At 64.2% G+C, this 57,124-nt stretch carries 51 protein-coding genes (2 of these 51 running past the window's edge); 21 read left to right on the plus strand and 30 right to left on the minus strand.

Annotated features, from left to right (window positions below; translation table 11 throughout):
• The 5 genes from ABIB06_RS11405 to ABIB06_RS11425 all read right to left on the minus strand — a co-directional run.
• On the minus strand, positions 1-121 hold the 5' portion of the coding sequence (locus ABIB06_RS11405; RefSeq protein WP_354048213.1) for a DsrE family protein. It extends 494 nt beyond the left edge of the window; 121 of the gene's 615 nt are visible here — the first part of the coding sequence; the start codon lies at positions 119-121; the stop codon falls past the left edge of the window.
• A 25-nt stretch (positions 122-146) separates the two neighbouring features.
• Positions 147-776: a hypothetical protein gene (locus tag ABIB06_RS11410; RefSeq protein WP_354048215.1), complete on the minus strand. Its 630-nt coding sequence runs from the start codon at positions 774-776 to the stop codon at positions 147-149.
• On the minus strand, positions 773-1,816 hold the full coding sequence (locus ABIB06_RS11415; protein WP_354048217.1) for a TAXI family TRAP transporter solute-binding subunit: 1,044 nt from the start codon (positions 1,814-1,816) through the stop codon (positions 773-775). The genes ABIB06_RS11410 and ABIB06_RS11415 overlap by 4 nt, the downstream gene beginning before the upstream one ends.
• A gap of 49 nt (positions 1,817-1,865) precedes the next feature.
• Positions 1,866-3,494 (minus strand): hypothetical protein, encoded by a 1,629-nt coding sequence (locus ABIB06_RS11420; protein WP_354048219.1) that lies wholly within the window; start codon positions 3,492-3,494, stop codon positions 1,866-1,868.
• 463 nt (positions 3,495-3,957) lie between these two features.
• The gene (locus tag ABIB06_RS11425) at positions 3,958-6,027 is read right to left on the minus strand and encodes a prolyl oligopeptidase family serine peptidase (protein WP_354048221.1); all 2,070 of its coding nucleotides are present in this window, start codon (positions 6,025-6,027) and stop codon (positions 3,958-3,960) included.
• A 208-nt stretch (positions 6,028-6,235) separates the two neighbouring features.
• Between ABIB06_RS11425 and ABIB06_RS11430 the strand changes: the two genes are divergently transcribed.
• Positions 6,236-7,483 carry an MFS transporter gene (locus tag ABIB06_RS11430; RefSeq protein ID WP_354048223.1) on the plus strand — a complete coding sequence of 416 codons (1,248 nt, stop codon included), beginning with the start codon at positions 6,236-6,238 and terminating at the stop codon, positions 7,481-7,483.
• Between the two features lie 142 nt (positions 7,484-7,625).
• A complete protein-coding gene (locus ABIB06_RS11435) occupies positions 7,626-8,873 on the plus strand; it encodes an MFS transporter (RefSeq protein ID WP_354048225.1) in 1,248 nt (415 codons plus the stop codon).
• A gap of 89 nt (positions 8,874-8,962) precedes the next feature.
• Here the strand turns inward: ABIB06_RS11435 and ABIB06_RS11440 are convergent, their stop codons facing one another.
• Together ABIB06_RS11440 and ABIB06_RS11445 are read right to left on the minus strand one after the other, a co-directional pair.
• Complete coding sequence (locus ABIB06_RS11440; protein WP_354048227.1) at positions 8,963-9,457, minus strand: VOC family protein; 495 nt, start codon at positions 9,455-9,457, stop codon at positions 8,963-8,965.
• A gap of 90 nt (positions 9,458-9,547) precedes the next feature.
• Entirely contained in the window at positions 9,548-10,093 is a 546-nt protein-coding gene (locus ABIB06_RS11445) for a carboxymuconolactone decarboxylase family protein (RefSeq protein ID WP_247351840.1), read from the minus strand.
• A gap of 136 nt (positions 10,094-10,229) precedes the next feature.
• On the opposite strand from ABIB06_RS11445, the gene ABIB06_RS11450 reads away from it, so the two are divergent.
• From ABIB06_RS11450 to ABIB06_RS11460, 3 genes are all read left to right on the plus strand, one after another.
• Positions 10,230-11,429, plus strand: a complete 1,200-nt coding sequence (locus ABIB06_RS11450) for an acyl-CoA dehydrogenase family protein (RefSeq protein ID WP_354048230.1) — start codon at positions 10,230-10,232, stop codon at positions 11,427-11,429.
• 140 nt (positions 11,430-11,569) lie between these two features.
• Entirely contained in the window at positions 11,570-12,709 is a 1,140-nt protein-coding gene (locus ABIB06_RS11455; protein WP_354048232.1) for an acyl-CoA dehydrogenase family protein, read from the plus strand.
• 368 nt (positions 12,710-13,077) lie between these two features.
• Entirely contained in the window at positions 13,078-14,421 is a 1,344-nt protein-coding gene (locus tag ABIB06_RS11460) for an IS5 family transposase (RefSeq protein ID WP_354048234.1), read from the plus strand.
• A gap of 94 nt (positions 14,422-14,515) precedes the next feature.
• Here ABIB06_RS11460 and ABIB06_RS11465 read toward each other — a convergent pair whose 3' ends face one another.
• From ABIB06_RS11465 to ABIB06_RS11510, 10 genes are all read right to left on the minus strand, one after another.
• A complete protein-coding gene (locus ABIB06_RS11465) occupies positions 14,516-15,553 on the minus strand; it encodes an amino acid ABC transporter substrate-binding protein (RefSeq protein WP_247351867.1) in 1,038 nt (345 codons plus the stop codon).
• A gap of 53 nt (positions 15,554-15,606) precedes the next feature.
• Positions 15,607-16,200, minus strand: coding sequence for a L,D-transpeptidase (locus ABIB06_RS11470; protein WP_354048235.1), 594 nt, complete (start codon positions 16,198-16,200; stop codon positions 15,607-15,609).
• A gap of 348 nt (positions 16,201-16,548) precedes the next feature.
• A complete protein-coding gene (locus tag ABIB06_RS11475) occupies positions 16,549-17,526 on the minus strand; it encodes a hypothetical protein (protein ID WP_354068719.1) in 978 nt (325 codons plus the stop codon).
• Between the two features lie 87 nt (positions 17,527-17,613).
• Positions 17,614-18,177, minus strand: coding sequence for a thioredoxin family protein (locus ABIB06_RS11480; RefSeq protein WP_354048237.1), 564 nt, complete (start codon positions 18,175-18,177; stop codon positions 17,614-17,616).
• 31 nt (positions 18,178-18,208) lie between these two features.
• Positions 18,209-18,907: a cytochrome c biogenesis CcdA family protein gene (locus ABIB06_RS11485; protein ID WP_354048238.1), complete on the minus strand. Its 699-nt coding sequence runs from the start codon at positions 18,905-18,907 to the stop codon at positions 18,209-18,211.
• A 368-nt stretch (positions 18,908-19,275) separates the two neighbouring features.
• On the minus strand, positions 19,276-19,887 hold the full coding sequence (locus ABIB06_RS11490) for a sigma-70 family RNA polymerase sigma factor (RefSeq protein WP_247351852.1): 612 nt from the start codon (positions 19,885-19,887) through the stop codon (positions 19,276-19,278).
• Between the two features lie 286 nt (positions 19,888-20,173).
• Positions 20,174-20,911: a response regulator gene (locus ABIB06_RS11495; RefSeq protein WP_354048240.1), complete on the minus strand. Its 738-nt coding sequence runs from the start codon at positions 20,909-20,911 to the stop codon at positions 20,174-20,176.
• Positions 20,912-20,921: 10 nt separating this feature from the next.
• Entirely contained in the window at positions 20,922-22,667 is a 1,746-nt protein-coding gene (locus ABIB06_RS11500) for an ATP-binding response regulator (protein WP_354048242.1), read from the minus strand.
• On the minus strand, positions 22,637-24,667 hold the full coding sequence (locus ABIB06_RS11505; RefSeq protein WP_354048360.1) for a sensor histidine kinase: 2,031 nt from the start codon (positions 24,665-24,667) through the stop codon (positions 22,637-22,639). The genes ABIB06_RS11500 and ABIB06_RS11505 overlap by 31 nt, the downstream gene beginning before the upstream one ends.
• Positions 24,668-24,721: 54 nt before the next feature.
• Complete coding sequence (locus ABIB06_RS11510) at positions 24,722-25,042, minus strand: hypothetical protein (protein WP_502916527.1); 321 nt, start codon at positions 25,040-25,042, stop codon at positions 24,722-24,724.
• Positions 25,043-25,306: 264 nt separating this feature from the next.
• Here ABIB06_RS11510 and ugpB point away from each other — a divergent pair, with 264 nt between their 5' ends.
• The 10 genes from ugpB to ABIB06_RS11560 all read left to right on the plus strand — a co-directional run bounded on the left by ugpB (position 25,307) and on the right by ABIB06_RS11560 (position 36,222).
• Positions 25,307-26,653 carry a sn-glycerol-3-phosphate ABC transporter substrate-binding protein UgpB gene (gene ugpB, locus ABIB06_RS11515; protein WP_354048362.1) on the plus strand — a complete coding sequence of 449 codons (1,347 nt, stop codon included), beginning with the start codon at positions 25,307-25,309 and terminating at the stop codon, positions 26,651-26,653.
• A gap of 222 nt (positions 26,654-26,875) precedes the next feature.
• Entirely contained in the window at positions 26,876-27,835 is a 960-nt protein-coding gene (locus tag ABIB06_RS11520) for an aminoglycoside phosphotransferase family protein (protein ID WP_354048244.1), read from the plus strand.
• Between the two features lie 221 nt (positions 27,836-28,056).
• Entirely contained in the window at positions 28,057-29,679 is a 1,623-nt protein-coding gene (locus ABIB06_RS11525; RefSeq protein ID WP_354048246.1) for an ABC transporter substrate-binding protein, read from the plus strand.
• 6 nt (positions 29,680-29,685) lie between these two features.
• A complete protein-coding gene (locus ABIB06_RS11530) occupies positions 29,686-30,699 on the plus strand; it encodes an ABC transporter permease (RefSeq protein WP_354048247.1) in 1,014 nt (337 codons plus the stop codon).
• A 65-nt stretch (positions 30,700-30,764) separates the two neighbouring features.
• Positions 30,765-31,664: an ABC transporter permease gene (locus tag ABIB06_RS11535; protein WP_354048249.1), complete on the plus strand. Its 900-nt coding sequence runs from the start codon at positions 30,765-30,767 to the stop codon at positions 31,662-31,664.
• Positions 31,665-31,767: 103 nt separating this feature from the next.
• Positions 31,768-33,504, plus strand: coding sequence for a dipeptide ABC transporter ATP-binding protein (locus ABIB06_RS11540; RefSeq protein WP_354048251.1), 1,737 nt, complete (start codon positions 31,768-31,770; stop codon positions 33,502-33,504).
• Between the two features lie 15 nt (positions 33,505-33,519).
• Positions 33,520-33,699 carry a DUF4089 domain-containing protein gene (locus ABIB06_RS11545; protein WP_247339199.1) on the plus strand — a complete coding sequence of 60 codons (180 nt, stop codon included), beginning with the start codon at positions 33,520-33,522 and terminating at the stop codon, positions 33,697-33,699.
• A 7-nt stretch (positions 33,700-33,706) separates the two neighbouring features.
• Positions 33,707-35,101: an AtzE family amidohydrolase gene (locus ABIB06_RS11550; protein WP_354048252.1), complete on the plus strand. Its 1,395-nt coding sequence runs from the start codon at positions 33,707-33,709 to the stop codon at positions 35,099-35,101.
• A 1-nt stretch (position 35,102) separates the two neighbouring features.
• A complete protein-coding gene (hpxZ, locus tag ABIB06_RS11555) occupies positions 35,103-35,495 on the plus strand; it encodes an oxalurate catabolism protein HpxZ (RefSeq protein ID WP_247443596.1) in 393 nt (130 codons plus the stop codon).
• A 4-nt stretch (positions 35,496-35,499) separates the two neighbouring features.
• Positions 35,500-36,222 (plus strand): GntR family transcriptional regulator, encoded by a 723-nt coding sequence (locus ABIB06_RS11560; protein ID WP_354048254.1) that lies wholly within the window; start codon positions 35,500-35,502, stop codon positions 36,220-36,222.
• Positions 36,223-36,344: 122 nt separating this feature from the next.
• Here ABIB06_RS11560 and atzF read toward each other — a convergent pair whose 3' ends face one another.
• Together atzF and ABIB06_RS11570 are read right to left on the minus strand one after the other, a co-directional pair.
• A complete protein-coding gene (gene atzF / locus ABIB06_RS11565) occupies positions 36,345-38,150 on the minus strand; it encodes an allophanate hydrolase (RefSeq protein ID WP_502916528.1) in 1,806 nt (601 codons plus the stop codon).
• Between the two features lie 205 nt (positions 38,151-38,355).
• A complete protein-coding gene (locus ABIB06_RS11570) occupies positions 38,356-38,850 on the minus strand; it encodes a MarR family winged helix-turn-helix transcriptional regulator (RefSeq protein ID WP_354048258.1) in 495 nt (164 codons plus the stop codon).
• Between the two features lie 152 nt (positions 38,851-39,002).
• Between ABIB06_RS11570 and ABIB06_RS11575 the strand changes: the two genes are divergently transcribed.
• On the plus strand, positions 39,003-40,853 hold the full coding sequence (locus tag ABIB06_RS11575; protein WP_354048260.1) for a feruloyl-CoA synthase: 1,851 nt from the start codon (positions 39,003-39,005) through the stop codon (positions 40,851-40,853).
• A gap of 370 nt (positions 40,854-41,223) precedes the next feature.
• Here the strand turns inward: ABIB06_RS11575 and ABIB06_RS11580 are convergent, their stop codons facing one another.
• The gene (locus ABIB06_RS11580; protein WP_354048262.1) at positions 41,224-41,730 is read right to left on the minus strand and encodes a MarR family winged helix-turn-helix transcriptional regulator; all 507 of its coding nucleotides are present in this window, start codon (positions 41,728-41,730) and stop codon (positions 41,224-41,226) included.
• Between the two features lie 83 nt (positions 41,731-41,813).
• On the opposite strand from ABIB06_RS11580, the gene ABIB06_RS11585 reads away from it, so the two are divergent.
• Together ABIB06_RS11585 and ABIB06_RS11590 are read left to right on the plus strand one after the other, a co-directional pair.
• A complete protein-coding gene (locus tag ABIB06_RS11585) occupies positions 41,814-43,022 on the plus strand; it encodes a cytochrome P450 (protein WP_354048264.1) in 1,209 nt (402 codons plus the stop codon).
• A gap of 44 nt (positions 43,023-43,066) precedes the next feature.
• Positions 43,067-44,278, plus strand: coding sequence for an ABC transporter substrate-binding protein (locus ABIB06_RS11590; RefSeq protein ID WP_354048265.1), 1,212 nt, complete (start codon positions 43,067-43,069; stop codon positions 44,276-44,278).
• 129 nt (positions 44,279-44,407) lie between these two features.
• Here the strand turns inward: ABIB06_RS11590 and ABIB06_RS11595 are convergent, their stop codons facing one another.
• The gene (locus ABIB06_RS11595) at positions 44,408-45,670 is read right to left on the minus strand and encodes an NAD(P)/FAD-dependent oxidoreductase (protein ID WP_354048267.1); all 1,263 of its coding nucleotides are present in this window, start codon (positions 45,668-45,670) and stop codon (positions 44,408-44,410) included.
• Between the two features lie 307 nt (positions 45,671-45,977).
• On the opposite strand from ABIB06_RS11595, the gene ABIB06_RS11600 reads away from it, so the two are divergent.
• A complete protein-coding gene (locus tag ABIB06_RS11600) occupies positions 45,978-47,150 on the plus strand; it encodes an ABC transporter substrate-binding protein (protein WP_354048269.1) in 1,173 nt (390 codons plus the stop codon).
• Between the two features lie 151 nt (positions 47,151-47,301).
• On the opposite strand, the gene ABIB06_RS11605 is transcribed toward ABIB06_RS11600, so the two are convergent.
• The 9 genes from ABIB06_RS11605 to ABIB06_RS11645 form a co-directional block, all read right to left on the minus strand.
• Positions 47,302-49,173, minus strand: a complete 1,872-nt coding sequence (locus tag ABIB06_RS11605; RefSeq protein ID WP_354048270.1) for a bifunctional sugar phosphate isomerase/epimerase/4-hydroxyphenylpyruvate dioxygenase family protein — start codon at positions 49,171-49,173, stop codon at positions 47,302-47,304.
• The gene (locus ABIB06_RS11610; RefSeq protein WP_354048272.1) at positions 49,170-49,910 is read right to left on the minus strand and encodes an ABC transporter ATP-binding protein; all 741 of its coding nucleotides are present in this window, start codon (positions 49,908-49,910) and stop codon (positions 49,170-49,172) included. The genes ABIB06_RS11605 and ABIB06_RS11610 overlap by 4 nt, the downstream gene beginning before the upstream one ends.
• Positions 49,911-49,921: 11 nt before the next feature.
• Complete coding sequence (locus ABIB06_RS11615; protein ID WP_247338759.1) at positions 49,922-50,665, minus strand: ABC transporter ATP-binding protein; 744 nt, start codon at positions 50,663-50,665, stop codon at positions 49,922-49,924.
• A complete protein-coding gene (locus ABIB06_RS11620) occupies positions 50,662-51,660 on the minus strand; it encodes a branched-chain amino acid ABC transporter permease (protein ID WP_354048274.1) in 999 nt (332 codons plus the stop codon). The genes ABIB06_RS11615 and ABIB06_RS11620 overlap by 4 nt, the downstream gene beginning before the upstream one ends.
• Positions 51,657-52,532, minus strand: a complete 876-nt coding sequence (locus tag ABIB06_RS11625; RefSeq protein ID WP_354048276.1) for a branched-chain amino acid ABC transporter permease — start codon at positions 52,530-52,532, stop codon at positions 51,657-51,659. Before ABIB06_RS11625 ends, ABIB06_RS11620 begins: the two co-directional genes overlap by 4 nt.
• Positions 52,533-52,628: 96 nt before the next feature.
• A complete protein-coding gene (locus ABIB06_RS11630) occupies positions 52,629-53,759 on the minus strand; it encodes an ABC transporter substrate-binding protein (RefSeq protein WP_354048278.1) in 1,131 nt (376 codons plus the stop codon).
• Positions 53,760-53,817: 58 nt separating this feature from the next.
• Complete coding sequence (locus ABIB06_RS11635; protein WP_354048280.1) at positions 53,818-54,696, minus strand: shikimate dehydrogenase; 879 nt, start codon at positions 54,694-54,696, stop codon at positions 53,818-53,820.
• Between the two features lie 144 nt (positions 54,697-54,840).
• Positions 54,841-55,779, minus strand: a complete 939-nt coding sequence (locus ABIB06_RS11640; protein ID WP_354048282.1) for a LysR family transcriptional regulator — start codon at positions 55,777-55,779, stop codon at positions 54,841-54,843.
• 121 nt (positions 55,780-55,900) lie between these two features.
• Entirely contained in the window at positions 55,901-56,077 is a 177-nt protein-coding gene (locus tag ABIB06_RS11645; protein ID WP_247338748.1) for a hypothetical protein, read from the minus strand.
• Between the two features lie 167 nt (positions 56,078-56,244).
• On the opposite strand from ABIB06_RS11645, the gene ABIB06_RS11650 reads away from it, so the two are divergent.
• Both ABIB06_RS11650 and ABIB06_RS11655 read left to right on the plus strand, forming a co-directional pair.
• Positions 56,245-56,973, plus strand: a complete 729-nt coding sequence (locus ABIB06_RS11650; protein WP_247338746.1) for a helix-turn-helix transcriptional regulator — start codon at positions 56,245-56,247, stop codon at positions 56,971-56,973.
• Between the two features lie 83 nt (positions 56,974-57,056).
• Positions 57,057-57,124, plus strand: the 5' end (the start) of a protein-coding gene (locus ABIB06_RS11655; RefSeq protein WP_354048284.1) for an acyl-homoserine-lactone synthase. Its footprint extends 589 nt past the window's final position; the window shows 68 of its 657 coding nt (coding positions 1-68); it begins with the start codon at positions 57,057-57,059; its stop codon lies off the right edge, out of view.

The following is a 57,124-nucleotide window of genomic DNA, read 5'->3' on the forward strand; positions in this document are numbered from 1 at the left end:
CTACGCTCTCACTCGCCTGCGGGATCATATGGTTGTCCGACTCGGCCTGGACGTTTGGCCCGACCAGGAACATCATCGCCAAGCCGCTGATGACTGCGATTGCCGACTTCAGACTGATCATCTTGTTTCTCCCCGCTCCATGACCATCACCCTCCTGGTCTGGCGACGCTATGTGGCCATTTGCACGCAGCCGCCATTTTTTCACGCACGTTCTTGAATCCGCCGAGCCGGAACTGTCCCTCTTGCACCGCGCCGGTGCGGCTGGAAAGACGCACAATGATGCTACCGTCATCGGGTAATGACTTCAGCAATTGCACGACATCGCCTCCCAAAGCGATTCCAGACCCGAACGACGGCGAGGCGGCCGCAAGTTGAATTGGCGGATCCGCATTGAGTCGATAAGAGACAGCATATTCGTTGGCGCCGCGTGAGAGCGCCGGTCCCGCGATCATGACTTCCGTGCGACCTTTGCGGCAGTGGATAGCGAGTTGCATCGCGGCGCCGTTCGGGCCGCTGACAGAAGAGATGGTGGCGGTGACGACCGGTGAATAGTCGACCGGCGATGTGGTCTCGCTGACCAGCCAGCTATCATCCGTCCCGCGCCGTCCAGGCGGTGGACTCTTAGGTGACAAATCTTGCATACACTCCAGCTGTGCTGATCCCTTCATCGCCGAACATGCCCCGCGTGTTTCCATGGAATCGCTCGTGCTTTGCGCGTACGCGATTCCGCAGGCAATGTTGAAGGCGACGGCGAGTGGAGGAGCAGCAGTCTTCATGGCGGCGCCTGTGCGCTGCGCGCTTTGCGGTCTAGCCATTCCTGCGCGGCTTGGAAGCGGGTGAGACCGGGGACGGTTGCCGCGAGATTGATCGACCGCCATTTCGGGTCAAAGCCGGGCGCCTGCAGGCGATCGACGCGCGAGAACAGGTACTCGACAAGGCGCGCCACGCGTTGATAGCGGTTCGAGCGCGGCGGCCAGTTGAATGCAACAAGTGCTGTCGGCACCGCGATGGTCGAGACCCGCTCACCCTGCTTGATTAGATTGGGGTACTCATTTGCGTCCAAGGTCGCGGGCAGATAATAGTCCTCGAACTTCCTGTCGTAATGGACTGGGAGAAACTTGAAGCCCGCCTCCCAGCGGCCGCGCACGAAGGCGTCGACGGGTTTCGATGTGATGAACACGACGGCCGACATCTCTCCTTTGCGCATCTGCTCCAGGGCAACTTGATGCGGAATGAACGCCTTGTCGATCTCGATGCCGAGACGGCTAAAGATCAGCGGTCCTGAATAGGCGGCTGCAGTGCCCTGGGTATTGAAGTTCACTTTCTTTCCGGCAAGATCCTGCAGGCTTGTGATCTCCGGTCGCACGAAGATGTGCAGCTCAGACGGGAAAAGATTAAGCAGATAAGTGATGCGACTTTGGATCTGCGGTACCTGAAGCTTGTATTCATCGAGCGCGTCGGAATTGATGATGGCGGTATCGACACCACGCAAATAGAGCAGCGCATTAAGATTGTCGGTAGCGCCTCGGGTGACGATCGGGAGCAGATGCAGGTCTGCACCGTCGTCAACGACCCGGGCCATTTCTGCGGCGAGACGGATCGGCGCGCCCTCGAGCAGGCCGCCGGCAAGGCCGACCGTCCAGGCGTTCATTCGGTCTTTTTCGTTCACTTGCGGGAGTGGCCGTCGGACGAATTGTGCATCGCCCGTGGAGTTTTTCCCAGTTTGTGCTTTCAGGCAGGCCGGCTGAAGCAGAATGGCCATTGGCACCAGCGCGGTGACCAGCAGCAGCAAGAGTGACCTTGGCACCTTGTTCATGTCGTTCCCTTCTCGATCGCCATCGCAGCCTTTCGTTCTGCAACAAGACTCAGGGATGCAACGCATCCAGCCGTTCCTTGGCCTCGCGAATGCCGCCTCTCTGTGCCTTGGCGTAGAGTTCTCGCGCCTTGACCGCTTCGCTGCGCGTTCCATAGGTACCCCAGGCCGACAAAACCGCAGGATCATATGTTTCCGCGAGCATGAAACTTGCTCGTGCAATGTCCTTCTCAACCGCGAGCTCAAGCACAATTCGCGCTGCACCAATATTTCCCTGATCGAGCAATTCCCTGGCGCGCGGGATCAATCTGGCCTCCACCTCGTTTTGCTCTGAAACTATCAGCGGCTCCGCTGAGGTCACTTTCACGTTCTGCGTCGTCGGCAACATCGAGCCTGCAGGTGGTTGCTCCGGGCCGCGCTCATCGGGGCGCCCTGCCGATGCGTGGTCCCTCTCCCTGGCGTCGGCCCTGCTCCGCTCCTGCTGCAGCGACTGCCGCAAATCGGCGATCTCTCGGCCCGCTGCCAGTCCCTGCTGCGAAGCCGCATCGGCCGCCTCACGCAATTGCACGTTCCGGCTTTCGATTTCGCGGCGCATTTCGGTAAGCTTACTCGCCAGCGTAGCGGCGTGCGCTCTGGCTTCTTCGAGTGCGCGGCGTTGTTGTTCGGCGTCGGCCGTTACCGCTCGCGCCGCTTTGGCCTCTGCGACGAGAACGGCGCTCCTTTCCCGTTCCTGCTGCAGGGACTGCCGCAATTCCGCGATCTCCTGTCCCTTTAGATCGCTTTGCTCAGCTGCCGCACCATCCGGCGTGAGCGGTCCGCGAGGTATTCCGGCAAGTTCACTCGCGAGTGCCGCGGCGCGTGACTGTGCCTCGTGGCGTTGTTGCACAGCGGTCGCGGTCGCTGCTTGCGCGGCGTTCACCTGCTTCTCGAGCACGGCGCTCCTGTCCCGCTCCTTCTCCACTGACCGTCGCAGTTCTGCGATGTCCTGAGCCGCCGCATCTCTCTGCTGCGCAGCGATAGCCTCCGCGTCGCGCGATTGTTGGTTCCGCGTCTCGATCTCGCTGCGGGTTCCGGCGAGTTCGTCCACGAGCGCGGCGCTGTGAGCTTGCTCCTGTTGAAACGATTGCCGCAGCTGCTCCGTGGCCATTTCAGCCGCCTGCGTGCGCTGGACCGCCTCGTCAAGCTCCTTGCGCGCCCCGGCCAGTTCGCTGGCGAGTGGATCACTGCGGGGAGAATCGTCGACGAGCTGCTGCCGGCCCGTGCTTGCCGGCGCCGCCAACACCGGGGCTCCAATCGTTTCTGGCTGAGGTGCTGCTTGCGAATTGGTCGCGGTTTCCGCCTGCCGACCGAGGCTGACGACACTTTCGCCGTCGATGCGCGTCGCCTCCTGAGCCGTTCGAGCGTTGAATGGCTCGAACACACCGAGCAGGGTTGCTCCCACGAAGATTGCGAGGATCAAGATCACAGACGCCGCGAGCGAACTGCCTGACGGCTCATCCTCTGGATCGACATCCTCGGTTGCGGGATACCAATGGGTCGGCGCGATGTCGATCGGAGAGCCGTCCGTCCAAACCCATTTGCCCTCCTCGCACGACCAGTGGGCGGCCTCAACAGCCCCGGCCGCATCTTCCACCCAGATGTCTTCTCCGTTCCTCGGCGCAATATCAATTGGGCGGCGCATGCATCACGCCTCTTTCAATAACAACTACAATGGCGTGATTAATCGGCCTTGTCGCATGGTTTTGGTACTCATCGAATTAATTAATGTCATAGAATAAATAAGATAGCTGAATTAAATATATAACACATAATTTCAATGCAAAATCAAATTAAATTCTCCGCCGCTCCGGCTCGCCGCGCGGGGGTAGGGTTATCGCATATGGGCGAGGACGGAGAGGAGGAAGTCGTTATTCCACCTCGCCTGCAGCAGCGGTGCCATATGCGATTCCCCTATGCCTGCGGGGAGGGCTGGGGAAGGGCTGCGGAAAGGGTGTTTCCGCAACGGGGTACCCCCTAGAGGATAAAACCCTCACCCGGCGCGCGGGACGATGCTTCGCATCGCCCGGGACGCGCCGACCTCTCCCGCAACCGGGAGAGGTGCACCACTTGCTGGGCGGCGTGCGCTGAACTCAGGCAAGAGGCGATCACGCCTCGCCGTCCTCCCACCCGATCTTGTTCTTCAAGAACCGGAAGCCGAGCACCTCGAAGCCGGCGCGCTCCTTGTTGTCCTTGCCGTAGCCGTGGCCGCCTGCTTCCGGTTCGTAGAACCAGGCTTCATAACCCATCGCCTGGAGCTTTGCCGCCATCTTGCGCGCATGCCCGGGATGGACGCGGTCGTCGCGCCGCGTGGTGGCGATCAGGATCGGCGGATAGGACTGGCCGGCTTTGACGTTGTGATAGGCGGAGTACGTCTTCAGCCAGTCCCACTCATCCGGCTTGTCAGGATCGCCATATTCCGCGATCCAGCTCGCGCCGGCGAGCAGCTTTGTGTAGCGGCGCATGTCGATCAGCGGGATCGTGCAGAACAGCGCGCCGAAACGTTCGGGGTATCGCACCAGCATGTTGGTGATGAGGATGCCGCCGTTCGATCCGCCCTGCGCGGCGATGCGCTTCGCCTTGGTCACGCCACGGCGGACGAGATCGGCGGCGACCGCGGCGAAATCGTCGTGCGACAGTTTCTTGCCGGCGAGCCGGCCGGCATCGTGCCAGCGTGTGCCGAATTCGCCGCCGCCGCGCAAATTCGCCTGCACCGTCGTGCCGCCGCGGTCCAGCCACAGCTTGCCGAGCGATGCGTTGTAATACGGCTTCACCGAGAGACCGAAGCCGCCATAGGCGCTCATATAGACCGGCGCATCGCCGCTCTCGCCGGCGGGGCCGGTCTGGACGTAGGGAATGCGCTCGCCGTCGATCGAGATCGCCTCGTGCTGGGTCACCACGAGGCCGTCGGCAGTGAAAATCTTCGGCGCCTGCTTCAACACAATCGGGCTCGCGACACCGCGCTCCATCAGCAGCAGCGACGGCGGCGTCAGCGGATCCTGCACATTGGCAAGCAGGTCGCCATTGCTCTCGGAGGGATGGCGGTCCAGTGGCCAGATGTCAACGACGCCGATCTGCGGCAGGCCGCCGAGTGACTCGCGGCTCCAGCTCGTGGCGGACGGCGTGCATATCTCGAATTGCGGCTGGAGTTCGTCGAGGATCGACAGCACCAGTCTGCCCCCGGCCCAGAACAGACCTTGCAGGGCGCGGCGTGGCTCCGGCTCGAACAGGACCGCGAAATCGCGGCTGCCGGCGAGGAATGCCGAGAGCGACATGCCGAGCACGGTGTCGGCGGCATAGGTTCTCCCATCGATCGACCAGGCTTCGCGCAGCTTCATCGCGAACCAGTCGCCATGCGCCTGCATCCAGATGCCGGTCGGCAGGTCGAGCTTCGTCGTCGTGCCGTCTGCATCGCGCAGCCAGATCGCATGATTGAAGAAGTCGATCTGGTCGACGAACCAGCTGCGTGGGACCGCGGCGGTGTCGTCGGCCATGCCGGACATGGCCATATGATCGGCTGTGGTCTCGATCATCATCTGCGCCTGATCGACAGACTGGCCGCGCCGCCACAGGCGAACCGTCCGCGAATATCCCGAACTCGTCGCCATGCCTTCGCCATGGGCGCTCGACAGCAGCAGCGTGTCGGCATCGAGCCAATCGGCGCCGCCCTTGGCTTCCGGCAGCGCAAATCCGTCCTCAACGAAACTCTTGGTGTCGATGTCGAATTCGCGCAAGGTGACGGCGTCGCTGCCACCGCGCGACAGGCTCAAAATCGCCCGCGAGTTTCCCGGCTGTGTGGTGATGCCGCTCAGCAGCCAGTCCTCGCCTTCGCGCGCGGCGAGCTGGTCGACATCCAGCATGATCTCCCACGCTGGATGCGGCTTGCGAAACTCTGCAAGCGAAGTCCGCCGCCACAGGCCGCGCGGGTTGGTCGCGTCCTTCCAGAGATTGTGCAGATCTTTGCCGCGCCGGCTCACATAGGGAATGTTGTCGGGGCGATCGCAGATCGCCGCGAGGATGTCGCGATCGCGCTCGAAGGCCTTTCCACCAAATGCGTCGAGCGTCAGGCTGTTCTGCCGCGCGACGAAATCGAGCGCCAGCTTGCCCTCGATCTCCTCCAGCCACAGCCAGGGATCGTCGTCGGGAGCGCTGAGCGTAGGCCTGTCGTCGACGGACATGAACGAAACTCCTGAGATCGCGGCGGATAGGATTTGATCGAGCGCAAGCCGTCAAGAGCGCGGCCCATTATCATCGGCCCGATTGCGTCAGAGGCATGGCCTGCGCCCGTTTGCGCCGGTTGCCCGCCCTCGCGCGCCCCGCCATAGTGCCTGGAATCAACAGGGTCCCTTGAAAGCCCCGTGAAAGCCTCTTGGGGCGGAAATGCCGATGTTAGACGTGACTGCAGCCAATGAGATCGCCGCCGACGCACGCGTGCGCGCCAATGTGGTGCGCCTTGCCGCCGCTCAGGCGCTGACCGGCGCCAATTCGGCGGTGATCTTCGCCACCGGCTCGATCGTCGGTGCGACGCTCGCACCCGATATGTCGCTCGCGACCGTGCCACTGTCGATGTATGTGCTGGGGCTTGCGGCCGGCACCTTGCCGACCGGCGCGATCTCGCGCCGCTTCGGTCGCCGCTGGGCGTTCATCATCGGCACGGGTCTGGGTACGCTCACCGGCCTGCTCGGCTCGTTCGCGATCCTGCACGCCTCGTTCGCGCTGTTCTGTGTCGCAACCTTCCTCGGCGGTCTCTACGGCGCGGTGGCCCAATCCTATCGCTTCGCCGCCGCGGACGGCGCCAGCGCGGCGTACCGGCCCAAGGCGGTGTCCTGGGTGATGGCGGGCGGCGTGTTCGCCGGCGTGCTCGGTCCGCAGCTCGTGCAATGGACCATGGACGTCTGGCAGCCTTATCTGTTCGCCTTCAGCTTCCTGGTGCAGGCCGCGGTCGCGCTGGTCGCGATGGGCATCGTCGCCGGGGTCGACATGCCGAAGCCGGCGCCGGCCGATCTGCACGGCGGGCGGCCGCTGCTCGACATCGTGACCCAGCCGCGCTTCATCGCGGCGGCGCTGTGCGGCGTCATCTCCTACCCCATGATGAATCTGGTGATGACCTCGGCGCCGCTCGCCATGAAGTTGTGCGGCCTGAGCCTTTCCGATTCCAATTTCGGCATTCAATGGCACATCGTCGCCATGTACGGGCCGAGCTTCTTCACGGGCGCGCTGATCGCGCGCTTCGGCGCGCCGAAGGTCGTTGCCGCCGGCCTGCTGCTGGAGGCCGGTGCGGCCGGCATCGGCCTGTCCGGCATCACCGCAATGCATTTCTGGGCGACGCTGATCGTGCTCGGGATCGGTTGGAATTTCTCCTTCATCGGTGCCTCCGCGCTGGTGCTGGAGACGCACCGGCCGCAGGAGCGCAACAAGGTGCAGGCCTTCAACGATTTTCTGGTGTTCGGCATGATGGCGATCGGCTCGTTCTCGTCCGGCCAATTGCTCGCCAATTACGGCTGGTCCGCGGTGAACATGGTGGTGTTCCCACCGGTGCTGTTCGGCCTCGCCGTGCTTTCGTTCGCCTCCTTTGCCCGCCGCCGCAAAGCGCGGCTGGACGCGGCCATGGGTGAGTTCCCGGATGCGATTTAAGGTGGCAGGAGACTGTCAGCAGCGTTGATACTTCGATCCGGGTCGAAGTGATTTTCGGGGCTTGGGTTGTTACATGATGCTCGTCATGAACAGGCGGGCGTGAAGCACGGCGCGCTCGCGGGGAAACAAAGGACAAGCGCAAATGCTCGACAATCCCCGGCACGACGCATCCATCGACGAATCCTCTCTTCACTACGAAGGCTGGCCCATCGTCGCGGTCTGCTTCCTGCTCGCGACCTTCGGCTGGGGCCTCGGCTTCTACGGCCAGAGCGTCTATGTCGCCGAGCTCCAGCGTGCGCACGGCTGGTCGGCCTCGCTGATCTCATCCGGCACGACGTTCTTCTATCTGTTCGGCGCGCTGCTCGTCGTTTTCGTCGGCGAGGCCGTCAACAAGTACGGGCCGCGCCTCGGCCTGATCGCGGGCACGCTGGCGATGTCGGTCGCAGCGGTCGCGATCGGCGCGGTGCGCGAGCCGTGGCAGCTTTATCTCGCGAACGCCGTGCTCGCCTTCGGTTGGGCCGGAACCAGTTTGGCGATGATCACCAACACGATCAGCCTGTGGTTCGACCAGAAGCGCGGCATGGCGATCAGCCTGGCGCTGAACGGCGCAAGCTTCGGCGGCATCGTCGGCGTGCCGCTGCTGGTGACCTTGATCGGTCATATCGGCTTCGCCAGCGCGATGTTCACCGTCGCCGGCGCCATGCTGGCGCTGCTCGTGCCGGTGATCCTGATTGTCGTGGGCCGCCCGCCCGATCTCCATGGTCGGCGTGCAGCGACGAAAGCAAGGCCGCAATCGTCGGCGCAGATCCGCGCCGGGGCGTTGCGCGACGTCGGCTTTCTCACCGTGACGGTCGCGTTCGCGCTGGTGCTGTTCGCGCAGGTCGGCTTCATCGTCCACCTGATCTCGTTTCTCGATCCCGTGATCGGACGCGAGCGCGCCGCTGTGGCCGTCGCGGTGCTGACGGCGATGGCGGTGATCGGCCGGGTGCTGTTCTCGCTGGTGATCGACCGCCTCAACCAGCGGCTTGCGTCCGCGCTGTCGTTCCTGAGCCAGGCCGTGGCGCTTCTCGTCGTCATCAATTTGCACAATGATTACGTGCTGATCGCCGCCTGCGCGTTGTTCGGCTTCTCCGTCGGCAATCTCATCACGCTGCCGTCGCTGATCGTGCAGCAGGAATTCGACTCCGCCTCGTTCGGCGTGCTGATCAGCCTCAACACCGCGATCAACCAGGTGACCTATGCGTTCGGCCCCGGCGTGGTCGGCTTCCTGCGCGACTTTTCGGGCGGCTATGCGCTTCCGTTCTATCTCTGCATCGTGTTGGAAGTGGTGGCGGCGGCGCTGATCATGGTGCGAGGCAGGCCGCATTCTGCGTCGTCATTGCGAGCGTAGCGAAGCAATCCAGAGTCTTTCCGCAGAGGCAGCCTGGATTGCTTCGTCGCAAAGGGCTCCTCGCAATGACGAGAGTGCGAGAGCGTAGTTCACGCTTCGCGCTCCTTCAGCAGCTCTTCCAGGTCCAGCCGCTTCGTGAACATCGCAAGCTTTCCGTCCGCCCCAAACGGCCATTGCTCCCTGGGCCGGTCCCGATACAGCTCCACGCCATTCTGGTCGGGATCGCGCAAATACAGTGCCTCGCTGACGCCATGGTCGCTGGCGCCGTCCAGCGCAATGCCGGCCGAGAGCACGCGGTGCAGCGCATCCGCCAGCGCGGGCCGTGTCGGATAGAGGATCGCGGTGTGATAGAGACCGGTCGCATCAGGCGGCGGCGGCGAGCCGCCCTTGCTCTCCCAGGTATTGAGCCCGATGTGGTGGTGATAGCCGCCGGCCGAGATGAAGGCCGCGCCGGAGCCCATCCGCTGCATCAGCTCGAAGCCGAGCACGCCGCAATAGAAGCCGAGCGCGCGATCGAGATCGGCGACCTTGAGGTGAACGTGGCCGATCCTGGTGTCGGCATGGACGGCTGGGCTTTGCGACATGTGGCTGCTCCGTTGGTGAATTCCACATAAGGCGAGCCGGGGCACAGCGCTACCGGGCTATCCCGAAACCCAGCATTTCCGAATCGGCAATCAAGCCAGCTCCTGGACCTCGCCCTCCGGCAACTCGAACTCAAACGTGTTCAGCGTCATCGACACCATTGTGTAATAGCCGCATAGTCCGATTACCTCGACGACGCCGCGCTCGCCGAGCACCTTCACCGCCTCGTCATAGAGGCCCTTCTCGACGCCGTGGCCCTCGTGCAACGACTTCGCGACGTCGTAGATCATCTTGCCCTTGGGATCGTCGAAGACGGGCGTGCGGCGGTCGCGGATGGCGTCGATGATCTCGGGCTTCATGCCGCCTGCAAGCGCCAGGCGCTTATGCGCATACCATTCGTAATGCGCGGTCCAGTGCCGCGCCGTCACCAGGATCGCGATCTCCGAAAGTTTTGCGGGGAAGATCGTGTCGTAGCGCAGGACCTCGCCGAGTCGCGTGGCGTGACGGGCCATGTCGGGGCTGTTGAGCCAGGCCATCATCGGCGCCGGCGGCTTGCCGCGTTTGCCGGCAATCGACTCGTCATAGGTCTGCCGCTGGCTCTCGTTCATTTCGCCAGGCGAAAGAAGCTTCAGGCGCATTGTTGTTTCCTCTTTGTTTTCAAGCTTCGCCGTCGCGGCGACTATAGCCGATGCGGGACGCGGAAGTGGTTGAATTCCACGAGGCGATGGCCCAGAGTCGCCGATAACAAGTCGTTTTTGATTGATGGAAACGCCCATGAGCGATGCTGAAAACGCCGATCTTGAAACGTTCCGCAAGCAAACACGTGCCTGGCTCGAGGCCAACTGCCCGCCGGAGATGCGCCGGCCCGCGACCTCCGACGCTGATGTGTTCTGGGGCGGACGTAACGCAAAATTCTCGTCCGAGCCGCAACGCATCTGGTTCGAGCGCATGCGCGACAAGGGCTGGACCGTGCCGGACTGGCCGAAGGAATATGGCGGCGGTGGCCTCAGCGCTGCCGAACACAAGGTGCTGCGCGCGGAAATGGCCAAGCTGGGTGCGCGGCCGCCGCTGTCGAGTTTTGGCATCTGGATGCTTGGGCCGGCGCTTCTGAAATACGGCAACGACGCCCAGAAGAAGGAGCATCTGCCCAACATCGCCGCGGGCCTGATCCGCTGGTGCCAGGGCTATTCCGAGCCGAACGCCGGCTCCGATCTCGCTTCGCTCCAGACCCGCGCCGAGAGCGACGGCGATGATTTCGTCATCACCGGCCAGAAGATCTGGACGTCCTATGCCAACTATGCCGACTGGATCTTCTGCCTGGTGCGCACCGATTCCGCGGCAAAGAAACACGACGGCATCAGCTTCATCCTGTTCGACATGACGTCGAAGGGTGTCTCGACCAAGCCCATCCTTCTGATCTCCGGCTACTCGCCGTTCTGCGAGACCTTCTTCGACAATGTCCGCGTGCCGAAATCGCATGTGGTCGGCACCGTCAACCGCGGCTGGGACGTCGCAAAATATCTGCTTCAGCATGAGCGCGCGATGATATCAGGCATGGGCGAGCGCGGCGTCGGTCGTCCGCTCGGCCAGATCGCGGCGGATTCCGTCGGCACCGATGCGCTGGGGCGGCTCGACGATCCCATGCTGCGTGGCCGGATCGCCAGCTTCGACGTCGACGAGGCCGCGCTCGCGGCCTGCGCCGAGCGCGCGGTCGACCTCGCCAAGGCGGGTCAGGCGCATCCGGCGTTCTCTTCGGCGATGAAATATTACGGCACCGAGCTCAACAAGCGCCGTTACGAAATTCTGATGTCGGCCGGCGGTGTCGATGCGCTGGAATGGGAGAGCGAGCGTTCGAAGCAAGGCGCCCGGCCACGCGCCTGGCTGCGTACCAAGGCCAACTCGATCGAGGGCGGCACGACGGAGGTCATGCTCGGCATCGTCGCCAAGCGCATCCTCGATCTGCCGGGGGCGTAAGCGAAGTCCTCATCCTGAGGAGCGGCCGTCAGGCCGCGTCTCGAAGGATGGCCTGCACGGTTCGAGACGGCGCTGACGCGTCGCCTCACCATGAGGGTCACCACCGAATTCCGTCGAACCGCACTTTGTTGGAGCCCGCCATGGCCCTCGTCCTTACCGAAGAACAATCGATGCTCCGCGACAGCGCGCGCGGGCTGATCAGCGACAAGGCGCCGCTGTCGCATCTGCGCAGCTTGCGCGATAGCAAAGACCCCACCGGCTTCTCCAAGGAGTTTTGGCATTCCTTCGCCGAGATGGGTTTTGCCGGCTTGCTGGTGCCGGAAGAGTTCGGCGGCAGCGGCCTCGGCTATGTCGAGGCCGGCGTGGTGATGGAGGAGATCGGCCGCAGGCTGATGCCGTCGCCCTTCCTCGCCACCAGCGTGGTCGCGGCCTCGGCGTTGAACCGCGGCGGCAATGCCGCGCAGAAGTCGGAATATTTGCCGAAGATTTCCAACGGCTCGCTGCTCGCGACGCTCGCGGTCGACGAGGGCGCAAAGCACCGCCCGCTTCAAACCAGCTTGCAGGCGGTGCGCGCCGGCAACGGTTTCAGGCTCTCCGGCGCCAAGGCGCTGGTCGTCGACGGCCATGTCGCCGACCTCCTCATCGTCGCCGCGCGCACCGCGGGCGCTGCCGGCGAGCGCGAGGGGCTGACGCTGTTCCTGGTCAACCCCAAGGCCAAGGGCGTTGCGATCGAGCGCACCATCATGGTCGACGCGCACAATGCGGCGCGCATCGAGCTTGCCAATGTCGAAGTCGATGCCGACAGCGTGCTCGGCGAAGTCGACCAGGGTGGCGCGCTGCTCGACGGCGTGCTCGATATCGGCCGTGGCGCAGTTGCCTCCGAAATGGTGGGCTTGAGCGAAGAGGTGTTCAACCGCACCGTCGAGTACCTGAAGAGCCGCAAGCAGTTCGGCAAGCTGATCGGCGAATTCCAGGCGCTGCAGCACCGCGCCGCCGAGCTCTATGTCGACATCGAGATTTCCCGCGCCGCGACGATGAAGGCGCTTCAGGCGCTGGATACGGACGTTGCCAAGGCCGCCTCAGCCGTCGCAGTGGCAAAGGCCCGCGCCGGCACCACCGCCGCGCGCGCGGTGCAGGAAGGCGTGCAGATGCATGGCGGCATGGGCATGACCGACCAGTTCGACATCGGCTTCTTCATGAAGCGCGCGCGTGTGTGCGAGGAATTGTTCGGGGACGCCAATTACCACACCGAGCAGCTGGCAAGGGCGCGGGGGTATTGAGCTCCATCTCCTCATGGTGAGGAGCCGCGCTCTTGCGCGGCGTCTCGAACCATGAAGGCCCGGCTGGGGCCTGCATCCTTCGAGACGCGCGTTCCGCGCTCCTCAGGATGAGGGGGAGAGAGCGTCACCCGTTACGTAGGTCGTCATGGCCGGGCTTGTCCCGGCCATCTACGTTCTTAATGTGCCTCAAACGTAGATGCCCGGGACAAGCCCGTCGTCCGTGAAGAATTCCCAAGTCGTTGATTTAGAATCTGGAAACGGCGCACTGGGCTAATTGAGCTTGCCGGGAATCGGGTGCAACGAAGGGGATTCCTTGCAAATTTGATTTGTGATTCACTCGCCATTGAACGATTTGGCGGGGGGACCAGATGCGGCCACCGGAACGGCGGGAGACGGGAGAGCAGGATCTGTTCCGGTCCCGGCTCGATCAGATCATCGACCTGAAGCATCCGCTGGTGGCGCTGGGGCGCACGGTGGATTGGGAGTTCCTGGAACGGGAGTTTGGCGCGGTCTACACGGATGACCCGGGCCGCCCGCCACTGCCGACGCGATTGATGGCGGGGCTGGCCATCCTCAAGCACACCTATGACCTGTCCGACGAAGTGCTGTGCGAGCGCTGGGTCGAGAACCCCTACTACCAATTCTTCTGCGGCGAGGAGTTCTTCCAGCACCGGCTGGTGTTCGATCGCTCGTCACTGACGCGCTGGCGCAACCGGATGGGCGAGGAGCGGCTGCAGGCGCTGCTGCAGGAGAGCCTGTCGGTTGCCACCAGGACCATGGCGATCAAGCCGTCCGAGCTGTCACGGGTGATCATCGACACCACGGTGCAGCCCAAGAACGTGACGTTCCCCACCGATGCCAAGCTTCTGAACCGGGCGCGCAAGAAGCTGGTGCGGCTGGCGCAGTGCCATGGGGTGAATCTGCGCCAGTCCTATGCACGGGTGGGCAAGTTCGCCCTGATCCAGCATCAGCGCTATGCCCATGCCAAACAGTTCAAGCGCGCCAACCGGATGCTCAGGAAGCTGCGCACCTACCTCGGCCGCGTCATCCGCGACATCGGGCGCAAGATCGAGGGCAATGGCGGGCTCGAAGCAGCGTTCACCAGGCTGCTGTTGCTGGCTCGCCGCGTGCGCGAGCAGCAGCAACGTCAACGCGGGCCGAAGGTCTATTCCCTGCATGCACCGGAAGTCGAATGCATCGGCAAAGGCAAGGCCCATCGGCCTTACGAGTTCGGCGTCAAGGTCAGCGTTGCCACCACCCTCAAGCACTGCAAGGGCGGCCAGTTCGTTACCCACGTGAAGGCGCTGCCCGGCAATCCATATGACGGCCACACCTTGGAAACCGTGATCCCGGACATGGAGGCGCTGGTCGGCAACACCATCGCGCGCATCCTCGCAGACAAGGGCTACCGCGGCCACAATGCACCACCCCATTACAAGTTCAGGGTCTTCCTCTCCGGCCAGAAGCGAGGGGTAACGCCACAGATCAAGCGTGAACTCCGTCGCAGGTCCGCCGTCGAGCCCGTCATCGGCCATCTCAAAGCTGAGCATCGCATGGGCCGCAACTATCTCTGGTTCCGGCGCGGCGATGCCAACAACGCCGTCCTCGCCGCCGTCGGCTACAACTTCCGCCGCCTGATCCGCTGGCTGAGGATTTTGTTGCGCCAAATCCTCAGCGCTCTCTTCGTGGGGCCGACGATCAATCCGGTCTGAAATTAGCGTTCTTCACGGACGACAAGCCCGGGCATGACGAATGAGGATGTGGCGCGAGCCCCGCTCCGCTCGCAATGACGGCGGATAGAGCTCCTTATCTCACCGGCGGCGCGTACTGCACGCCACCGGCGTTCCACAGCTGGTTCATCCCGCGCGGGATCTTCAGCTTGGACTTCTCGCCGATATTGCGCTCGTACATCTCGCCGTAATTGCCGACGTTGCGGATGATGCGGACGACCCAGTCCTTGGTGAGGCCGAGCTGCTCGCCGTAATTGCCCTCGGTGCCGACCAGCCGCATCACTTCCGGCTTCTTCGACTTCAGGGCCTCGTCGATGTTCTCCGAGGAGACGCCAAGCTCTTCGGCGTTGATCATCGCGTACAGCGTCCACTTCACGATCATCATCCAGTCGTCGTCGCGCTGGCGCACGACGGGGGCGAGCGGCTCCTTGGAGATCATGTCCGGCAGGATCATGTGGTCGCCGGGCTTCGACAGGTTGATCCGCAGCGCGTAGAGCTGGGAGACGTCGGCGCTCAGCGTGTCGCATTTGCCGGTGTCGTAGGCTTTCACGACGTCGTCCAGCTTGTCGAACTTCATCTCTTCGTACTTCATGTTGTTCGCACGGAAGTAATCCGCGACGTTGAGCGCCGTGGTGGTCCCCGTCTGGACGCACACCTTGCTGCCGGTCAGGTCCAGTGCGGTCTCCTTGTTGCGCGCGCGCGGCAGCATGAAGCCTGCGCCGTCGTAATAAGCGACCGCCGGGAAATAGAGGTCATATTCGAGTTCGCGTGCCATGCTCCAGGTCGAGTTGCGCGAGAGGATGTCCACTTTCCGGCTCTGCAATTCCTTGAAGCGCTCGCTGGCATCGAGCGCGACGAATTTCGCCTTGTTCGGATCGTTGAAGATCGCGGAGGCCACCGCACGGCAGAAATCGACGTCGAAGCCGGTCCAGTTGCCCTTGTCGTCGGGGATCGAAAACCCCGGCAGGCCCTTGTTGACGCCGCACAGCACTTCGCCGCGGCGCACGGTGCGCTTCAGCGTGCGGGTGTCGTAGAATTCATAGATGATGGCCAGGACGGCGACCAGCACGGCGACTGCGAGCCCGATCAGCAGGCCGCCTCGAAAAGTGCGCATCATGTTGCTCTCTCGAAAATATCGGGAAAAGGAATTTTGACGAAGCGGGAAGATCAGAGTTCGGGCTTCTGCCGGATGACCACCCTGGTGCCGACAGGGACGCGATCGTAGAGATCGGCGACGTCGTGGTTGACGAGCCGGAAGCAGCCCGAGGACACTTTGGTGCCGATCGTGTCGGGCCGATTGGTGCCGTGGATGCGGTAGACCGTGGTGCCGAGATACATGGCGCGCGCACCGAGCGGATTGCCGGGGCCGCCGGCCATGAAGCGCGGCAGATAAGGCTGGCGCTGGATCATCTCCGGCGGTGGCGTCCAGTCCGGCCACTCCTTCTTGTTGGTGATGTTCACTAGCCCCTGCCACTGAAAACCATCGCGGCCGACGCCGATGCCGTAGCGGATCGCGCGACCGCCGGGCTGCACCAGATAGAGATGCCGTTCGGCGGTCGAGATGATGAGGGTGCCGGGCGCTTCGGTGGTGCGGAAGTAGACGACCTGCTTCTGCCATGCCGGATCGAGCTCGTAGGCATCGTCGGCGACCAGGCCCGGCTCGTCGCCGCGGTCGGGCTGCTGGGCGGAGGCGTGCGGGATGGCCAGGACCAGACCGATCGCAGCCACAAATATTCCGGTCAGGCGACGAATATCCGTCATTTCAAGCTCTCCCCACTGCCACAGCGCAAATCATCAGAAACCATCTGAACCCAGGGGCAGCTTCATGGCAAGTTGATGGCGCGCCCGGCTGGTATGTCACGAGAATGCTTTGGTTTTTTGACGGACCGCGAGCAATGCCACAAACAGGGGATGGCGCGAAAAGCAGTGAGCTGGGCGCGATGTGCTCCCTCCCCCGCTTGCGGGGAGGGTCGGGGAGAGGGGGTCTCCGCAGGAAGACTCCCCCAGAGGAGAGAACCCTCACCCGGCGCTCTGCGCCGACCTCTCCCGCAAGCGGGAGAGGTTAGAGCGAGCACGCGGCCAAATCACGTGGGCCGAAGGGCAACCTTGTCACTGGATCTGATTGCTCTCAGCCGCGATCCCGAGCCGCCGGACGATTTCGGCGCCTACGGCCCGGGCCTCAGGCCGCGAACCGATGCGCGGGCTGCGAAACCGTTGTCCTGAGAGCAACCGGATCACGACGATGCAGTGCTCGTCTTCCGACCGGCCGCGGCGCTCGACTGTGATCGTCTTCACCTGGCGCCCTTCAATATGGTCGGCGCGCAACGTGCCGTCGCCCCACAGGCGTTCGACGCGGATATCGCCTTGGCGGATGATCCAGAAAGCGCCGGTCACGAGATTGGCGTATCTGTGCACGGCGAAAGTGGCAATCGCGCCAACCGGCAGCAGCATCATGTCGACCGGCCCGGGCGACAGGCCACGCCAGAGCCTGTAGGCGTAGGGAACGGCACATAGCGCGACGACGATCAGTGCGACGATCCTTATGTCCCTCGTAGAAAACGGCTCGAGGGGGTCGCCGAGACGCATCTCGGGATTGCTGGCATCGAGCGGATTGACGGGGGACTCGACGTCGGGAACGTCGAATTGTGTGGCGATCCGCGCCACCGTGTCGTGCACATGGGTGACATCGGTGATCGGCGGGGATGTCAGGCGCTCCCCGGAGGCCAGCGTGAAGGCGAGCCGAAAGCGGGCTTTCGCCCTCTTGCTGCCGGGAACCTGCAATCCCCTGATGTCGTCTTTGGCGACGACCCGCGTCCGGAGTTTTCCGAACGGGCGCTGCTCCCCGATCAAGATCCCGTCTGCCGTGATGATCCACACCACCGCCGGCGCCAGCATGATGACGCCGACGAACGCTGCTCCCACGAGGAGCGCGACCACGGAGATGATCACTTCCAGGGTGTCGTGCGTGAACAGGCCCGGCGTGAAGCACAGCGCAACGGCGGCCGCAAAGCCGGCCATGACCAGCCGCTGCGCGATCGAGGCGCCTTCACGAAGGCGAATGTCGGTGCTGGTGCTGGCGTCGTCCATCGCGGGCGGCTGATTGCGTTGCCGCGAAACTCCACGGACGGGTCCATGGAGTCAAGCAACAAGGGCGGGACCGCCGCAGCCCGGGCATCAGCTGCTGGCGTTCAGCAGCTTTGCCACGGTGCGATCAATCTCGTCGTAACGCCCCTCGCCCTCGTGCTGGAACACGATCTTGCCGTTCTGGTCGATGATGTACTGCGCCGGCCAATATCGGTTGCGGTAGGCGTTCCAGGTCTTGGAATCATTGTCCTGCGCCACCGGATAGGTGATGCCGTGGCGCTTCAGTGCGGCCTGGACGTTGGAGGCCGAGCGCTCGAACGGGAATTCCGGCGTGTGCACGCCGACCACGACGAGGCCCTTGTCCTTGTACTTGGCATAGAGCTCGGTGACGTGCGGCAGCGTGTTGACGCAGTTGACGCAGCCATAGGTCCAGAAGTCCACCAGCACGACCTTGCCGCGGAGATCGGCAATGTTCAGCGGTTTGGAGTTGAACCAGTTGTTGATGCCGGCGAAGTCGGGCGCGGCCTCCTGGCTGGCGGCAGCGGTGACGACAGGCACGGCGCGCGCGGCCTCGTCGCAGATGCCGGGGATGACGGCGCCGGTCACAGCGATGCCGATCAGTGCGGCGGAGACGGCGAGCAGTTTGAAAGTCATGGATGAGTCCTCCGGTTGAGATGCGCGATGATCACAGGCCGATCTGACCGGTGGGATAAAAGCCGGTGAGCCACGCCACGATCAGCGTGTCGTATTGGAAATAGGCGGCGAGGGCGAAGCCGATCACCACGACGCCAAAGCCCTGCTGAAGCCGTGGCGAGATGCGGGCGAGGCTGCGCACCCGCGTAGTCGCGGCCTGCCCGCCATAGGCGATCGCCAGCATCGGAATCGCCGCGCCGATCGCGTAGGCCACCAGCAACGTGCCGGCCCAGCCAAAATTCTTCGCGGTCGCGACCAGCGTCAGGATCGAGCCGAGCACCGGGCCCGCGCAGGGCGTCCAGACCAGGCCAAGCGTGGTGCCGAGCACGAGCCCGCCGAGCGCGCCCTCGCGCTGCGTAGCGTTGGAATTGCCGAGATCGAGCCAGCCATTGAGCCGGATCGACAGCCATTCGAACGGCGCCGGCCACAGCATCAACAGGCCGAAGCCGAGCAGCAGGATCGATGCCGCCTCGCGCAGTACGTTCGGATCGAAATCGAACAGCCGCGTGATTGCACCGAGCAGCAGCGCGGTCGCCGAGAACGAGATGACGAAGCCGAGCGCGATCATCGCCGGCCGCAAGTGTCCCGCGCGCCCGATCGAGGCGCCGAGCAGGATCGGCAGCATCGGCAGCGTGCAGGGCGCGGCGATGGTGAGAACGCCGGCAAGGAGAGCGAAGGTGAGTTCGAGCATGGGGCACTCGTAATGGGGGTCACGAGAGGAGTTCGGGCGGGATGGGGCGGACGTTGCGCGGCGTCACACGTTCGTGACGGGGAAGCCGTGGCCGCTTCGGCGGTGTGCCCCCTCTTCCCGCAAGCGGGAGAGGCGGGAGCCCGTGGTTGGCCCCACAGACCCCCAAAATACAAAACGACCCGGAGGGGAGCATCCCGTCCGGGTCGTTGGAGGTCTTGGGAGGTTTAACGAAACCGTATGTGAGTTTTATAGGAGGAAAGTTTTTCCGCCTGATGTTGTGCTTTGTTTCAATTGTTTCGTCCGCGGTAACACTTCCGTGTCCCGGATAGGGCCACTGCGAGGCCATATCTCTTTGAAATAATTCATCTTTAGGCAGCGAAGCGCTCGACGCCGGCGCCCTTAAGCAACTCGGCCAGTTGCTTGCGGGCGTAGAACATGCGGGTCTTCACCGTGCTCTGCGGGATGCCGATGATCTGACCGACCTCCTCCACCGACTTCTCATGGTAGTAGACGAGGTTGATGATTTCGCGATGCGCGGGTGACAATTTCTGAACGCAGGCGCGCAGGATGGCGCTGGTGTCGCTGCGGTCGAGCGAGGTCTCAGGCGTGTCGCAACCATCGGCGATCTGGCGCACGTCTTCCTGGTCGATGTCCTCGAAGCGCCGCTGGCGCATCGCGGTCAGCGCCTTGAAGCGGGCGATCGAGAGCAGCCAGGTCGAGACCTGCGAGCGGCCCTGGAATTGGCCGGCGGTCCGCCACACATCCAGAAACACCTGGCTGACGAGGTCTTCCGCCGTGGTGGCGTCCCGCACGATCCGCAGGATGAAGCGGTAGACGCGCACACTGTGACGGCAATAAAGGATGTGCATGGACGTACGGTTGCCGTCGGCAATGCTTTCGAGAAGCATGTCGTCCGAGGTCGCCTGAGCGGCGATGATGCTCTGGCTGGCTTGGGCGTTGATGGCGATGACGTTCGGCATTGACTTGGCTCCCCGTAGCGCCGCAACCGAGCGGCGTTTCCTTCGAGCAAAGTGTTAATGAGCCAACGTTTCGGGACGTCTGCACGAAAAGGGGAAAATGGTTTCGTGCGCCCCCAAATTGTTTCGTCGGATAGGGTGCGACGAAACATTCGAGGCAAAAAGGCGTGGAATTTCAATATACGGAAAATACGGGGCGGGGGTTAGGGACGCTTGGAACGTATTTCGGGCCTTTGCGTTCGCTGTCACCTCAATCCCGATGTCGGCCTGGCTTTCGCCAGGACGACACTCAAGCCTTCTCGCCCGCCGGCGAGAACAAATAGCCGCCGCCGCGGATGGTGCGGATCACGGCGGGTTTTGTCGGATCGGGCTCGATCTTGCGACGGATGCGCATGATGCGCAGATCGACGGCGCGGTCGAAGGCTTCGGCGTCACGCGCGTTGGCCAATTCCAGCAGGCGCTCGCGCGACAGCACGCGCTTCGGGTTGGCCGCGAACACCTTCAACAGCCCGAACTCGGATGCGGTCAGCGGATGCTCGTTGCCCTCGTCGTCGCGCAAGGCCTGCGCTTCGAGATCGAGCCACTTTGTCCCGAACCGTACCAATTGCTCCTTGTCCGATTTCGCAGCCGCCGCTTCCGCCGCCACGGCTTTCACCGGCGTGCTCCGGCGCAGCACCGAGCGGATGCGCGCCATCAGCTCTCGCAGCTCGCACGGCTTTGCCACGTAATCGTCGGCGCCAAGCTCAAGGCCGACGACGCGGTCGATCGGGCTCGCCGTCGCGGTGAGCATGATCACCGGCACGTTGATGCGGCTCTTGAGGTCGCGGATGATCGAGAGCCCGTCTTCCTCGGGCATGTTGAGGTCGAGCACGACGAGGTCGGGCATGCTGCCGTCGATCGCGGTGCGCAAGGACTTGCCGCCGTCGCACAGCGTCACGGTGAAGCCGTGCATCTTGAGGTAATCGCCGACCATCTCCCGGGCCGGGGCCTCGTCGTCCACGATCATGATGTGCGGGCTTTGGGTCATGGTCTTGAGATCACGGGATTTCTGTCGCGGGGAGGGTGATGGTGAAGGTCGAGCCCTTGCCGGGGCCCTCGCTCTCGGCGGTCACCTCGCCGCCATGCATGTCGATAATACGCTTGACGATGGACAACCCAAGCCCTGTCGAGCTCTCGCCGGCGGTCGGTTTTGCGGACAGTCGCTGGAACCGGCCGAACAGGCGGCCGAGATCCTCCGGCGACAGGCCGGCGCCCTCGTCGCTGACGCGGACGATGGTGTCGCCGCCCTCATGGCTCACGGCGACGTCGATCTTGCCGCCGATCGGTGAGTATTTGATCGCGTTGCTGATGAGATTGTCGATCGCCTCGCGGATGCGGTCGGTGTCGCACATGGTGACGATGTTGGCCGGCGCGATAACGCCGATCGCCTGCTGCTTGTTGACCGCGAGCGGCTGGTTGGCCTCGGCGACCTCCTTGACCAGGGCCGCGACGTCGACCGGCTCGCGGCGGATGGTGATGTCGAAGGCATCGGCCATCGCGTCCGAGATCAGATGGTCGACCATCGTGGTCAGGCGCTTCGTCGCATCGCGGATGTGATCGACCTGGGCGACCACGCCGCTCGACGACGCGCCGGTCGAGATCAGCTCTTTCAGCATCTCGGTACGGCCGAGGATGACGCCGAGCGGGTTCTTCAGATCATGCGCGACGGTGCCGAGAATCTCGTTCTTGAAGCCGTTGGCGCGCTGCAGCCGCAGCCATTGCGCCGAGAGGCGGCGGTTGGCCTGCATCAGCGCGCGGGTGCGTTGGGCGACGCGGTCTTCCAGCTGGGTGTTGGCGGCCTGGAGCTGCTGGTAGAGGATGACGTTGTCGAAGGCGATCGAGAGCCGGCTGGAGAAGATCTCGACCAGCGAGCGGTCGGTCTCCGACAGTTCGCGCTCGGCCTGGAGCAGCACAACGACCTCGCGGCCGCTTCCGGTGCGCAAATAGATCACGCTGCGGTGGTCGGCGAACTCGTTCTTGCGGCGCTGGAACGCGTCCTCCACCATCTGGCGCAGCTCGGGGTCGAGCGCCTTCGACGTTGTCATGCCGATGAAGCGGCTGTAGCAGCCGCTGCCGGCGAGCACCGAGAGCTCGGGGTCGATGCCGCCATTGTCGCGCAAAACCAGTATACCGGCGCAATCGACATTGAGCAGCGAGGCGAGCTGTGTCAGCACGCCCTCGGCGAGCCGCTGCATCGACTTGAAATCGTACAGCGTCGAGGCGGCGTCGATGATGATCTCGAGCCCGCGCCGGGTCTGCAGCATGCGCTCGAGTTGCTGGTAGGAGCGCAGCGCCGCGGTCAGCGAGGTGAACAGCTTGTCGGCGGTGAGCTCGGTCTTGGCCTTGTAGTCGTTGATGTCGTACTGCACGATCACGCGCCGCTCGGGCGCCTGGCCGGGCTGCCCGGTGCGCAGGATGATGCGCACGGTCTCGTTCTTGAGCTCGTTGCGGATGTACTCCACCAGGTCGAGGCCGGCGACGTCCGTTTCCATGATGACGTCGAGCAGCACGGCGGCGATGTCGCTGTGCGCGGCCATCAGCTTGCGACCTTCCGCCGCGGAATGGGCAGAGAGGATCTCCAGGCCCTGGCCGTTGAGGCTGTAGTCGGACAGCGCGAAGCGGGTGCCGTCATGCACGGCCTGATCGTCGTCGATGACGGCGATCTTCCATTTCCGGGCGTCAACATCCTCCGACGCGGTACCGGTGTCGTCGATCAGGTGGAGGACATCGTCCTGTTCGGCCATTGAGAAGTCCCGTCAGTCTCTGTGCTTTGCGCGCCGCCCCTGGCGACCCGGGGCATGATAATGCGAAATGTAGTGCCTTGTCCCAGCTTGGATTCCAGCATCATGCGACCGCCGAGCTGCTGGGTGACGAGGTTATAGACGATATGGAGGCCGAGTCCCGTGCCACCTTCATTGCGCCTTGTGGTAAAAAATGGGTCAAAGGCCTGGCGCTGCACGTCGGAGGTCATGCCGGCCCCGTCATCGGTGAAGATGATCTCGACGTCGTCGGCCCCACGGGGCCGCGCCGAGATCGTGATCGTGCCGGCACGGCCGTCGGCAAAGGCGTGGTTGGCGGCGTTGAGGAAGAGGTTGGTCAGGATCTGGCCGTAGGAGCCGGGATAACCGTCGAGCAGCAGCCCCTCGGGCATGTCGACATGGAGCGTGATCGGCGACCGCTTCAGCACCGGGCGCAGGCTCGCGATGATCTGGTCGGTGGCTTCGCTCAAGGAGAATTGCCGCCGCTCGGCATGGGAGCGATCGACCGCGACCTGCTTGAACGACTGGATCAGTTCGCCGGCGCGCTGCAGGTTGGCGACCAGCTGCTGCGAGGCGTCGCGTGAGGACTGCACGAATTCCTCGAGCTGCGAGCGGCGCAGGCCGCCTTCGCCCTTGAGCTGGGCCTCGAAGATCTCGGTGCGCCGGGCGAAGCTGGACGCGACGGTCAGGCTGATGCCGATGGGGTTGTTGACCTCGTGGGCGACGCCGGCTACGAGGCCGCCGAGGGCTGCGAGCCGCTCGGCATCGATCAGATTCTGCTGCGCGGTGTTGAGCTCGAGCAGCGCGCTCTCGGCCTTCTCCTTGGATGCGCGCAGCTCGTCCTCGGTCTCGCGCTTGGCAATCGCGTTTTCGCGGAATACTTCCACCGCGCGCGCCATGGCGCCGACTTCGTCGCGCGCGCGCGTGCCCTGCACCTCGCGGCCGAGGTCGCCGAGCGTAATCGCGCGCATCGCGGCCATGATCTGCTGCAGCGGCAGCCGGATCGACAGCGCGATCAGCACGCCGGCGGTGAGGATGATGCCGAGGAAGATCACGGCGATGGAAAGAACCCGCCGCGAAATGTCCGCGAGCGTCCGGTCGAACGTCTCCTGCGCCTTCTGCTCGCGCTGGCGCATCTTGGTGGAGAGGTCGTCGATGGCGCCGATCGCCTCGGCCTGGTTGGCGTCGATGGTGTTGCGCAGCAGCTCGGTGCGGCTTGTGAGCTGTTCGGAGAGCTTTGCAAAGCCTTCGCGCAGCGCGGCGGTGCGGGCCCCGAGCTTTTGCAGCGCCATGCGCTGGAGATCGTTGTCGGCGAGATCGATCATGACCGGGATGGTTGTCTCGATCGTCTCGGTGTTGCGCCGCGCCTCGTCGGCTGCGGCCGGTGACAGCGACAGATAGTAGGAATTGGCCGCGACCAGCATCGCGGTGAAGGCCTCGCGCGACTTGCCGAGCGACGGCCAGATCAGCGCATCGCGATGGCCGGTGGCGCCTTCGATGATGGAGTAGAGGCCGGCCATGTCCCTGGCGGGGCCCTGCACCTGATCCTCGTAGGTCCTGGCGATGGTGACCTGCACGCTGCGCAGTTCGCCAAAGCCGTTGAGAAAGCGGTCGGTGGTACGCTCCAGCTCCTCGACCGAGCCCGACAGCATCGGGTCGTTGGCGGCGCGGTTGGTCAGCGTACCCAGCACCGCCTCGCGCAGCAGCAGGATCTCGGCGAACAGATCCGGGCTCGGCTGGTTGATGTAGCGGTGGATCAGATTGTGCAGCCGCCCGGTCTCGCTTTCGAGCAGCGCCAGAATCCGGTCGGACTCGCGCACCTGGCGCACGTCGTCCCAGGCCGAGCCGAGCACCTGCGAGCCGTTCCAGATCAGCGCGACCAGCACCACCACCACGGCGGAATTCAGCGCCGCGATCGACAGGATGCGCCAGCGGATCGGCACCGCCCGGAGCGCACCGAGGAGCCGCGCGCGCAGCCGCCCGATCGGGCCGGGCGGCCTGTCTGCGTGCTCGCTGTGTCCAAGCCCGGGCAAGAGGCCTTACTCCACCTTGCGAATGCGTTCGATCAGCGCGGTCGCGGCGGGATCCTCGGCGGTCCTCGCGTAGACCACGCTCTTCACCGGGCGGCGCGCGCCGGAATCGCAGAGGGTGAGGCCGACCAAGCCGCAGGGCTCGAAACTGCCGAGGGTCTCGCTGCCGATAGGGCCGTCCAGCACCTTCTGCATGTGCTCGATGGACCGGAACAGGATCTCGTGCCGGCCGCCGCTGCGCTCGGCGATCAGGGCGCCCATGTAGCGCAGCGCCTGCACGGTCGGATAATCCTCGGTCTGGGTGTCGGGCCGCGCGGAATTCACGCGCAACGGCGCTCGTCGCGCAGATGGCGATCACAAGCGCGACGACAACCACCCCGGTCCGCGAGCGTTCGGCACGGTTCAACACTGGCACACTCAACCCCTCAGTGGTGGAGTCTATGGCGGGAGCAAAAGGTTCAATGCAATCTAGCAGATGGTCGGGGGAAGGCCATCCCGCCCGGCGTAGCGGCGTGATTGTGCGGCGCGGCCGCCGCGCATTCCCGGTTGAAACCGCAAATGCCGCGCCTTAAGCAGGGACAGCCGCCTTTCGTCATGCGACCCGGGAAGAGCATCGTGACTTCAGCATCGCGCCTTTTGCAGATCGCCGCCGCCTTTGCGGCTCTCTCATTGGCCGCGCCGGTGCGTGCCGCCACCGACATCGCGTGGTGGCACGCCATGTCCGGCGAGCTCGGCCGGCAGCTCGAGAAGCTCGCCTCCGACTTCAACGCCTCGCAGCCGGATTATCGCGTCGTGCCAACTTACAAGGGCAATTACACCGAGACGGTGACGGCAGCGATCTTCGCCTTCCGCTCGCGCAGCCAGCCCGCGATCGTTCAGGTCAACGAGGTCGCCACCGCCACCATGACCGCGGCCAAGGGTGCGATCTATCCCGTGTTCAGCCTGATGCGGGACATGAACGAGCCGTTCTCGCTGGGCGATTACCTTCCCGCCGTCTCCGGCTACTACACCGATGCGGCCGGCAATCTGTTGTCCTTCCCGTTCAATTCGTCGACGCCGATCCTCTATTACAACAAGACCATGTTCCGCGACGCGGGCCTCGATCCGGAGACGCCGCCGAAAACCTGGCCGGAGCTCGGCGCTGCTGCAAAACGCCTGCGCGATCGCGGCGCGGCGTGCGGCTTCACGACGTCCTGGCCGTCCTGGATCCATGTCGAGAACTTTTCGGCGTTTCACAATCTGCCGCTCGCGACCCGGGCCAACGGCTTTGCCGCGCTGGATGCCGAGCTGACCGTCAACAATCCGGTCGTCGTCAAACACGTTGCCCAACTTGTCGAATGGCAAAAGACAAAACTGTTCGATTATAGCGGTCGCGGCCAGTCGGCCGAGCCGCGCTTCCAGAACGGCGAATGCGGCATCTTCATCGGCTCCTCGGCGACGCGGGCCGACATCAAGGCGAATTCGAAATTCGAGATCGGCTATGGCATGATGCCGTATTGGCCCGACGTGAAGGGCGCGCCGCAGAACTCGATCATCGGCGGCGCTACATTGTGGGTGCTGCGCGACCGCCCGCGCGAGGAATACAAGGGCGTGGCGCGGTTCTTCGCCTATCTGTCGCAGCCCGGCGTGCAGGCCGCCTGGCACCAGAACACCGGCTATCTGCCTGTTACCCGCGCTGCCTTCGAACTGACGCGCGCGCAAGGTTTTTACGAGCGCAATCCGGGCTCGGCGATCTCATTCGAGGAGATCACGCTGCATCCCCCGACGGAGAATTCGAAGGGCATCCGGCTCGGCTCCTTCGTGCTGATCCGCGGCGCGATCGAGGACGAGCTGGAGCAGGCCTTTGCCGGCCACAAGAGCGCGCAAGGTGCGCTCGATTCCGCGGTCGTACGCGGCAACAAGCTGCTGCGCCAGTTCGAGCGCGCCAGCCCGGATAGGTAGAGTCTTGAGATTGGATCTTTCGGCAGCCGCGAAGGAGGCGCGCTCCCTCTCCCGCTTGCGGGAGAGGGTTGGGGAGAGGGTGCCTCCGCGATCGAGAACCCCGAAGAGGAGAAAGCCCTCACCCGACGCTGCGCGTCGACCTCTCCCGCAAGCGGGAGAGGTGCACCGCGTCCTGCGCCTGCGCCGGATCGACTCAAGCCTGTTCTGCGTGAGCGCATGCGGATGACGAATGGTCCATCGGAGCAATTACCTCACTTCGCCGACGCAGAAAGCTTTCGCGCCTGGCGCGCCACTCCCTCGCGATGGCTGCCGATTGCGCTCGACATCGCGCACAGTCACGGTGTCGATGTCAGCGCGCCGCTTGTGTTTGCGACCGGCACCAATCTCGTCGTCGGCCTCAGTGACCGGCTGATCCTGAAAATTTTCCCGCCGCTGCTGCGCGCCCAATTCGTCTCCGAGCGCGGCTCGTTGACGCAGCTTGCCGGCCGTCTACATTTGCCGATTCCCGAGATCGTCGCGGAAGGCGAGCGCGACGGCTGGCCTTATCTGATCATCACGCGCCTTGCCGGCACGCTCGGCTCGGAGGTTTGGCCGCGATTAGCCGAAGCGCAGAAGGAGCGCGTGCTGCGTCAGATCGGCGAGACCATTGCGTCCGTGCAGCGCGCGCCGCTCGGCCCGGTCGCGCAAATCCAGCCGCGCTGGGACGACTTCATGCGCGCCCAGATGCTGGGCTGCAAGGCGCGACACACGCGTCTGGGCCTTGCGCCGAAATTCCTCGCCGGCCTCGACGATCTCCTGCGCGACGCGCCAAAACTCATTCCGATGGACTCGCCGCCGGTGATCCTGATCGGCGAATACATTCCGGAGAACTTCTTGCTCGCCTGCTGCGACGATCAATGGTCGCTCGCCGGCCTGTTCGACTTCGGCGACGTGCTGGCGGGATGGCGCGATTACGATCTGCTCGGGCCCAGCGCGTTCATGGCAGCGGGCCGGCCGGGGAGGGTGCGCAGCCTGCTCGAGGGTTTTGGTTATGCGAAGCCGGACTACGCGCTGAAGCGACGGCTGATGGCCCTGATGCTCCTCCACCGCGCCAGCGACCTCAACAGCCACATCTGCATCGAGGGCTGGCAGGAGCAGGCGAACGATCTTGTCGAGTTGCAGGATCTGATCTGGCCGGGATGACGCCCACGAGTTGAGCGCGGAGTACGACAGTCTATTTTATGTGCAATTACGCTTCTTTGTATGCAATGCCTTGGCATCTTGATTGAGAGCGGCGGCTTGGCCGGAAAGCTATATTATCACGTACTAACAACAACTTATTGATTGACTAGCGTCTCGTTAAGCCTTGGCACGAACCTTGCGAATCCAGTTCCAACCAAAAACTTTCGAGTTGGAGCCGTTTCATGAAGCGCCGCGATTTCCTCAAGTCCGTTTCCGGATTGGCCGCTGGTGCGGCGCTTCCGGCCATGCCGACGGTGATCTCGTCCGCCCAGGCCGATGCGCGGTCGGAGACGCTGCTGATCGTCTCGGAAGGTGGCCCCAACAATCTCGACATCCACGGCGTCGGCACCAACGTGCCCGGCTACGAAGTATCCTGGAATTGCTACGACCGTCTGATCAGCCACGAGATGAAGAGCGGCCCCGGCGGCGTGCCCTATTACGACCGTGACAAGTTTAGGGGTGAGCTCGCCGAGGACTTCAAGATCGACGAGATGTCGGTCACCTTCAAGCTGAAGAAGAACGCCAAATTCCACGACGGCGCGCCTGTGACCGCGAAGGACGTCAAATGGTCACTTGATCGCGCGGTGAGCGTCGGCGGTTTTCCGACCTTCCAGATGAGCGCGGGCTCGCTGACAAAACCCGAGCAGTTCGTCGTGATCGATGACTACACGATCCGCGTCGATTTCGCGAAGAAGGACCGGCTCACGATCCCCGATCTCGCCGTCATCGTTCCCTGCATCATCAATTCCGAACTGGTGAAGAAGAACGCCAGCGAAAAAGACCCCTGGGGTCTTGAGTACACGAAGCAGCAGACCGCGGGCTCGGGCGCCTACAAGGTGACGAAGTGGACCGCCGGCACCGAAGTCGTCATGGAGCGTAACGAGGATTGGGTCGGCGGCCCCTTGCCGAAGATCAAGCGCGTGATCTGGCGCATGGTGCCGCAGGCCGGCAATCGCCGCGCGCTCTTGGAGCGCGGTGACGCCGACATCTCCTACGAGCTGCCGTTCAAGGATTTCCAGGAGATGAAGGCGAGCGGCAAGCTCAACGTGGTGTCGCTGCCGTTCTCCAACGGCATCCAGTATATCGGCATGAACGTCACCAAGCCGCCGTTCGACAATCCCAAGGTACGTCAGGCGGTCGCCTACGCGATTCCCTATCAGAAGATCATGGACGCGGTGATGTTCGGGCTCGCGAACCCGATGTTCGGCGCGCCGAAGGACAAGCCGACCGAAGTCGCCTGGCCGCAGCCGCACAAATACAACACCGACATGGACAAGGCGAAGGCGCTGATGGCCGAGGCGGGCTACGCCAACGGCTTCGAGACCACGATCTCGTTCGATTTGAACTTCGCCGGCGTCAACGAGCCGCTCTGCGTGCTGGTGCAGGAGAGCCTGGCCCAGATCGGCATCAAGACCACCATCAACAAGGTGCCCGGCGCCAACTGGCGCACCGAACTGAACAAGAAGGAGATGCCGCTCTTCACCAACGTGTTCTCGGGCTGGCTCGATTACCCCGAATACTTCTTCTACTGGTGCTATCACGGCAACAATTCCGTCTTCAACACCATGAGCTACAAGTCGGCGGAGATGGACAAGCTCATCGACGGCGCACGCAATGCGGCAGCTATCGGCGACACGGCGACCTACGACACCGACGTGAAGGGCTTTGTCGACCTCGCCTACAGCGACATCCCGCGCATCCCGCTGTACCAGCCCTTCGTCAACGTCGCGATGCAGAAGAACATCAGCGGCTACCAATACTGGTTTCACCGCCGCCTGGATTACCGCGCGATGGCGAAGGGGTGAGGGGTCATGCTGACTATGATCGGCAAGCGCCTGATGTTCGCGATCCCGTCGCTGATCGGGGTCGTCATCGTCACCTTCCTGCTGACGCGCGCGCTGCCCGGCGACCCTGCCGCGTATTTCGCCGGTCCCGCCGCGACCAAGGAAGCCGTCGAGCAGATCCGCAAAAAGCTCGGCCTCGACAAGCCGCTGATCGAGCAGTTCTTCCGCTACACCAACGACCTCGCCCATGGCGATTTCGGCAATTCACTCACGACGGGCCAGCCGGTCGCGGCCGAGATCCGCAACCGCCTGCCGGCCTCCGCCGAGTTGACGCTGCTCGGCCTCGTCGTCTCGATCGTGATCGCCATCCCGCTCGGCGTGTTGGCGGCGACGCGGCCGGGCTCATGGGTCGATCATCTCTGTCGCGTCACGACGACGGCCGGCGTCTCGCTGCCGGTGTTCTTCACCGGCCTCGTGCTGGTCTATGTCTTCTATTTCCGGCTCGGCTGGTCGCCCGCGCCGCTCGGCCGGCTCGATGTGTTCTATAGCGCACCGCCGACGGTAACCGGCTTCTACCTGATCGACACCCTGATCGCGCGCGACCTCGAGGCGTTCCGTTCGGCATGCAGCCAGCTCATCCTGCCGGCGACGACGCTTGCGATCTTCTCGCTGGCGCCGATCGCGCGCATGACGCGTGCCTCGATGCTGGCGGTGCTGTCGTCGGAGTTCGTGCGCACCGCGCGCGCCAGCGGCCTGTCGCCCGCGACCGTCATCGTCACCTACGCGTTTCGGAACGCGATGCTTCCCGTCATCACCACGCTCAGCATGGTGTTCTCGTTCCTGCTCGGCGCCAACGTGCTGGTCGAAAAAGTGTTCGCATGGCCCGGCATCGGCTCCTACGCGGTCGAGGCGCTGATCTCGTCGGACTTCGCGCCGGTGCAGGGTTTTGTGCTGACCATGGCGGTCATGTACGTGCTGCTCAATCTCGTGATCGACATTCTCTATGGCGTGATCGATCCGCGCGTGCGGCTGGAAGGGTAGCGCATGATCCGGAAAAGTGGAGGCCGGTTTTCCGACAGGATCATGGGCAAAACAAAAGGGACACAATGAGCTCCGTTGCGCCTGCTGTCGAACCCGTAAGTCCCGCGCGGACGTCAGGGCTCGTCGCGTTGCTCGACCAGACCCGCTACGTGCTCGGCGAGAACAAAGTCACGGGCTTCGCCTTCGCGCTGCTGATCGTGATCCTCATTGCTGCGATCTTCGGTCCCTATGTGGTGCCGTATGATCCGCTGGCGTCCGACACCGCCGCGTCGTTGAAGCCGCCCTCGGCTGCGCACTGGTTCGGCACCGACCAGCTTGGTCGCGACATCTTCAGCCGGGTCGTCGTGGCGACGCGGCTCGACGCGTTCATCGCGGTGGCCTCCGTCGTGCTGGTGTTTTTGATGGGCGGGCTCGCCGGCATCGCCGCCGGCTATTTCGGCGGCTGGACCGACCGTATCGTCGGCCGCATCGCCGACACCATCATGGCCTTTCCGCTGTTCGTGCTCGCCATGGGCATCGTCGCGGCGCTCGGCAACACAGTGCAGAACATCATTTTGGCGACCGCGATCGTGAACTTCCCGCTCTATGCCCGGGTCGCGCGCGCCGAAGCCAATGTGCGCCGCAATGCCGGCTTCGTTCAGGCGGCGCGTCTCTCCGGCAACGGCGAATTCCGTATTCTTCTCGTGCATATTCTGCCCAACATCATGCCGATCATGATCGTGCAGATGTCGCTGACCATGGGCTACGCCATCCTCAATGCCGCCGGCCTGTCCTTCATCGGCCTCGGCGTCCGTCCGCCGACGGCGGAATGGGGCATCATGGTCGCCGAAGGCGCGGGCTTCATGGTCTCCGGCGAATGGTGGATCGCGCTGTTCCCGGGCCTCGCGCTGATGATCGCCGTGTTTTGTTTCAACCTCCTCGGCGACGGCCTGCGCGACATCGTCGACCCGCAGCGGAGGACGTGATGGCTGGAGTACGCGCAAATTCCCGCTCAAAATTCTCCAATGAAATCAATCCAATTCTACTGTGCATGGGGTTGTTTTCGACGGGTTTGTTTGGGAGGCACCCATGACCGCCCAGCCCCTGCTCGACGTCCAGGACCTCACGGTCGAATTCAACACCCGCCGCGGCATCGTCAAGGCGGTGCAGCACGTCAACATCTCCATCGCCAAGGGGGAGACGCTCGCCATCGTCGGCGAGTCCGGCTCCGGCAAATCGGTGACGTCGTATGCGGTGATGCGCATCCTCGACCGCGCGGGGCGGATCGCCGAGGGCTCGGTGATGTTCTCCGGGATCGACGTCAAGGCCGCGACCGAAGACCAGATGCGCGACCTGCGCGGCCGCGAAGTCTCGATGATCTTCCAGAACCCGCGCGCCGCGCTCAATCCGATCCGGAAAGTGGGCGACCAGATCGAGGACGTGCTGCGCACCCATGTGCAACAGGCCATGGTTTCGGACCGCGGCGAGAAGGCGATCGAGGCGCTGGAGCAGGTCAAGATCGCCCGCCCGCGCGAGCGCTATCACGCCTATCCATTCGAGCTGTCCGGCGGGATGTGCCAGCGCGTCGTCATCGCGCTCGCGCTCGCCTGCAATCCACAGCTTTTGATCGCGGACGAACCGACGACTGGATTGGACGTCACCACGCAGAAGGCGGTGATGGACCTGATCGTCGAGCTGACCAAGCGCAAGGCGATGTCCACCATCCTGATCACCCACGATCTCGGCTTGGCCGCCGCCTATTGCGACCGCGTCGTGGTGATGGAGAAGGGCCGGGTGGTCGAGACCGCGAAAGCCGCCGACATCTTCGCCAATCCGCAGCACCCCTATACGAAAAAGCTGATGCGCGCGACGCCGCGGCTCGGCGTGAGCCTGCGGGATCTGTTACCGGAGGAGGAGGGCGCAGCTGTCATGGCCGCGCCTGACCCGGCCATCCACCAGGCGTGGCAAGACGAGGCCAGGAAGAGCGACCAGCCCCTTCTCCTCATCGAAAAGCTCGTCAAGGAATATCCTCGCCAGGGCGCGACCGCGACGCTCGGCAAATTGCTCGGCCGCAAGCCGCCGGTCGAGCCGGATGTGTTCCGCGCGGTCGACGGCATCAGCTTTTCCATCGGTCATGGCGAGAGCGTCGGCCTGGTCGGCGAGTCCGGCTGCGGCAAATCGACCACGTCGATGATGGTGATGCGGCTCTTGGACCAGACCTCGGGCCTGATCCAGTTCGACGGCGAGGACATCGGCGGCATTGCGCCGGCGGGATTTGCCCGGCTGCCGCAACGCAGCCGTATCCAGATGGTGTTCCAGGATCCGACCGACAGCCTCAACCCGCGCTTTACCGCCGCACGAGCCATCATCGACCCCATCATGCAGCTCGGCGACATCAGGGGGCTCGATGCGCTGCGCACCCGCTGCGAGGAACTGGCCACCATGGTGGGCCTGCCGCTCAATCTGCTCGATCGCTTCCCGCATCAATTGTCGGGCGGCCAGAAGGCCCGCGTCGGCATTGCCCGCGCCATCGCCCTGCACCCAAAGCTCGTCATTCTGGATGAGCCGACCGCGGCGCTCGACGTCTCGGTGCAAGCCGTGGTGCTCAATCTGCTTCAGGACCTCAAGGCACGGCTAGGTATGAGCTATCTGTTCGTCTCGCATGATTTGAATGTGGTGCGCTTGTTGTGCGATCGTGTCATTGTCATGCGGTCGGGTCGAATCGTCGAAGAAGGCTCTTCCGACAGAGTCTTGAGCGATCCGCAGGACGATTACACCAAGGAGCTGCTGACGGCGATCCCGCATCCGCCGTTGCCGTTGCATTGATTGTTTGGGAGCGTGATGGCCGAACCGCTGGACGATTACATCGACGCCGTATCGCAGGCGCTGGCATTGCCGGTCGAGGACGCTTGGCGACCGGCCATTCGCGCCAACCTCGAAGTCTCGTTGCGGCTCGGCCGCCTCGTCGACGAATTCGCGCTGCCGGACGAGACCGAGCCGGCGCCCGTGTTCACCGTCTGACGCCGCCATGACGACCAAGCCAGAGATGACAGCTTCCGATATCGCGAGCGCGGTTGCGGGCCGCAAAATGTCGGCGCTCGATGCGACCGAAGCAGCGCTTGCGCGCATCAAGCAGCACGACACCATCCTCAACTCCTTCACCGACATCACCGCCGATCGCGCCCGTGCCAAAGCGCGCGCGATCGACGCCGATATCGCCGCCGGCAAGTCCGTCGGCCCGCTCGCCGGCGTGCCCTTCGCGGTGAAGAACCTGTTCGACGTCGCGGGCCTCGCCACACGCGCAGGCTCGAAGATCAACCGAGACCGCGTGCCCGCCACGCGCGATGCCACGCTGATCGAGCGCATGGAGGCCGCCGGCGCCGTGCTGGTCGGTGCGCTCAATATGGGCGAATACGCCTATGACTTCACCGGCGAGAATGTCCATCACGGTCCCTCGCGCAATCCGCATGACACCACGCGAATGAGCGGCGGCTCCTCCGGCGGCTCGGGTAGCGCGGTCGGCGGCGCGCTGGTGCCGATCGCGCTCGGCTCTGATACCAACGGTTCGATCCGCGTGCCGTCCTCCTTCTGCGGCATCTTTGGCCTGAAGCCGACCTATGGCCGGCTCTCGCGCGCGCGCTCGTTTCCGTTCGTCGCGAGCCTCGATCATCTCGGCCCGTTCGCGCGCTCGGCCACCGATCTCGCGCTGGCCTATGACGTGATGCAGGGCCCGGATGCCGACGATGCCGCCTGCACGGCGCGCGGGATAGAGCCGACGCTGCCGCTGCTCGCCAATCCGGTTTCGGACCTGCGCATTGCGATCGCCGGCGAGTACTTCCAGCAGAATCTGTTTCCGGAAGCCGTCGAGGCTATCGGCCGCGTCGCCAAGGCGCTGGGCGCAACGCGCGTGGTGGACGTGCCCGAAGCCGCGCGCGCCCGTGCCGCGGCCTATGTCATCAGCACCACCGAAGGCGCCTCGCTGCATCTCGATCGCCTGCGCAAGCGGCCGAACGATTTCGATCCAGCCGTGCGCGACCGGTTGATCGCGGGCGCCATGGTGCCGGCGCCGCTGGTCGACCGCGCCCAGAAATTCCGTCGCTGGTATCGCGCGCAACTCGCCGAGGTCTTCAAGTCCGTCGACGTGTTGCTCGCCCCCGCGACGCCTTGCACCGCGCCAAAGCTCGGCCAGGTCAATTTCAACCTTGGCGGCGTCGAGCTGCCGGTGCGCGCCAATATCGGCATCCACACCCAGCCGATCTCGTTCATCGGTCTGCCGGTCGTCGCGGTGCCGGTGCCGCTCGAGCCGCTGCCGATCGGCGTGCAGATCATCGCCGCGCCCTGGCGCGAGGACATCGCGTTGCGCGTCGCGTACGCGTTGGAGAAGATGGGCGTCGTCGCTCCGCCCAGCCCAAAAGGATTTTGAGATGGAGATCGATCTTCCCGACGTGATCGCGGAAGTCAAAGCCGCGTTCGACCGCTACGAGCAGGCGCTGATCACCAACGACGTCGCCGTGCTCGGCGAGCTCTTCCGCAACGATCCCCGCACGCTGCGCTATGGTATCGGCGAGAACCTCTACGGCTATGAGGCGATCTCCGGCTTTCGAGCCGGGCGCTCGCCGGTCGGCCTCAACCGCCGCACTGCGAAAACCGTGATCACCAGCTATGGCCGCGACACCGCGGTCGCCTCCACCCTGTTCTATCGCGACACGGTGCCGGGTAAGGTCGGCCGGCAGATGCAGACCTGGGTAAAATTCCCGGAGGGCTGGCGCGTCGTCGCCGCCCATGTCAGCATCATCGACGAGTCGAAAGAGACCTGATCGTATGACGCTTGACGACCTTCCGCAGGGAACACTGCCGGCCGAGCCGGTGGTGCCGCGCGTCGACCGGGCGTCGCCTTCGGTGCAGAAGGTCACGCGCGCCGAGGAGCTGCGCCTGCAACTCGCCGACGAGATCGTGCGCGGAGCTCTGGCGCCCGGCTCCCCGCTTGACGAGACCGACATCGCGCGCCGCTTCAGCGTCTCCCGCACGCCGGTGCGGGAAGCACTGCGCCAGCTCGTGGCAAGCGGTCTCGTCGAAGCGCGTGCTCATCGCGGCGCGGTCGTGGCGCAGCCTTCATTCGAACGGCTGACAAGCATGTTCGAGGCGATGGCGGAGCTAGAGGCGCTCTGTGCAGGTCTCGCGGCCGAGCGCATGTCTGCCGTCGAGCGCCACGGCCTGGAGGCCATCCACGAAGAGCTGCGGGTCTTGAGCTACACCGGCAATCCCGATCGTTTCCACGAGGTCAACGAGCGCTTCCACAACGCGATCTATGCGGGATCGCAGAACGGCTACATCGCCGAGATCACGCTGGCGACGCGCGTCCGCGTGCAGCCGTTCCGCCGCGCCCAGTTCCGCAACCTTGGACGTCTCGCCAAATCCCAAGCCGAGCACGACCGCGTCGTCGTCGCCATCATGCGCGGCGACAAGCAGGGCGCCGCGGCCGCGATGCGCGCGCATATCGAGCTGGTGCGCGGGGAGTACGAGATCTACGCGGTGTCGGTGTGATCTCCTCATCCTGAGGAGCGGCCGAAGGCCGCGTCTCGAAGGATGAAAGGCCGAGATGCAGCCGCGTGGCCTTCATGGTTCGAGACGGCGCCTGCGCGCCTCCTCACCATGAGGAGATGCACCTATCCCGTCGCCTTCTCCGCCATATACTTTCGCCAACCGCCATAGGCCGTAATGTCGCGGGCGTCGCCCAGCACTTCCGGCTCGACGAGAAACCCCTTCACGGTGCGGCCGTCGGCCAGCCGCACTGTGCCGATCGCCATCGGCGCGGGGATCGCGTTGACGAACTTGCCGAAAGCGGACGACGACAGCGACCATATCTCCAGCTCGATCGACGCGCCCTTGCCGGCTTCGACGCGCCGCATGCCCGGCTTCGGCGGCGTGGTCTTCAATGCGTAGAGCTTGTAGTCAGCCGCGGTCCTGGTCGCCTCGATCAGCTGGCCGTTCAGCGCTTTCAGCTCGCCGTTCAGCGCCATGCCTGACAGATGCGCGCCGACGACGGCGATCGGAATTTCATCGACGCTGTTCGCGGCAAGCGGCGCGAGCGGAGACTGCGCCACGCCCCTTGCGCCAAGCGTCAGCTCCGTAGCCGCGTGAAACACACGGCCGATGCTCGCGAGCAGCGCGTCATGTCCGGTCGGCGCAAGCAGCGTGATGCCGAATGGAATGCCGTCGTCCCGCATCGCTGCCGGCACCGCGAGACCGCAGAGGTCGAGCAGATTCACAAAATTGGTGTAGGTGCCGAGCCGACTGTTGAGCTCGACCGGATTGGCCAGCACCTGAGCGGTCGTATAGACCGTCGGTGCCGTCGGCAGCATCAGTGCGTCAATGTTGGTGAAGGTGCGCTCGGCGATCTTGCGCAGGCCCTGCAAGCGATAGAGCGCGGAGAAGGTTTCCGCCGCCGTCAGCCGCGCGCCGGCCACGGTGATCTCGCGCGTCACCGGATGGATCGCATCCGGCGCGGACGCCAGCAGGTCGCGGATCACGAGATAGCGCTCGGCGACCCACGGTCCCTCGTAGAGTAGCCGCGCTGTCTCGTAGAACGGCTCGAGGTCGAACTCGACGAGCGTTGCGCCAAGCGCGGTCCAGCGCTTCAGCGCATCGCTAAAGGCCGTTTCCGCCTTCTTGTCGCCGAAAAAGATCAGCTGTCCGTTGCGCGGCACGCCGAGACGCAGGTTTGCCGGGAGCGGCGTGATCGCGCCCAGCCGCCGATCGCGCGAGAACGGATCGGCCTGGTCGGGGCCAGTCATCACGGAGAGCGCCAACGCGGCGTCGTCCACGGTCAGTGCGAACACCGAGATGCAGTCGAGCGTCCGGCAGGCCGGCACCAGGCCAGCGGTCGAGATCATGCCGAGGCTCGGCTTCAGCCCGACGATGTTGTTGAGCATCGCCGGCACGCGTCCGGAGCCGGCGGTGTCAGTTCCCAGTGACAGCGGCACCAGCCCGGCGCCGACGGCGGTGGCTGAGCCCGAGCTCGATCCGCCGGGAATGAGATCATCGCGGATCGAATTGCGAGGGATGCCATGAGGGGAGCGTACGCCGACGAGGCCGGTCGCGAACTGGTCGAGATTGGTCTTGCCGATGATGATGGCGCCGGCGGCGCGCAGCCGTTGCACCGCGGTCGAATCATGCATCGGCGTATACGAGAAGGCCGGGCAGGCCGCGGTGGTCGGAAATCCCAGCGCGTCGATATTGTCCTTTACCACGACCGGCACGCCACAGAGCGGCAGGCTGGCGGCGTCCTTCGTGGCGAGCTTCTCGGCCTCCGTGATCGCGTCCTTTTCGTCGCGCAGGCTGATGAAAACGGCCGGATCGTTGTGATCGCGGATGCGCTGATAGGTGCGCGCGACCGTCTGCGCCGGCGTGAGCGTGCCCGCGCGATGCGCGGCCACAATCGCGGCGATCGTTTCAGGCTGCTCAGCCCCCATTCCAGCCTTCATGGCGACAAAACTCCGGCTATCTGCCTTCACCCGTATCGAAGCAAGCGATGTGCCATTGTGTACACGATCCGGGCAGGACGAGTGCTCCGGATATTATCGGGGGATCAGTCGCTTGAGGGATATTTCGAGGGTCGGGTGGCCGTCGTGCCAGCGCCCTGCCGGGAGCATTTGCATAAATAGTGGGCAGTCTGGGTCAGGTGAAGTCAGCGAGGATCCGCAGCAGCCGTTCCCGGTTCTCCTTGCCGATCCTGTCCTCGACATGCCGCTCGTGCTCCGCGGCGAGGCGCTTGAATTTCGCCAGCGCCGTCTCGCCTTGCGCGGTGAGGTGCAGGGCATGGGAGCGCCGGTCGGTCTTCGATCTGACCCGCTTCACGAGCCTGCGCTGTTCGAGGCTGTCGAGCAGATGCACAAGCCGCGCGCGCTCGATGCCGAGGCGCTTGGCCACCGCCATCTGCGAAAGGCCGGGATTGGCGCCGATCACCGTCAGCACCGAATATTGCGTCGGCCGGATGTCGACATTGCCGAGCGTTTTGACGAAGTCCTGGAAAATCCAGATCTGGAAGCGCCGCACCGCATAACCGGCGTGGCCGACCAGTGCGTCGAGGCCGATTTCGTCCGCGTCGTTCCGCGGCGTTGCGCCGTTGGCCGCACGCTTGCGTGGGAAAGTCTGGGCTGCGGTGGTTGTCACGTCGGGTCTCCTGCCGGGCCATTGTTGTAGCGTCTTCGCCGTGCCAGCGGAAGATTGTTGTTGACGACAACAATTGCCACGCTCAACATTATGGCCAACGCGGCCTGCGACGAGGCTGCGGCCGATCCCGGCTTCCGGGCGAGGAGGAAACCATGACAGCCGCCCCACGCGGTGATGCTTCGAGCTTGTTCGCGACGCCCAAAACCGTTGCCGAGCATCGCGCCGACGGCAGCATCGTGCTGCGCTCGCCCGACCCCTTGCGCAATGGCGCGCGCTGCATCGGCGACTGGCTGGAGCAATGGGCGCGGCAAAGGCCTGATGCGATTTTCCTCGCAGAGCGCAGCAGTGCCGAAGCGCCGTGGACCACCGTCACCTATGCGCAGGCGCTGCGCCAGGTGCGTGCTGCGGCGTCCTGGATTTTGGCGCAGGGTCTCAGCGCAGAGCATCCGCTAGCGATCCTCTCCGACAACAGCATCGATCATGCGCTGCTGGCTCTTGCGGCCCAGCATATCGGCGTGCCCTCGGCGGCGATCTCGCCAGCCTATTCGCTGATGTCAAAGGACTTTGACAAGCTCAAGAGCATGATCACACTGCTTGAGCCCGCCGCGATCTATGTCTCAGCAGTGAAGCCGTTTGCGGCGGCGATGGCCGCGATCAAGCCGCTGCATCGTGCGCAGATCATCAGCGGCAATGCAGACGATATCGATGCGCTGGCCTTCGGCACCATCGCGGCAACGCCCGAGAGCCCCGAGGTCGCAACGGCCTTTGCCGCGGTGACGCCCGATACGATCGCAAAATTCCTGTTCACCTCGGGCTCGACCGGTACGCCGAAAGCCGTGATCAACACCCAGCGCATGCTGACTTCCAGCCAGCAGGCCAAGGCGCAGACCTGGACCTTTCTCGAGCAAGCTGGCAGCGATCTCGTCATTCTCGACTGGCTGCCCTGGAGCCACACCTTCGGCGCCAACCACAATTTCAATCTCGTGCTGCGCAATGGCGGCTCGCTCTATATCGACGGCGGCAAGTCTGCGCCGGGCCTCTTTGCGACGTCACTCGCCAATTTGAAAAGCGTGATGCCGACGGTCTATTTCAACGTGCCGCGCGGCTTTGACATGCTGATCGCGGCGCTGCGCGGCGACGAGGCGCTGTGCCGCCGCTTCTTCGGCGAGGTGAAGTTCGCGTTCTACGCCGGTGCCGCGCTGCCTCAAAATCTATGGGACGCGCTCGAAGAACTCTCCGTCAAGACCGTTGGCCGCGCGCTGCCAATGGTCTCGGCGTGGGGCTCAACCGAGACGTCGCCGCTGGCGACCGACTGCCATTTCCTCGCGGAGCGTTCGGGCAATATCGGCGTGCCTATACCCGGCACCGAATTGAAGCTTGTCCCCTCCGGCGACAAGCTGGAGGTGCGGGTGCGCGGCCCCAACGTCACGCCGGGTTACTGGAAGGCGCCGGAGCTGACCAGGCAGGCCTTTGATGACGAGGGCTTTTATCTCATCGGTGACGCCGTGAAGTTCGCCGACGCCGGGCGGCCCGAGCGCGGCCTGTTCTTCGACGGCCGCGTCGCGGAGGACTTCAAGCTCAATTCCGGCACCTGGGTCAATGTCGGCACGCTGCGCGTCGCCGGCATCGCCGCGCTGGCGCCGCTCGCGCAGGACATCGTCGTCACCGGTCATGGCGGCGACGAGGTGCGCTTCCTGGTGTTTCCGAACATCGCCGCCTGCCGAGTTCACGCGGGTTTGCCCGAGACGGCAGGCGCGAACAACGTGCTCGCGCATGACAAGGTCAGAACGGCGATCGCGCGGGGTCTCGCGAAACTGAAGCAGCAGGGGGCCAATTCCTCCGGCCACGCCACGCGCGCACTGCTGCTCGCCGAGCCGCCGTCGGTGGACGGCGGGGAGATTACGGACAAGGGCTACATCAATCAGCGCGCCGTGCTGACGCTGCGCGTCAAAGCGCTGGCGCGGTTGAACGACGATGCGCCGGGGGAGTGGATTGGTCCGTAGCGGTTGTTTGGGCCCGTGCCCCGGACGCAGCGCAGCACGCAGTGATGCGCTGCAGAGCCGGGGCCTATCTCGCTTAGTGCGCGCCGTCGCATGGATCCCGGCGCTGCGCAGCAGCGTTTCACGCTGCAGCGCGTCCGGGACACGAGAGTTGGGCAAGCCCAATTACGCCAGCGATTCTGCCGCAATATCTTTGCCGATTCTTTTGTTGCCTAAGCAACTAACTTGTGCGAACCGTTCGGGACAAGGATGATGGCGGGAGGAACCGCCGCGTCAGATCTCGGAGGGAGCAATGCTCAGCAGAAAGGGTGCCGCGGGCGAATGCCGGTGCATGCCTGGGCGTGACAGGGGTCCGCGCCCGCTGCGCGGCGCGTCAGGTCTCGGTGCCGCCGGTGACCGCGCCGAGATTCTCGTGCAGGCGGCGCAACAGGTCGATCAGCACCTCGCGCTCGTCCTTGCCCAGACAAGACAACAGGCGTCGCTCGCGCTCGAATGCCGCGACGATCACCTTGTCATGGGTAGCGCGGCCCTTCGCCGTCAGCGAGATCGAATGAGTGCGCCCGTCGTCGGGGTCGGTGCGGATCGACACCAGCCCCCGCTTTTCCAGGCCCGCCAGCGTCCGGCTCACCGGGCCCTTGTCGAAACCAATGACGTGGCAGATGCGCGAAGCGGGAATGCAGGGCTCGATCGCCAGCAGCGACATGATCCGCCATTCCGTGACGTTGACGCCGAACTGCCGCTGATAGAACGCGGTGGCGCTGTTCGAGAGCTTGTTGGCGATGAAGGTGATGAACGCCGGGACGTAGCGATCGAGATCGAGCGTCGGCCCCGTCTCCGCGGGTGCAGGTTTTTGGCGGGCTCTGGTCGAAGACGGCGGCATATCGGGATTCTGTCTCGCGGCGTGTCCGGAGACCTAAAGGTAAGCGCGGCCCTTTCACAAGATCAAAATGAGGGAGGAGTTCAATGAGTGCACCCGGCTCTGCCGTATCGGCCGTCCCGCATCTCGACGTCGATCCCTTCGACATGGATTTTTTCGCCGATCCTTATCCGACGCATGAATTGCTGCGAGAGACAGGTCCGGTCGTTTATCTCGACAAATGGAAACTCTACGGCGTAGCGCGCTATGCCGAGGTTCATGCCGTGCTGAACGACCCCGCGACGTTCTGCTCGAGCCGCGGTGTCGGTCTCTCCGATTTCAAGAAGGAGACGCCGTGGCGGCCGCCGAGCCTGATCCTCGAGGCCGATCCTCCCGAGCACACCCGCACGCGTGCCGTGCTCTCAAAGGTGCTGTCGCCGACGGTGATGAAGGGGCTTCGCGACCGCTTCGCCGCGGCAGCGGAAGCGCGTGTGGACGCGCTGCTGGAGAAACGCAGCTTCGATGCCATCGCGGACCTCGCCGAAGCCTATCCGTTGTCGATCTTCCCGGACGCGCTCGGGCTGAAGCCTGAGGGACGCGAGAATCTCATTCCCTATGCGAGCTTGGTGTTCAACGCCTTCGGCCCGCCGAACCAATTGCGCAAGGAGGCGATCGCGCGCTCGGCGCCGCACCAAGCCTACGTCACCGAGCAGTGCCAGCGCGACAACCTCACGCCCGGCGGTATCGGCGCCTGCATCCACGCCCATGTCGACGAGGGTGCCATCACCGCCACTGAAGCGCCGCTGCTGGTGCGCTCGCTCTTGTCGGCCGGTCTCGACACCACCGTCAACGGCATCGGTGCAGCGGTCTACTGTCTCGCGCGCTTCCCTGAGCAGTGGCAGCGCCTGCGCAACGATTTCACGCTGGCGCGCAACGCTTTCGAGGAGGCCATTCGTTTTGAAAGCCCGGTGCAGACCTTCTTCCGCACAACAACGCGCGAGGTCGAACTGTCAGGCGCGACCATCGGTGAGGGCGAGAAGGTGTTGATGTTCCTGGCTGCCGCCAATCGCGATCCGCGGCGCTGGGACAAGCCCGACAGCTACGACATCACCCGCCGCACGTCCGGCCATGTTGGCTATGGCTCAGGTATTCACATGTGCGTCGGCCAGCTGGTCGCGCGGCTCGAAGGCGAGACAATGCTCGCGGCGTTGGCCCGCCGGATCGCAAAGATCGAGATCACCGGCGCTCCACAACGTCGCTTCAACAACACGCTGCGCGGGCTCGACAGCCTGCCTGTGACCATCATGCCGGCCTGACGCTGCTGGCATCGAAAACAATAAATACGACAGGGGAGGGAACAATGAAGAACTTGAAGTGGACACTTGCGCTGGCTGCGAGCTTGATCGGCGGCGCGGCAAATGCCGAGATATCGGACAATGTCGTGCGCGTCGGGGTGCTCAACGACATTTCCGGCATCTTCCAGGACACAAACGGCATGGGTTCGGTCGAGGCCGCGCGCATGGCTGCCGAGGATTTCAACGGCGGCGGCAAAGGCATCAAGGTCGAGATCGTCTATGCCGATCACCAGAACAAGGCCGATGTCGGCAACGCCATCGCGCGCAAATGGCTCGACGTCGAGGGTGTCGACGCCATCGTCGACGTGCCGAACTCGGCCGTCGGTCTCTCCATCAACACGCTGCTGCGCGACAGCCGCATGACGTTCCTGGCGTCGTCCACCGCGAGCTCCGATCTCACCGGCAAGGCCTGCTCGCCCAACACCATCCAATGGGTCAACGACGCCTGGGCCACAGGCAATACCACGGCGGCCGCGATGATGTCGCGCGGCGGCAAGGACTGGTATTTCCTTACGGTCGATTACGCGCTCGGCAAGGGCATCGAAGCGGAAGCCCAAAAATACATCGAGGCGCATGGCGGCAAGGTGTTGGGTTCCAGCAAGCATCCGCTCGGCACCTCCGACTTCGCGTCCTTCCTGTTGCAGGCGCAGGGCTCGAAGGCGCAGGTGATCGGGCTCGCCAATGCCGGCGGCGACACGATCAACGCGGTGAAGCAGGCCGCCGAGTTCGGGATACAGCAGGGCGGACAAAAGCTGGTCGCCTTCCTGCTCTTCATCAACGACGTCCATGGCATGGGCATCAAGGTCGCGCAGGGCCTTCAGCTCATGGAGGCCTTCTACTGGGACATGAACGACGACACCCGCGCCTTCGCCAAGCGGTTCGCCGCGCGGCCCGGCATGAACGGCAAGATGCCAAGCGGCAACCAGGCCGGCGTCTATGCGTCCACGCTCGCTTATCTCAACGCGGTCGCCGCGACCAGCAGCGACAATGCCAAGGACGCTGTGCCCGAGATGAAGAAGTTCAAGGGCAAGGACAAGCTGTTCGGCGACACCACGATCCGCCAGGACGGCCGCGTCGTGCATCCGATGTATCTGTTCGAGGTGAAGAAGCCGGAGGAGTCGAAATATCCGTACGACTATTACAAGCTGGTCTCGACGATTCCCACGGAGCAGGCGTTTCGGCCGCTGGCGGAGGGCGGGTGTGAGCTGGTGAAGTAGGGTCTCGTGCCCCGGACGCAGTACGGCGCGTAGCGCTGCGCTGCAGAGCCGGGGCCCACAGGTCTGGGCCCCGGCTCTGCGTCGCGTCATTTCATGCGGCGCCGCGTCCGGGACACGAGAGGATGGTCCCTACACCACCTTGCTGCTTCCCTGCGTGATCAGCCGCGCGGCGCGCTGGTCGCGGGCGTAGATCCAGAGCCAGCTCAGCGCGACGCTGAGGCGGTGGCGCAAGCCGATCAGGAAGTAGATGTGGGCGATGCCCCAGATCCACCACGCGACGGTGCCGCGCAGTTTTACCTTGCCGAAGTCGATCACCGCGAGCCGTTTGCCGATCTGCGCGAGGCTGCCGGAGTGCTTGTAGCGGAACGGGCCTGTCGGTTCTCCGCGCAGCCGGACCTTGATGCTGTCGGCGACGTGACGTCCCTGCTGCTTGGCGGCCGGCGCGATACCGGGCACAGGCTTGCCGTGCCAGGCGTTGATCACAACGGTGTCGCCGATCGCAAAGATTTCGGGATGACCGGGGATGGTGAGATCGGCCTCCACTTGTACGCGTCCGGCACGATCGGCCGGCGCGCCCAGCCACTCAGCCGCGGGCGAGGCGCGGACGCCGGCGGCCCAGATCTTGGTTTTGGCATCGAGCCGCGTGCCGCCGAAAACCACGCCGTCGCGGTCGATCTCGGTGACGGCCTTGCCAAGTACGACCTCGACGCCGATCTTTTCCAGCGAGGCCTGCGCATAGGCCGAGAGGTCGTCGGCAAAACCTGCCAGCACGCGCGGCCCCGCCTCGATCAGCACCACGCGCGCTTTCGTCGTGTCGATGTTGCGGAAATCGCCGGGCAAGGTGTGGTGCGCCATTTCGGCAATGGTGCCGGCAAGCTCGACCCCGGTGGGGCCGGCGCCGACGATGACGAAAGTCAGCCGCGCCGCGCGCTTTTCCGGATCGGTCTCGCGCTCGGCGCGCTCGAACGCCACCAGGATGTGACGGCGCAGCGTGGTCCCGTCCTCCAGTGTTTTGAGACCCGGCGCGAACTGCTCCCATTCGTCGTGGCCGAAATAGGCATGCCGCGCGCCTGTGGCGAGCACCAGCGTGTCGTAAGGCACCTCGCTGCCGTCGTCGATCAGCACGCAGCGCCTGTCGGCATCGACACCGCTGACGGTCGCAAAGAGCGTCGTCACGTCGCGCCGGTCGCGCATCAGGTGCCGGACCGGCCAGGCGATCTCGCTGGTGGCGAGCGAGGCGGTCGCGACCTGATAGAGCAGCGGCTGGAACAGGTGATGGTTGCGGCGGTCGATCAGCGTGATCTCGACCGGGCTGCCGGCCAGCCGGTGGGTCGTCTCCAGTCCGCCGAAGCCGGCTCCGACGATGACGACGCGATGCGGTGTCGTGGTCATGATGCGCCCTCGAATCTCGCTTCTCTGTTCTTTTATTTAAGTGCGAATTGGGCGTCGCGGTCCAATAGCGGTCATCAATCGCCGGATAGGCCAAGTGTATCGAGTGTACCGATATCCCGCGAAAAAGCGCCGCAGCCCTCGCCGAAGTGAGTAGAACTATATTTCTTGCCATTCACGATTAGGGCGAATTATGGTGCAGGGCAGGCGCTGAGCCATTGGCGGCTCGACAGATTTTGCGTTCAATAGAGATTGACCCGGGGCGGCGATCACCCGTTTGCGGGCTTCAATAATAAGGAGGGGAGAGGCTATGAGGACGGCATTCTGGCTGGCGGGCGCAGCGGCGCTGGTGCTGGCAAGCCCGGCATTCGCCGGCGACACCATCAAGATCGGCTTCGTTTCGACCTTCAGCGGTCCGACCGCCGTGATCGGCAACGACATGCGCAACTCGTTCGAGCTCGCGCTGGATCACATCGGCCGCAAGATGGACGGCAAGCCGGTCGAGGTGATCTACGAGGACGACGGGCAGAAGCCCGATGTCGGCAAGCAGAAGACCGAGAAGCTGGTGCAGTCCGACAAGGTCGATTTCATCGTCGGCTACATCTGGTCGAATGTGCTGCTGGCCTCGCTCAAGACCGCGGTGGATTCGCAGACCATCCTGATCTCGGCCAATGCCGGTCCGTCGCAGCTCGCGGGCGATCTTTGTTCGCCCTACGTGTTCTCGACCTCCTGGCAGAACGACCAGACGCCGGCCGCCATGGGCCTCTACATGAACCAGAAGGGCGTCAAGAGCGTGTTCCTGATCGGCCCGAACTACGCCGCCGGCAAGGACATGCTCGCGGGCGTGAAGAGCACGTTCAAGGGCGAGGTCAAGGGCGAGGAATACACGGTGTGGCCGAGCCAGCTCGACTTCTCCGCCGAGCTCTCCAAGGCGCGCGCCTCGGGCGCCGAGTCGATCTTCGTGTTCTATCCCGGTGCGGCCGGCGTGCAGTTCCTCAACCAATATGCGCAGGCCGGGCTGAAGAGCACGATGCCGCTCTATACGGCTTTCACCGTCGACGAGCTGTCGCTGCCGCTGCAGAAGGAGAACGCGCTCGGCGTGCCCGGCGCGCAGGAATGGGTGAATGATTTGCCCAACGAGCAGAACAAGCGCTTTGTCGCCGACTACCGCAAGAAGTACACCGGCCTGCGCCCGACCTATTACGGCGCGCAAGCCTATGACGCGGCCCAGCTCATCAACAGCGCGGTGGTCGCGGTCAAGGGCGACACCAGCAAGAAGGACGCGATGAAGGCCGAGATGGAGAAGGCCAATTTCAAGTCGCTGCGCGGCCCCTTCAAATACGGCAAGAACCACATCCCGGTGCAGAACTTCTATCTCCAGGACGTCGTCAAGGACGGCGACGGCCAGCTCTCGCTGAAGACGGTCGCGACCATCGTCGAGAACGACCAGGATCGCTTCCACGACAAATGCGCAATGAAGTGAGGTCTCTGCTTTCCCTCTCCCCGCTCGCGGGGAGAGGGGCTCTCAGCTCTCTCCCCGTCATTGCGAGCGCAGCGAAGCAATCCAGAATCTTTCCGCTGAGGGATTCTGGATTGCTTCGTCGCAAGGGCTCCTCGCAATGACGGCGTAGAGTCTACACCCGCGGCATGCTCGCAGGCCGCACTTCGCGCGCCTGCGCGGCAAGCCTGATCCCGGCATTGGCCGCGCCGAAGCCCTGATAATCCCGCCGCTCCACGATCTCGAAAAAGAACCGCTCGTCGAAAATGTGGGTGTAGACCTGGAAGAACTCTCCGTCGCCTTCGCGGTCGTAGAGGATGTGGTTGGCGCGCAGCTGCGCCATCAGCTCGGGTGCCAGATCGTACTTGGCTTCGATGTCGTCGTAGTAATTATCAGGGATATCGAGGAAATCAGCGCCGCGCTTGCGCATCTCCGCGACCGCCGCAAAAATGTCCCGGCACGTGAACGCGACGTGCTGCACGCCCGAGCCGAAAAACTCCGAGATGAAGCGCGCCGGCAGTGTACGGTTGGCGGATGAGCCGTTAAGCACGAAACGCAGGCTCTGGTCGTCATTGATGACGGCCTGGCTCTGCACGAGCCCTCTGGGATCGGCGATCTCCATCTGTGGCAGACGCGTCAGGTCGAGGATCCCGGTGTAGAACAACAGCCAGGACAGCATCTCGTCATAGGGCATCGACTGCGCGATGTGATCGACGGCCAGCAGCGCGTCCGCGCCGGCGTCGCTCGCAATCGGCTCGAAATCCGTGTCCCAGTTCTTGCCGGCCTGATCGAGGAAATACAGCAGGCTGCCGCCGACGCCATGGATCGCGGGAATTTCGAGTTCGCCCGGCCCGACCGGCTGGTAGAAGGTGCGCGCCTTCAGCGTCTCGGCGCGTTGCATGGCAAGGCCGGCATTGTCGACCTCGAGCGCGATGGCGCAGACGCCGGGACCGTGCGTGACATAGTGCGAATGCGCAAAGCCGTCGGTCTCGGAGTTGATGACGAGCTCGACCTTGCCTTGCGACCAGCGTTCCACCGCCTTGCTGCGATGCTTGCCGGTCTTGCGGAAGCCGAGCTGCGAAAGCAGGTGGGCGAGTTCGCCGGCCTTGGTCTCGTTGACGGCAAACTCGATGAATCCCGTACCGCGACTTTTGGCCTTCGGCGCCAGGGGCTCGCTGATGAGCTTTGGCCAATCCGGTGCAAGCTGGTCCTCCAGCAGAATCAGCGAGCGCAGGCCGTCGACCGCGGTCTGCATGGCCGAGCCGGCGCGGAACTGGTCGTTGAAGATCTCCAGCGACAGCGGCCCCGCATAGCCGGTCGCCGCGATCGCCGCCATGAACTCGCCGACCGGCAGATCGCCCTGGCCGGGGAAGGAGCGAAAGTGCCGGCTCCACGACAGGATGTCGAGCTCGAGCTTCGGTGCATCCGCAAGCTGGACCAGAAAGATCTTGTCGCCGGGGATCGAGGCCATCGCGCGAACCGGAAAGCCGGGGGCCAGCGCGTGAAAGCTGTCGAGGATGACGCCGATCGCGGGATGATCGGCGCGCCGCACGATCTCCCAGGCGTCGCGGTAGTCGTTGACGTGGCGTCCCCAGGCCAATGCCTCGTAGCCGACGCGCAAAGACCGTTTTGCCGCGCGCTCGCCAAGCTCGCAAAAATCATCCCCGGCGCGGTCGATGCCGCCGAGCGAGCTGGGGGACACGTTGGAGCAGATCAGCAGCAGGTCGGTGCCGAGCTCCTGCATCAAGTCGAACTTGCGTTCGGCGCGGGCAAAATTGCGCGAACGCTGCGGCTCCGGCATGCCCTCGAAATCACGGAACGGCTGAAACGCGCAAATCTCCAGATTGAGGTCGCCGCAGAGCTTTGCGATGTCGCGCGGGCTTGCGCCGAACGACAGCAGATCGTTCTCGAAAATCTCGACCATATCGAAGCCGGCGGATGCGATGGCGCGGAGCTTTTCGTCGAGGCTGCCTGACAGGGAGACGGTCGCGATCGAGCGCTTTTTCATGCTGCGTCGTCCTCCTCCATCGCACCGCCCAGGAAGAGCTGGCCGATTCGCGGGTCGTTCAGGATTCGCTTCGCGCCGTCGACCATGCGGGTCTGGCCGAGCTCGAGCACGATGCCGATGTCGGAAATCTCCAGTGCCGAGCGTGCGTTCTGCTCGATCATCAAAATCGTGACGCCCCGGTCGCGCAGGGATCTCAGGATGTCGAAAGTCTGCTGCACCATCAGCGGTGACAGGCCGATCGAGGGCTCGTCGATCAGCACGAGCCTTGGTTCGAGCAGCAGCGAGCGGGCGATTTCGAGTTGCTTCTGCTCGCCGCCGGACAATGTGGAAGCCTGCTGCGTCGATTTCCGCCGCAGCGCCGGGAACAGGTCGAGCGCGGCCTCGATCCGGCTCTGCAGGTCGATGCCCTTGCCCGCGGAAACGCCGCCGAGCTCGATGTTGTGGCGCACCGACAGCTCGGGAAAGATGTTGCGGCCCTGCGGCACGTAGCAGATGCCGGCATTGAGCAGCGCGCGCTGGCTCAAATTGGTGACGTCGCGGCCGGCAAAACTGATCTTGCCCTCGCGCAGCTTGAGCAGGCCGAAGATCGCCTTGAACACGGTGGACTTGCCGGCGCCGTTCGGGCCGATGATGGTGGTGATGGTGGCCTGCGGCACGGCGAAGGTGGTGCCGTTCAAAATCGTCATCTTGCCGTAGCCGCCGACGAGATTGTGAACCGAGAGGATCGGATCGCTCATGATGGCTCTCCCTAATGTCCGAGATAGGCTTCGATCACGGCGGGATCCTTGCGGACCTCGTCGGGCCGTCCCATTGCCAGCACCTTGCCTTCCGCCATCACCATCACGCGCGAGCACAGCGACATCACGAATTCCATGTTGTGCTCGATCACGACGAACGTGGCGTTCTTCTCGCGGTTGATCGCGACCAGCCGCTCCTTCAAATCCGTCAGCATCGACGGGTTGACGCCGCCGGCGGGCTCGTCGAGCAGCACCAGGCGCGGTCCACCCATGAAGGCCATGGCGGCGTCGAGCAGCTTCTGTTGGCCATAGGAGAGTCCGCCGGCCGGCTCGTCGGCGAGATGATCGAGCTTGAAAAAGCCGATCATCTGGTTGGCGGCCTCTGTCAATCCGGCATCGGAGCGGCCGACCAGGCGCGAGGCCATGCTGCCCTGGTGCTCCTGGCCTGCGAGGATCAGGTTCTCGCGCACCGAGAGTTTTGGAAACACCTGCAACAGCTGGAAGGTGCGGCTGACCCCGAGCTTGTTGAGCTCGGCAGGGCGCAGGCCGGTGACCACCTTGCCGTCGAGCTTGACCTCGCCGCCTGATGGCGTGAGCTGGCCGAGGATGCAGTTGAACAAGGTGGACTTGCCGCAGCCGTTCGGGCCGATCAGGCCGAGGATCTCGCCTTCGCGCACGTCGAAAGAGACGCCGCCGACGGCACTGATGCCGCCAAAGTTCTTCTTGATGTCGGTGACTTCGAGGACTGCGCTCATTGCACCGTCTCCAGCCGGGATTTTGCGACAGCGCGCAGCGTAGAAGCCGCCTTGGTGCGGCGTTCGGCCAGATAGCGATCCAGGATTCCCAAAATGCCGGTCGGCGACCAGATCAGCAGCCCCATCACCGCGATCGCGTAGAGCATCAGATAATAGCCCTCGGTGAAGCGCAGCCATTCCGGCAGCAGCACGGCGATCATCGCGCCCAGGAACGGACCCAGGAAGAAGCCGGCGCCGCCGACGATCACCATCATCAAGAGGTCGAGCGAGAGCGACAGGTTGAACGGCACGGGATCGATATATTGCGTCAGCGGCGCATAGAGCGCGCCGGCCACGCCGCCGAGCGCCGAGCCGATCGCGAACGCCATCAGCGTATAGCGGCGCGTGTCGACGCCGAGCGATTGCGCGCGCAGCGGATTTTCGCGCAGCGCCATGAACGCGCGGCCCCAGGGTGAGCGGATCAGCCACCACACCGCCAGCGACACGATCGCGAGCGAGCCGAGGCAGACATAGTAGAACGGCAGCGGCTTGCTGGTTGGGATGCCGAAGATGTGCGGGCGCGGAATGTTGGAGATGCCGTAGATGCCGCCGGTGAGCCAGCTCTCGTTGCGAAACACCAGGAAGGCCAGCGTGGAGAAGGCGAGCGTGACGAAGGCGAGGTAGTGGTGCTGCACCCGCAGCGCGGGGTAGCCGAGCACCCAGCCGACCGCGAAGCTCAACGCGATCGCGACGACGATCGCCGCCGGCAGCGGCCAGCCATGCGTGGTCATGATCGCTGCCGCGTAAGCGCCGATGCCGACGAAGGCGCCCTGCGCCAGCGAGACCTGGCCGGCATAGCCGAGCGTGAGGTTGAGGCCCATGGCGGCGATCGCCATCACCGCCCACTGGCTCAGGATGAACAGGCCATAACGGTTGAAGTTCATGGGGATGACGATCAGCGCGGCGATGACGATGAGGCCGAGCGCGATCTTCAGAGGTTTGGCGAAGGCGCTCATACGGTGCGCTCCTCGGCACGGCCGAGCAAGCCCTGCGGCCGGAACAGGATGACGGCGATCAGGATGATCATCGGCACGGCGGCGCGGTACTGCGTCGAGACGTAGGCGGCGGCGAGATTGTCGAGCACGCCGATCAGGAGGCCGCCCGCGATCGCGCCGCGCACCTGGTTGAACCCGCCGACGATCGCGGCGATGAAGGCGGCCTGGCCCAGCACCTCGCCCGATGTAAATTTTGCGAGATAGATCGGCGTGATCAACAGCGAGGCGAGCGCGACCAGGAACGCATTGATCAGGAAGGTCAGGAGAATCATGCGCTCGACCGGGACGCCGATGATGCGCGCCACCATCGGGTTCTGCGCCGCCGCCTGCATCTGGTGGCCGAGCGAAGTTCGGTTCAGGAGCGCGGTCAGACCGGAGACAGCAAGGATGGCGAGGACGAGGACGCCGATGCTTTGCAGCGAGACGGCGTGGCCGAGGATGGAGACGTCGCCGGTCGGCACGATCGAGGGGAAGGGCGAGGCCTCGGCGCTGAAGAACTGCTTCACGGCCTCCTTGATGCCGATCGCGAGCGCCATGGTCGCGATCGCAAGCGGCAGCACGCCATGGCGCAACATCGGATCGACCAGCAGCATCTTGAAGGCGAGGCCCAGCAGCAGCATCGAGAGCAGGATGCCGAGGATGATCGCGAGCCAGAACGGCGCGCCGGCATGCATTGCTGCCAACATCAAAAATGCCGGCAGCATCACGAACTCGCCTTGCGCGAAATTGATGGTCTGCGAGGTCTGCCACAGCAGCGTGAAGCCGACCGCGACCAGCGCATAGATCGCGCCGGTGGCAAGTCCCGCGACCAGAAGATCGAACAGATTTGACATGGGTTCTCTTTGATCGTTAGAGCCCGAGTGAAAGCGCGTTCAGGTCTATCACTCCCTCTCCCCGCAAGAGCGGGGCGAGGGAGAAGAAAGAAGCCCTCACTTCACCTTCGGCAGCACCTGCTTCACGACCTGCTTGCCTTCGACCACCTCGACCAGAAAGCTCTGGCGATCGATGTCGCCGGTGTCGCTGAAGGTGACGTCCATCAGGATGCCCGGCTCGTCCGCGGCCTTGATGGTCAGGCCATGCAGCGTGTCGGCGAAGGCTTTGGAATCGACTTTGCCCATTTTCTCGGTCGTGGCTTTCACCATGTAGACCGCAAGATAGCCCTTCAGGCCGTTATGGTCGGGCACGTAATTGTACTTCTTCGCAAACTTGTCGCGAAACGTCTTGATCAGGTCGACCGGGGCGTCGGTGGTCAGGCCGACATGGCCGCGCGCGCCATTGGCGGCATCGCCCGCGAGCTCGATCACCTTCTGGCCGATCAGCGTGGTCTCGCCCATCAGCGGCGCGGTGACGCCCTGGCGCTTCAGCTCCTTCAGGATGCGCGCGCTCTCTTCCTCGTTCAGGTAGACGAACACGGCGTCGGGATTGGCGGCCTTGATCTTGCCGACGTCGGCGGCGAAATCCGCCTGGCCCGCTTCGGTGGAGAGATCGGCGACCACCTTGGAGCCGAGCCGGTCGAGCTCCTTGACCACGACGTCGCGACCGCCGCGGCCGAAATCATTGTTGACCCAGACCACCGCGACCGACTTCGCCTTCATGTCGTCGTGAATGTATTTGGCGACCTTCGGCATCGAGGATTGCTGGCCGAACGAGGTGCGGAACAGGAATTTGTTTCCGGCCTGCGTCAACTCGGCGGCTTCGCCACCCATGATCTGCGCGATGCCGGCTTCGGCCGCGAGCGGCGCGGTGACCTTCACGGAGCCGGAATAGCCGGGCCCGAGCAGCACATAGGGCTCGGCGTCGAGCGCCTTCTGCACCTGCGCGCGCGCAACCCCGGGGTTGGATTGCGAGTCCGCATGGGTGACCTCTAACTTGCGGCCGAGCACGCCGCCCTTGGCATTGATCTCTTCGATCGCGAGATCGATGCCGTTCTTCCAGTTGGTGCCGACGGTTGCGCCGCCGCCGGAAAGCTCGGCGACGTCGGCGAGCTTGATCGCCTGGGCGTGAACACTGGTTGCAGTCGCGAAGGCAAGCAGGGCGCCCGCCAGAATGGCCGATTTCATGGTCTATCCTCCCATTTTTCGTTGATGTTGTTCGCGGCCTTGTGTCCGGCCGCTTTGGTTACGCTGCGTGATAGGCCGAGCTTCGTGCCGCCATCACCTCGTCAAATGCCTCTCCCATGACCTCGGTCGATGGGGCAAGGCCCGTGAACAGTTCGAAAGCGTCGGCGGCCTGGTAGATCGCGAGCTCCCGCCCGGTCATGATCCGCGCGCTCGTGGCTTGTGCGGCCGCGAGCAGCGGCGTGATCAGCGGCGAGTAGACGGCATCCGCAACCCACAATTTTTCATGCAGCAGCGTGGCCGGGACCGGCATGCCGCGGTTCGGCAGCATCCCGACCGGCGTGCCGTTGACGAGGCCGGTCGCGCCTTGCAGCGCGTCCTCGATGCTCGACGCCAGCCTTGCGACGCCCTGTGCGGCGAGCAGGGAGACGAGCGTCTCGGCGCGCGCCGGCTCGCTGTCGAAGATGCGGATGTCGGTCACGTCCCGGCTCGCCAGGGCAAACGCGATCGCCTTGCCGACGCCGCCGGCGCCGATCACGGCGACGGCGTTGCCGGACGGCGCCAGCAGTGGCGCCACCGCGCGCGCGAAGCCGGTGGTGTCGGTGTTGTGGCCGGTCAGCCGGCCGTCCCGGGCGACGACGGTGTTGACCGCGCCCATCGCGGCAGCGCCCGGCGCCAGTTCGTCGAGCAGCGGGACCACCGCTTCCTTGTAGGGGTAGGTGACGTTGACGCCGGCAAAGCCGAGCCGCCGCACGCCCTCGAGCATCATGCGAAGCCCGGCCGCATCGGCGCCGGCGACCTCGATGAGCTGGTAGTGGCCGCGCAAGCCCAGAGCCTCGGCGGCGCTCTCGTGCATGGCGGGGGATGCGGAATGCGCGATCGGCGCGCCGATCAGGCCGGTGAGGATCTTTTTGCTGGCGGCGTATCCGCGCTCGGACATGGTTCGCTATCGTCTCGCTGGGAGTGTTCGGTCCCGGCCATTAGCGGGGAAATCCGCGCAATTCCAAGGGGGCTTCCAAGTGCGACGATAGCCTTTCCCCTGCCTAACACAATTACCCATTTATCTGGCAAACCTAACATAATGTTATTTCTTGCGCCCGCGCGAAGGGATGGCCTTGCCGGTGATGCGGGACGGCTCCACCGCGCGCATCTCGGCGCGCAGGGACTCGATGAAATACTCGACGTGAAGCGACAGCGGCGCGCCGCGCTTCACCGCGATGTAAGTGTCGAAACGCGTCGGCTCGGTGATCTTCAAGAGCTCGATGCCGGGATAGCCGCCATGGGCGACCGTGAACTGGTCGATGATGGCGATGCCGAGCCCCGCCTTCACCAGCGCGCAGACCGTGGTACCGAAGCGCGCGCGGATGGTGATGTTGTAGTCGAGCCGGTTGCGCGCAAAGATCTCGGCCATGATCCGGCCGTAAGGGTCGTTGGGATCGATGCCGATCAGCGGATAGCGGGTGATCTCGGCCGCGGAAACCTGCTTGCGGCCGGCGAGCTCATGGCCTGATGGCACGATGCAATAGAGCTCGCCGGAGGCGAGCGGCATGAAGTCGAGCCCGGAATGGTCGAGCCGATAGCTCATCGCGACGCACTCGCCGCGGCCGAGCAGGAGATAGTCGATGGCTTCCTCGAGCTTGAGGATGTTGATGTCGATGCCGAGGTCGGGATAGCGGCGGCGGACGCGCTCGATCGCGCGCGGCACCATCACCTGCGAGATGCTCGGCACCGAGCCGATGCGCAGCTCCGACAATCCACCGCGGCCGATCTTGGAGATGAGCTCGGAGAGGTCGTCGACCTTCTTGTAGACGCCGTTGATCTGCTCGAAGATGTTCTCGGCTTCCGGCGTCGGGAAATAGCGGCCGTTCTGGCGCTGGAAGAAGCGGATGCCGAGCGAGCGTTCGGTGTATTTGACGAGGCGGCTGATCCCCGGGGCCGAAACGTTGAGCAGCTTCGCCGCGCCGCCGATGGTGCCCGTCACCATCACGGCACGGATCACTTCAACCTGGCGCAGCGTCATCATGTCCTGGGCATCCGAAAGATGATCGTGGTCGCGATCATCTCACGAGAGCCGCGAGGTCATCCAGCGGCAAATGTTCGACAACGTGAATTGGCGGCGCGCGCCCGCGCTGCCGCGACCGCGTTTAGCTCGACGGTCCTTCGGGCGACACGCTGCCGGGTCGTTCCGGGCGCTCGCTTTGCAGCACCTCGCGCGCGAACTCGATGATCTTCTGCTTGTTCGCCGTTTCACGGACGGCGAAAAACACGCGGTTGAGTTCCAGGCCGAGAACGCTGTTGAGGGCGATGTCCTCGTCTTCCATCGTGGTTTTCCCGCTTCAGACGTCATAGGTGTAACTTGACGTCCCATCTTCCACAAGTAGATCAAAGCTTCGAGGTCAATGGGATACCGGACAACTACGGAAACGGTGAATTGAGGCAGCCCGCGAAGACGTGCTATACCGGAGCCCAAGGGTCAGGAAACGCACCGATGTCCGCCGTGGATTATGGCCGGGAGGCGCTCGACTTCATTGAAGGCCTGGCGGCCTATCGTAAGGTTCCGGACGCTATGAACGCGCTCGAAGGGGCGTTCGGGCGCTTCGGCTTCGAAACCATCATCGTGACAGGGTTGCCGAATCCCGACCAGCGGTTCGCACAGATGGTGCTCGCCAAGCGCTGGCCCGCGGAATGGTTCAGTCTCTACACACAGAACAACTACGACCGCGTCGACCCGGTGGTGCGGATGTGCCGACAATCGGTCAACCCGTTCGAATGGTCGGAAGCGCCCTATGATGCCGAACTCGATCCGGGCGCGGCGGAGGTAATGAACCGCGCCGGCGATTTCCGCATGTCGCGCGGCTTCATCGTGCCGATCCACGGGCTCACCGGCTATGAGGCCGCCGTGTCGCTCGGGGGCATCCATCTCGATCTCAACGCCCGCAGCAAGCCGGCATTGCACCTGATGGCGATGTACGGCTTCGACCACATTCGCCGTCTGCTCGATCCGGCGCCGTATTCGTCCACACGCCTCACCCCGCGCGAGCGCGAAGTGATCTCCTGGGCCTCGCAGGGCAAGTCGGCCTGGGAAATCGGCGAGATCCTGCACATCACGCAGCGTACCGCCGAAGAGCATCTTGCAACCGCCGCGCGCAAGCTCGGTGCCGTCAACCGCACGCATGCGGTTGCACTGGCGATTCGCAACAAGATCATCAATCCCTAACCGACGTATTGGGAAATTTCCCAATATCAAGCCTGCCTCTTTTCGCAGACGCTGCTCCCCATTGAGGACGAATGGGGGCTTTCATGATTCACGCCATTTCTGCGGTAAATCGTCACCTTTACGAAGACGTGCTCGAGCAGCATTTCCGGCT

The sequence above is a fragment of the Bradyrhizobium sp. LB8.2 genome (genome assembly GCF_040548035.1).
In the GTDB taxonomy this organism is placed as follows: Bacteria; Pseudomonadota; Alphaproteobacteria; order Rhizobiales; family Xanthobacteraceae; genus Bradyrhizobium.

Excerpts from the sequence above, each read along its gene's own strand:
- ABIB06_RS11465 (WP_247351867.1), bottom strand. The coding sequence starts at position 15,553 with ATGCGCACTTTTCGAGGCGGCCTGCTGATCGGGCTCGCAGTCGCCGTG.
- ABIB06_RS11595 (WP_354048267.1), bottom strand. The coding sequence starts at position 45,670 with ATGACCACGACACCGCATCGCGTCGTCATCGTCGGAGCCGGCTTCGGC.
- ABIB06_RS11540 (WP_354048251.1), top strand. The coding sequence starts at position 31,768 with ATGACCGCCCAGCCCCTGCTCGACGTCCAGGACCTCACGGTCGAATTC.
- ABIB06_RS11445 (WP_247351840.1), bottom strand. The coding sequence starts at position 10,093 with ATGCGCCTGAAGCTTCTTTCGCCTGGCGAAATGAACGAGAGCCAGCGG.
- ABIB06_RS11460 (WP_354048234.1), top strand. The coding sequence starts at position 13,078 with ATGCGGCCACCGGAACGGCGGGAGACGGGAGAGCAGGATCTGTTCCGG.
- ABIB06_RS11500 (WP_354048242.1), bottom strand. The coding sequence starts at position 22,667 with ATGGCCGAACAGGACGATGTCCTCCACCTGATCGACGACACCGGTACC.
- ABIB06_RS11635 (WP_354048280.1), bottom strand. The coding sequence starts at position 54,696 with ATGTCCGAGCGCGGATACGCCGCCAGCAAAAAGATCCTCACCGGCCTG.
- ABIB06_RS11545 (WP_247339199.1), top strand. The coding sequence starts at position 33,520 with ATGGCCGAACCGCTGGACGATTACATCGACGCCGTATCGCAGGCGCTG.
- ABIB06_RS11535 (WP_354048249.1), top strand. The coding sequence starts at position 30,765 with ATGAGCTCCGTTGCGCCTGCTGTCGAACCCGTAAGTCCCGCGCGGACG.
- hpxZ (WP_247443596.1), top strand. The coding sequence starts at position 35,103 with ATGGAGATCGATCTTCCCGACGTGATCGCGGAAGTCAAAGCCGCGTTC.
- ABIB06_RS11645 (WP_247338748.1), bottom strand. The coding sequence starts at position 56,077 with ATGGAAGACGAGGACATCGCCCTCAACAGCGTTCTCGGCCTGGAACTC.
- ABIB06_RS11450 (WP_354048230.1), top strand. The coding sequence starts at position 10,230 with ATGAGCGATGCTGAAAACGCCGATCTTGAAACGTTCCGCAAGCAAACA.
- ABIB06_RS11585 (WP_354048264.1), top strand. The coding sequence starts at position 41,814 with ATGAGTGCACCCGGCTCTGCCGTATCGGCCGTCCCGCATCTCGACGTC.
- ABIB06_RS11525 (WP_354048246.1), top strand. The coding sequence starts at position 28,057 with ATGAAGCGCCGCGATTTCCTCAAGTCCGTTTCCGGATTGGCCGCTGGT.
- ABIB06_RS11530 (WP_354048247.1), top strand. The coding sequence starts at position 29,686 with ATGCTGACTATGATCGGCAAGCGCCTGATGTTCGCGATCCCGTCGCTG.
- ABIB06_RS11615 (WP_247338759.1), bottom strand. The coding sequence starts at position 50,665 with ATGAGCGCAGTCCTCGAAGTCACCGACATCAAGAAGAACTTTGGCGGC.
- ABIB06_RS11480 (WP_354048237.1), bottom strand. The coding sequence starts at position 18,177 with ATGACTTTCAAACTGCTCGCCGTCTCCGCCGCACTGATCGGCATCGCT.
- ABIB06_RS11520 (WP_354048244.1), top strand. The coding sequence starts at position 26,876 with ATGACGAATGGTCCATCGGAGCAATTACCTCACTTCGCCGACGCAGAA.
- atzF (WP_502916528.1), bottom strand. The coding sequence starts at position 38,150 with ATGGGGGCTGAGCAGCCTGAAACGATCGCCGCGATTGTGGCCGCGCAT.
- ABIB06_RS11420 (WP_354048219.1), bottom strand. The coding sequence starts at position 3,494 with ATGCGCCGCCCAATTGATATTGCGCCGAGGAACGGAGAAGACATCTGG.
- ABIB06_RS11425 (WP_354048221.1), bottom strand. The coding sequence starts at position 6,027 with ATGTCCGTCGACGACAGGCCTACGCTCAGCGCTCCCGACGACGATCCC.
- ABIB06_RS11630 (WP_354048278.1), bottom strand. The coding sequence starts at position 53,759 with ATGAAATCGGCCATTCTGGCGGGCGCCCTGCTTGCCTTCGCGACTGCA.
- ABIB06_RS11575 (WP_354048260.1), top strand. The coding sequence starts at position 39,003 with ATGACAGCCGCCCCACGCGGTGATGCTTCGAGCTTGTTCGCGACGCCC.
- ABIB06_RS11440 (WP_354048227.1), bottom strand. The coding sequence starts at position 9,457 with ATGTCGCAAAGCCCAGCCGTCCATGCCGACACCAGGATCGGCCACGTT.
- ABIB06_RS11485 (WP_354048238.1), bottom strand. The coding sequence starts at position 18,907 with ATGCTCGAACTCACCTTCGCTCTCCTTGCCGGCGTTCTCACCATCGCC.
- ABIB06_RS11600 (WP_354048269.1), top strand. The coding sequence starts at position 45,978 with ATGAGGACGGCATTCTGGCTGGCGGGCGCAGCGGCGCTGGTGCTGGCA.
- ABIB06_RS11410 (WP_354048215.1), bottom strand. The coding sequence starts at position 776 with ATGAAGACTGCTGCTCCTCCACTCGCCGTCGCCTTCAACATTGCCTGC.
- ABIB06_RS11430 (WP_354048223.1), top strand. The coding sequence starts at position 6,236 with ATGTTAGACGTGACTGCAGCCAATGAGATCGCCGCCGACGCACGCGTG.
- ABIB06_RS11415 (WP_354048217.1), bottom strand. The coding sequence starts at position 1,816 with ATGAACAAGGTGCCAAGGTCACTCTTGCTGCTGCTGGTCACCGCGCTG.
- ABIB06_RS11580 (WP_354048262.1), bottom strand. The coding sequence starts at position 41,730 with ATGCCGCCGTCTTCGACCAGAGCCCGCCAAAAACCTGCACCCGCGGAG.
- ABIB06_RS11455 (WP_354048232.1), top strand. The coding sequence starts at position 11,570 with ATGGCCCTCGTCCTTACCGAAGAACAATCGATGCTCCGCGACAGCGCG.
- ABIB06_RS11620 (WP_354048274.1), bottom strand. The coding sequence starts at position 51,660 with ATGAGCGCCTTCGCCAAACCTCTGAAGATCGCGCTCGGCCTCATCGTC.
- ABIB06_RS11610 (WP_354048272.1), bottom strand. The coding sequence starts at position 49,910 with ATGAGCGATCCGATCCTCTCGGTTCACAATCTCGTCGGCGGCTACGGC.
- ABIB06_RS11650 (WP_247338746.1), top strand. The coding sequence starts at position 56,245 with ATGTCCGCCGTGGATTATGGCCGGGAGGCGCTCGACTTCATTGAAGGC.
- ABIB06_RS11560 (WP_354048254.1), top strand. The coding sequence starts at position 35,500 with ATGACGCTTGACGACCTTCCGCAGGGAACACTGCCGGCCGAGCCGGTG.
- ABIB06_RS11590 (WP_354048265.1), top strand. The coding sequence starts at position 43,067 with ATGAAGAACTTGAAGTGGACACTTGCGCTGGCTGCGAGCTTGATCGGC.
- ABIB06_RS11605 (WP_354048270.1), bottom strand. The coding sequence starts at position 49,173 with ATGAAAAAGCGCTCGATCGCGACCGTCTCCCTGTCAGGCAGCCTCGAC.
- ABIB06_RS11435 (WP_354048225.1), top strand. The coding sequence starts at position 7,626 with ATGCTCGACAATCCCCGGCACGACGCATCCATCGACGAATCCTCTCTT.
- ABIB06_RS11490 (WP_247351852.1), bottom strand. The coding sequence starts at position 19,887 with ATGCCGAACGTCATCGCCATCAACGCCCAAGCCAGCCAGAGCATCATC.
- ABIB06_RS11640 (WP_354048282.1), bottom strand. The coding sequence starts at position 55,779 with ATGATGACGCTGCGCCAGGTTGAAGTGATCCGTGCCGTGATGGTGACG.
- ABIB06_RS11550 (WP_354048252.1), top strand. The coding sequence starts at position 33,707 with ATGACGACCAAGCCAGAGATGACAGCTTCCGATATCGCGAGCGCGGTT.
- ABIB06_RS11495 (WP_354048240.1), bottom strand. The coding sequence starts at position 20,911 with ATGACCCAAAGCCCGCACATCATGATCGTGGACGACGAGGCCCCGGCC.
- ugpB (WP_354048362.1), top strand. The coding sequence starts at position 25,307 with ATGCGACCCGGGAAGAGCATCGTGACTTCAGCATCGCGCCTTTTGCAG.
- ABIB06_RS11475 (WP_354068719.1), bottom strand. The coding sequence starts at position 17,526 with ATGGACGACGCCAGCACCAGCACCGACATTCGCCTTCGTGAAGGCGCC.
- ABIB06_RS11470 (WP_354048235.1), bottom strand. The coding sequence starts at position 16,200 with ATGACGGATATTCGTCGCCTGACCGGAATATTTGTGGCTGCGATCGGT.
- ABIB06_RS11625 (WP_354048276.1), bottom strand. The coding sequence starts at position 52,532 with ATGTCAAATCTGTTCGATCTTCTGGTCGCGGGACTTGCCACCGGCGCG.